Origin of the sequence: Pseudoalteromonas sp. HM-SA03, from assembly GCF_002289345.1 — a bacterium.
Lineage (GTDB): Bacteria > Pseudomonadota > Gammaproteobacteria > Enterobacterales > Alteromonadaceae > Pseudoalteromonas.
Window position 1 is genome coordinate 1 of sequence record NZ_NSDG01000066.1, and the last position, 48,969, is coordinate 48,969.

The 48,969-nt window shown below is 43.1% G+C and carries 42 protein-coding genes and 2 pseudogenes; 14 read left to right on the top strand and 30 right to left on the bottom strand.

Going from position 1 to position 48,969, the window contains the following annotated elements:
• Positions 1-169: 169 nt before the first annotated feature.
• From CKO50_RS24010 to CKO50_RS13935, 10 genes and pseudogenes are all read right to left on the bottom strand, one after another.
• Positions 170-310, bottom strand: a complete 141-nt coding sequence (locus CKO50_RS24010; protein ID WP_176474668.1) for a hypothetical protein — start codon at positions 308-310, stop codon at positions 170-172.
• 62 nt (positions 311-372) lie between these two features.
• On the bottom strand, positions 373-1,251 hold the full coding sequence (gene hflC / locus CKO50_RS13895) for a protease modulator HflC (RefSeq protein ID WP_039494419.1): 879 nt from the start codon (positions 1,249-1,251) through the stop codon (positions 373-375).
• Positions 1,252-1,256: 5 nt separating this feature from the next.
• Positions 1,257-2,432, bottom strand: a complete 1,176-nt coding sequence (gene hflK / locus CKO50_RS13900) for an FtsH protease activity modulator HflK (RefSeq protein ID WP_017217033.1) — start codon at positions 2,430-2,432, stop codon at positions 1,257-1,259.
• Between the two features lie 92 nt (positions 2,433-2,524).
• Positions 2,525-3,814, bottom strand: coding sequence for a ribosome rescue GTPase HflX (hflX, locus tag CKO50_RS13905; protein WP_010605651.1), 1,290 nt, complete (start codon positions 3,812-3,814; stop codon positions 2,525-2,527).
• Positions 3,815-3,838: 24 nt separating this feature from the next.
• Entirely contained in the window at positions 3,839-4,102 is a 264-nt protein-coding gene (hfq, locus tag CKO50_RS13910; RefSeq protein ID WP_010377383.1) for an RNA chaperone Hfq, read from the bottom strand.
• 76 nt (positions 4,103-4,178) lie between these two features.
• Positions 4,179-5,069 (bottom strand): tRNA (adenosine(37)-N6)-dimethylallyltransferase MiaA, encoded by an 891-nt coding sequence (gene miaA, locus CKO50_RS13915; protein WP_217989654.1) that lies wholly within the window; start codon positions 5,067-5,069, stop codon positions 4,179-4,181.
• Positions 5,070-5,175: 106 nt separating this feature from the next.
• Positions 5,176-7,041, bottom strand: a complete 1,866-nt coding sequence (gene mutL, locus CKO50_RS13920) for a DNA mismatch repair endonuclease MutL (RefSeq protein WP_255229830.1) — start codon at positions 7,039-7,041, stop codon at positions 5,176-5,178.
• A 3-nt stretch (positions 7,042-7,044) separates the two neighbouring features.
• Positions 7,045-8,386: pseudogene (locus CKO50_RS13925) on the bottom strand (N-acetylmuramoyl-L-alanine amidase).
• The gene (tsaE, locus tag CKO50_RS13930; RefSeq protein ID WP_209319077.1) at positions 8,379-8,837 is read right to left on the bottom strand and encodes a tRNA (adenosine(37)-N6)-threonylcarbamoyltransferase complex ATPase subunit type 1 TsaE; all 459 of its coding nucleotides are present in this window, start codon (positions 8,835-8,837) and stop codon (positions 8,379-8,381) included. The pseudogene CKO50_RS13925 and the gene tsaE overlap by 8 nt, the downstream one beginning before the upstream one ends.
• Before the next feature lie 11 nt (positions 8,838-8,848).
• A complete protein-coding gene (locus CKO50_RS13935; RefSeq protein ID WP_095728651.1) occupies positions 8,849-10,333 on the bottom strand; it encodes an NAD(P)H-hydrate dehydratase in 1,485 nt (494 codons plus the stop codon).
• An 11-nt stretch (positions 10,334-10,344) separates the two neighbouring features.
• Between CKO50_RS13935 and queG the strand changes: the two genes are divergently transcribed.
• Positions 10,345-11,478: a tRNA epoxyqueuosine(34) reductase QueG gene (gene queG, locus CKO50_RS13940; RefSeq protein ID WP_095728652.1), complete on the top strand. Its 1,134-nt coding sequence runs from the start codon at positions 10,345-10,347 to the stop codon at positions 11,476-11,478.
• Between the two features lie 75 nt (positions 11,479-11,553).
• Here queG and CKO50_RS13945 read toward each other — a convergent pair whose 3' ends face one another.
• The 3 genes from CKO50_RS13945 to CKO50_RS13955 all read right to left on the bottom strand — a co-directional run bounded on the left by CKO50_RS13945 (position 11,554) and on the right by CKO50_RS13955 (position 15,457).
• Positions 11,554-12,687, bottom strand: a complete 1,134-nt coding sequence (locus CKO50_RS13945; RefSeq protein WP_095728653.1) for a PleD family two-component system response regulator — start codon at positions 12,685-12,687, stop codon at positions 11,554-11,556.
• A gap of 161 nt (positions 12,688-12,848) precedes the next feature.
• Positions 12,849-14,816 carry an ATP-binding protein gene (locus tag CKO50_RS13950; protein WP_095728654.1) on the bottom strand — a complete coding sequence of 656 codons (1,968 nt, stop codon included), beginning with the start codon at positions 14,814-14,816 and terminating at the stop codon, positions 12,849-12,851.
• 152 nt (positions 14,817-14,968) lie between these two features.
• On the bottom strand, positions 14,969-15,457 hold the full coding sequence (locus CKO50_RS13955; RefSeq protein WP_095728655.1) for a GNAT family N-acetyltransferase: 489 nt from the start codon (positions 15,455-15,457) through the stop codon (positions 14,969-14,971).
• 67 nt (positions 15,458-15,524) lie between these two features.
• Here CKO50_RS13955 and CKO50_RS13960 point away from each other — a divergent pair, with 67 nt between their 5' ends.
• The 4 genes from CKO50_RS13960 to CKO50_RS13975 all read left to right on the top strand — a co-directional run bounded on the left by CKO50_RS13960 (position 15,525) and on the right by CKO50_RS13975 (position 17,469).
• Entirely contained in the window at positions 15,525-16,076 is a 552-nt protein-coding gene (locus tag CKO50_RS13960) for a glutathione peroxidase (RefSeq protein WP_026000907.1), read from the top strand.
• Positions 16,077-16,140: 64 nt separating this feature from the next.
• The gene (locus tag CKO50_RS13965) at positions 16,141-16,422 is read left to right on the top strand and encodes a peptidylprolyl isomerase (protein ID WP_010377362.1); all 282 of its coding nucleotides are present in this window, start codon (positions 16,141-16,143) and stop codon (positions 16,420-16,422) included.
• Positions 16,423-16,522: 100 nt separating this feature from the next.
• Complete coding sequence (locus tag CKO50_RS13970; RefSeq protein WP_095728656.1) at positions 16,523-17,101, top strand: glutathione S-transferase family protein; 579 nt, start codon at positions 16,523-16,525, stop codon at positions 17,099-17,101.
• Between the two features lie 11 nt (positions 17,102-17,112).
• Complete coding sequence (locus tag CKO50_RS13975; RefSeq protein WP_176474670.1) at positions 17,113-17,469, top strand: DUF2750 domain-containing protein; 357 nt, start codon at positions 17,113-17,115, stop codon at positions 17,467-17,469.
• A 43-nt stretch (positions 17,470-17,512) separates the two neighbouring features.
• On the opposite strand, the gene CKO50_RS13980 is transcribed toward CKO50_RS13975, so the two are convergent.
• The 10 genes from CKO50_RS13980 to ndk all read right to left on the bottom strand — a co-directional run bounded on the left by CKO50_RS13980 (position 17,513) and on the right by ndk (position 28,703).
• On the bottom strand, positions 17,513-17,899 hold the full coding sequence (locus CKO50_RS13980; RefSeq protein WP_095728658.1) for a VOC family protein: 387 nt from the start codon (positions 17,897-17,899) through the stop codon (positions 17,513-17,515).
• Between the two features lie 612 nt (positions 17,900-18,511).
• A complete protein-coding gene (gene der / locus CKO50_RS13990) occupies positions 18,512-19,972 on the bottom strand; it encodes a ribosome biogenesis GTPase Der (RefSeq protein WP_095728659.1) in 1,461 nt (486 codons plus the stop codon).
• A gap of 74 nt (positions 19,973-20,046) precedes the next feature.
• The gene (gene bamB / locus CKO50_RS13995; RefSeq protein WP_095728660.1) at positions 20,047-21,228 is read right to left on the bottom strand and encodes an outer membrane protein assembly factor BamB; all 1,182 of its coding nucleotides are present in this window, start codon (positions 21,226-21,228) and stop codon (positions 20,047-20,049) included.
• A gap of 9 nt (positions 21,229-21,237) precedes the next feature.
• Positions 21,238-21,855: a tetratricopeptide repeat protein gene (locus CKO50_RS14000; protein WP_095728661.1), complete on the bottom strand. Its 618-nt coding sequence runs from the start codon at positions 21,853-21,855 to the stop codon at positions 21,238-21,240.
• 9 nt (positions 21,856-21,864) lie between these two features.
• Positions 21,865-23,142 carry a histidine--tRNA ligase gene (hisS, locus tag CKO50_RS14005; RefSeq protein ID WP_095728662.1) on the bottom strand — a complete coding sequence of 426 codons (1,278 nt, stop codon included), beginning with the start codon at positions 23,140-23,142 and terminating at the stop codon, positions 21,865-21,867.
• 178 nt (positions 23,143-23,320) lie between these two features.
• Positions 23,321-24,439, bottom strand: a complete 1,119-nt coding sequence (gene ispG / locus CKO50_RS14010) for a flavodoxin-dependent (E)-4-hydroxy-3-methylbut-2-enyl-diphosphate synthase (RefSeq protein ID WP_095728663.1) — start codon at positions 24,437-24,439, stop codon at positions 23,321-23,323.
• Between the two features lie 5 nt (positions 24,440-24,444).
• Positions 24,445-25,296, bottom strand: a complete 852-nt coding sequence (locus tag CKO50_RS14015) for a RodZ domain-containing protein (RefSeq protein ID WP_255229825.1) — start codon at positions 25,294-25,296, stop codon at positions 24,445-24,447.
• A gap of 8 nt (positions 25,297-25,304) precedes the next feature.
• On the bottom strand, positions 25,305-26,798 hold the full coding sequence (gene pilW / locus CKO50_RS14020; RefSeq protein WP_095728665.1) for a type IV pilus biogenesis/stability protein PilW: 1,494 nt from the start codon (positions 26,796-26,798) through the stop codon (positions 25,305-25,307).
• A 141-nt stretch (positions 26,799-26,939) separates the two neighbouring features.
• A complete protein-coding gene (locus CKO50_RS14025; protein ID WP_095728666.1) occupies positions 26,940-28,076 on the bottom strand; it encodes a bifunctional tRNA (adenosine(37)-C2)-methyltransferase TrmG/ribosomal RNA large subunit methyltransferase RlmN in 1,137 nt (378 codons plus the stop codon).
• A 195-nt stretch (positions 28,077-28,271) separates the two neighbouring features.
• Positions 28,272-28,703: a nucleoside-diphosphate kinase gene (gene ndk / locus CKO50_RS14030; protein ID WP_010377338.1), complete on the bottom strand. Its 432-nt coding sequence runs from the start codon at positions 28,701-28,703 to the stop codon at positions 28,272-28,274.
• Positions 28,704-29,337: 634 nt separating this feature from the next.
• On the opposite strand from ndk, the gene yegQ reads away from it, so the two are divergent.
• The 7 genes from yegQ (at position 29,338) to CKO50_RS14065 (ending at position 37,798) form a co-directional block, all read left to right on the top strand.
• Positions 29,338-30,696: a tRNA 5-hydroxyuridine modification protein YegQ gene (gene yegQ, locus CKO50_RS14035; protein WP_095728667.1), complete on the top strand. Its 1,359-nt coding sequence runs from the start codon at positions 29,338-29,340 to the stop codon at positions 30,694-30,696.
• A 2-nt stretch (positions 30,697-30,698) separates the two neighbouring features.
• Positions 30,699-30,944, top strand: a complete 246-nt coding sequence (locus CKO50_RS14040; RefSeq protein ID WP_010377334.1) for a YfhL family 4Fe-4S dicluster ferredoxin — start codon at positions 30,699-30,701, stop codon at positions 30,942-30,944.
• Positions 30,945-31,425: 481 nt separating this feature from the next.
• The gene (locus tag CKO50_RS14045; RefSeq protein ID WP_095728668.1) at positions 31,426-34,113 is read left to right on the top strand and encodes a PAS domain S-box protein; all 2,688 of its coding nucleotides are present in this window, start codon (positions 31,426-31,428) and stop codon (positions 34,111-34,113) included.
• Between the two features lie 2 nt (positions 34,114-34,115).
• Entirely contained in the window at positions 34,116-34,520 is a 405-nt protein-coding gene (locus CKO50_RS14050) for a response regulator (RefSeq protein WP_095728669.1), read from the top strand.
• A 2-nt stretch (positions 34,521-34,522) separates the two neighbouring features.
• The gene (locus CKO50_RS14055) at positions 34,523-35,455 is read left to right on the top strand and encodes a GGDEF domain-containing response regulator (RefSeq protein WP_095728670.1); all 933 of its coding nucleotides are present in this window, start codon (positions 34,523-34,525) and stop codon (positions 35,453-35,455) included.
• Between the two features lie 342 nt (positions 35,456-35,797).
• Positions 35,798-36,958 carry a M23 family metallopeptidase gene (locus CKO50_RS14060; RefSeq protein ID WP_095728671.1) on the top strand — a complete coding sequence of 387 codons (1,161 nt, stop codon included), beginning with the start codon at positions 35,798-35,800 and terminating at the stop codon, positions 36,956-36,958.
• A 126-nt stretch (positions 36,959-37,084) separates the two neighbouring features.
• Positions 37,085-37,798 (top strand): response regulator transcription factor, encoded by a 714-nt coding sequence (locus tag CKO50_RS14065; protein WP_095728672.1) that lies wholly within the window; start codon positions 37,085-37,087, stop codon positions 37,796-37,798.
• 98 nt (positions 37,799-37,896) lie between these two features.
• On the opposite strand, the gene pyrE is transcribed toward CKO50_RS14065, so the two are convergent.
• The gene (pyrE, locus tag CKO50_RS14070) at positions 37,897-38,541 is read right to left on the bottom strand and encodes an orotate phosphoribosyltransferase (RefSeq protein WP_095728673.1); all 645 of its coding nucleotides are present in this window, start codon (positions 38,539-38,541) and stop codon (positions 37,897-37,899) included.
• A gap of 21 nt (positions 38,542-38,562) precedes the next feature.
• Positions 38,563-39,276 carry a ribonuclease PH gene (gene rph, locus CKO50_RS14075; RefSeq protein WP_010377321.1) on the bottom strand — a complete coding sequence of 238 codons (714 nt, stop codon included), beginning with the start codon at positions 39,274-39,276 and terminating at the stop codon, positions 38,563-38,565.
• 153 nt (positions 39,277-39,429) lie between these two features.
• On the opposite strand from rph, the gene CKO50_RS14080 reads away from it, so the two are divergent.
• Positions 39,430-40,290: a YicC/YloC family endoribonuclease gene (locus CKO50_RS14080; protein ID WP_039494373.1), complete on the top strand. Its 861-nt coding sequence runs from the start codon at positions 39,430-39,432 to the stop codon at positions 40,288-40,290.
• A 185-nt stretch (positions 40,291-40,475) separates the two neighbouring features.
• Entirely contained in the window at positions 40,476-41,744 is a 1,269-nt protein-coding gene (locus tag CKO50_RS14085; RefSeq protein WP_095728674.1) for a site-specific integrase, read from the top strand.
• Positions 41,745-42,050: 306 nt separating this feature from the next.
• On the opposite strand, the gene CKO50_RS14090 is transcribed toward CKO50_RS14085, so the two are convergent.
• The 5 genes and pseudogenes from CKO50_RS14090 to CKO50_RS23730 form a co-directional block, all read right to left on the bottom strand.
• Positions 42,051-43,679, bottom strand: coding sequence for a UvrD-helicase domain-containing protein (locus CKO50_RS14090; protein WP_095728675.1), 1,629 nt, complete (start codon positions 43,677-43,679; stop codon positions 42,051-42,053).
• A gap of 8 nt (positions 43,680-43,687) precedes the next feature.
• Positions 43,688-45,394, bottom strand: coding sequence for an ATP-dependent endonuclease (locus CKO50_RS14095; RefSeq protein ID WP_095728676.1), 1,707 nt, complete (start codon positions 45,392-45,394; stop codon positions 43,688-43,690).
• A 323-nt stretch (positions 45,395-45,717) separates the two neighbouring features.
• Positions 45,718-47,292, bottom strand: coding sequence for a DNA cytosine methyltransferase (locus CKO50_RS14100; RefSeq protein ID WP_095728677.1), 1,575 nt, complete (start codon positions 47,290-47,292; stop codon positions 45,718-45,720).
• An 89-nt stretch (positions 47,293-47,381) separates the two neighbouring features.
• Entirely contained in the window at positions 47,382-48,344 is a 963-nt protein-coding gene (locus CKO50_RS14105; protein WP_045962048.1) for a hypothetical protein, read from the bottom strand.
• A 138-nt stretch (positions 48,345-48,482) separates the two neighbouring features.
• Positions 48,483-48,623: pseudogene (locus CKO50_RS23730) on the bottom strand (IS3 family transposase); the annotation flags it as partial.
• Positions 48,624-48,969: the final 346 nt, after the last annotated feature.

Consider the following 48,969-nt stretch of genomic DNA (forward strand, 5'->3'; position numbering starts at 1 on the left):
CGATGTGTTTCTTCGCGACATAAAGTCGCTGCTACGGTGTATTGTTTCGCGTCATAAAGCCCGCTGCTACGATGTGTTTCTTCGCGACATAAAGTCGCTGCTACGATGTGTTTCTTCGCGTCATAAAGTCCGCTGCTACGATGTGTTTCTTCGCGACATAAAGTCGCTGCTACGATGTGTTTCTTCGCGACATAAAGTCGCTGCTACGATGTGTTTCTTCGCGACATAAAGTCGCTGCTACGGTGTGTTTTTTCGCGGCATGAAAGATCGCGGCTAATCGTGGGGTTTCATCGTCTAACGTTGTGACCATATCGCGCCAATAAAAAACCCCGCTGGCTGGCGGGGTTTTACAATCATCTCAAAAGCATCATCTTATTGTGCTTTTGCATCCTTCATATAATCAAAGAACTTACTGTCCGGTGATAACACCATAACGTCATTCTTATCTTTAAAGGTATTTTTATATGCTTCAAGCGAACGAACGAACCCGAAAAACTCAGGATCTTTATTATATGCTTTAGCGTAAATGTTTGCCGCCGTTGCATCACCCTGACCGCGAACCGCGCGAGCATTACGCTCAGCATCTGCAAGCATGACTGTCACTCGACGATCAACGTCAGCACGGATGGTCTCCGCCTTCTCTTGACCTTCTGAACGGTGCTCTTTCGCCACAGCCTGACGCTCCGCACGCATACGTTGGTAGATTGAGCTGCTTACTTCGTTAGGCAAGTTAATCTGCTTAACACGGACATCCAGCACTTCAATCCCAAGCTCACTCGCACTTTCCGACGCTTGAACTAGCGCTTCTTCCATTAGCTCGCTACGTTCACCCGATACTATCTCTTTGATAGTACGCGAACCAAAGTTTGTTCTTAGACCGTTGTTAACCTTTTGCTTAAGTAGCGTTTCCGCATATTGTTTATCACCACGCGCACGTAGGTAATAAGCACTAAAATCATTCACGCGCCACTTCACGTAAGAATCCACGATTAGATCTTTCTTCTCGCTCGTTACGAAACGATCAGGTTGACCATCTAAGGTTTGGATACGTGCGTCTAATTTACGTACTTGGCTAAAGAAAGGCACTTTCAGATGAAGGCCTGGTTCATACACCAACGCATCGCCATTCGCGTCTTTTTGTACCTTACTAAATAGCAGTACAATTGCTCTTTGACCTTCGTTTACTACAAAGATACCAGAAAACGACATGATCACGGCAGTGACTAATAGAAGTAGACTAAAATTCTTCATATTGATTATCTCCCGTTACCAAATCTGTCGCGATTAAATCTATCGCCGCCTGAATTGACAGAACTATTTTGCTGTTGAGTACCTTCAATCGTTCTACGAAGCTGCTCAATATCGCTCTGATTTGGTAAACGTACTGGTGACGAAGCGTTGTTATGAGATTGCATAATCTTATCAAGTGGTAGATATAGCATGTTATTACCACCTTCAACATCAACCAAGACCTTTGAGCTACGGCCCAAAATCTGCTCCATTGCATCAATATATAAACGTTTACGCGTTACTTCTTTTGCCGCTTGATACTCTGGCAGTAACTTCTCAAAACGCTCTACTTCACCTCGAGATTCAAGGATAATACGCTCGCGATAAGCTTCTGCTTCTTGCGTCATACGAGTCACTTGACCACGCGCACGCGGTTCAATTTCCCTTGCATAAGCTTCTGCTTCACGAATGAAACGCTCTTCATCTTCTTGTGCAGCAATCGCATCATCAAATGCGTCTTTTACTTCTGCTGGCGGACGAGAATCTTTAAAGTTAACGTCAGTAACAATTAAACCAAGGTTGTATGGTTCGATAATACTGTTTAGCTCTTCCCAAGTGCGCTGACGAACCACTTCACGACCAGTAGTTAACACTTGGTCCATGCGAGAATGGCCTACAACGTAACGCAGAGCACTGTCTAGCGCTTGTTGTAAGCTGTGGTCAGCATCGGTCACACTGAAACGATAAAGCGTTGGATCTACAACACGATATTGCACTTCAAACTCAACGCTCACGACATTTTCGTCTTCCGTAAGCATAAAGCCTGAAGCCGACAATGAACGCACTGCTTCAATATCTACAGGAATAACACGTTCGATGAACGTGGCTTTCCAACGCAGACCTGGCTCAGCAATACGGTCAAACTTACCAAACTGTAGAACGATGCCACGCTCAGCTTCTTTTACCGTGTAGATTCCGCTTAATGCCCATACGATGGCTGCGATAATAAGTATAAAGACGAAACCAGCACCGCCTAATCCGCCATTACCACCTTTCCCCGGCTTACCGCCGAAAATACCGCCGAATTTATTACCAAATTTACGGAATACTTCATCTAGATCAGGTGGGCCTTGATCCCGCCCCCCGCGGTTTTTCCACGGATCGTTATCATTGCCATTATTACCCGGTTCGTTCCAGGCCATAGCTATACTCCATTGTTATTTAAATGAATTAGGTTAAATCTAACAAAATTCGAGCGACTCTCATATAAAAATACGCTCGAAATTGACGATTTTTAACTACCAACGACCAAATCATTGAGATTTCGCCCGAATTCCTTATTGAGCTTTTCCCATTCGATTTTTGGCATTCTTACCGAAACAAGCCAGTTGCCTTGCTCGTCGTAGCCTTTTTCATCCACGGCATTGAGCTCAAATAGCGCACCTCGTAAACGCCCAAGCGCGGGAGGTACGGCAAGCTCAGCTGTGAAAACGGTTTTTGCCAACAACTCTTTAACGGCGTCGAATAACAACGAAATCCCTTCTCCAGAGTGGGCACTTAACCACACTCTGATCGGTTTTCCTTCATCGTCCCTATCTATTCTAGGCGCAACTTCGTCCATTAGATCAATTTTGTTGTAGACTAAAAGTTGAGGAATGTCATTGGCTTCAATTTCCTCTAGAACCAATTGTACCTGTTCTATATTTTCTTTTCTTCTCGGATCTGCAACATCAATGACATGAAGCTGTAAATCTGCCTCACGAGTCTCTGTTAAAGTCGCCTTAAATGCTGCTACCAAGTCATGAGGTAAATGACGAATAAAACCTACTGTATCTGCTAAGATAACGGGGCCAACATCATCGATTTCTATCTTTCTTAGCGTAGGATCAAGCGTTGCGAACAATTGATCCGCAGCATATACATCTGCATCCGTAATTTTGTTAAACAGCGTCGATTTACCCGCATTGGTATAGCCTACCAGAGAAACAGTTGGGATCTCGTTACGACTACGCGCTCGACGCCCTTGCTCACGCACAACGGCTACCTTGTCTAATCGTTTACGAATACTCTTAATTCGCTCTCTTAGTAACCGTCTATCGGTTTCTAATTGGGTTTCACCAGGACCACGTAAGCCGATCCCCCCTTTTTGCCTTTCTAAGTGCGTCCATCCTCGAATTAAGCGCGTAGAGATATGCCTTAGCTGAGCAAGCTCAACCTGCAATTTACCTTCGTGGGTACGGGCTCTTTGCGCGAAAATATCTAAGATCAGCGTTGTCCTATCTAACACTCGGCACTTACAAACGCGTTCTAAATTGCGCTCTTGTGAGGGACTGAGTTGGTGGTTAAATATGATGACATCTGCGTTGTGGATGTTGACAATCTCGGCAATTTCTTCAGCTTTACCCGTTCCGACAAACAACTTTGCATGTGGTGCTTGACGGCTGCCTTGCACAACCGCCACACTACTAACACCAGCAGAAGAAACTAGCATTTCCAATTCACGTAGATCTTCGCGATCTCCTTCGTGAGGAAATTCTATATGAACCAAGACTGCCTGTTCGCCGGCTTCATAACGGTCAAACAAGCATTAAGCTCCTACTAATAAGAATTAATAATTACCTTCTTCACCTTGGTCGCCCGCTTCACTTCCGGTTGCATTTTGGAAGTTAACCGCACGAGCTGGAACCACAGTGGAGATGGCGTGTTTGTAAACCATTTGGTTTACTGTGTTTTCAAGCAAAATCACAAATTGGTCAAATGACTGGATCTTGCCCTGTAATTTAATGCCATTCACTAAAAAAATTGAGACAGGAATGCGCTCACGACGCAAGACATTCAAAAATGGGTCTTGTAAAGATTGGCCTTTTGCCATTTTCTTATCCTTCGTTTTAGGTGTTATTATGTCAGGTCGTTGATTTAATCAGAACACGCTGATTTAACAACTACTATTAGCTTAGCGAAGTTAGAACACGTTGCAAGTTTTCTTGACTATCGGTGTCAAGCCAAGTCACATCTTGCCACCCCCTCAGCCAAGTTAATTGCCGCTTCGCCAGTTGTCTGGTCGCTGCGACGCCTTTGAAAACCATTTCGTTATAATCGCACTCGCCAGCTAAATACTCCCACATTTGCCGATATCCGACACAGCGAATAGAAGGCAAATCAGGGTGTAAATCTTTACGTTGATATAAGGCCAAAACTTCATTTTTAAAGCCTTCATCCAACATTATTTTAAATCTTTTCTCTATACGTTCATGTAAGACTTTTCGGTCACTTGGCGCAATCGCAAATTGATGAAACTGATACGGCAACGCATCCTGTTTGCTTTGCTGCAATTGAGTCATCGTTTTACCACTAATGCGATAAACTTCCAAAGCGCGATTTATACGTTGCGAGTCGTTTTCGCTGATTTTAGCCGCAGCTTCTGGGTCAATCTCTTTTAACTGTTGATGCAGCACAGGCCAACCCTTTAGCTCAGCCTCTTGCTCCAATCCAGCTCTGATTTCAGCATCAGCCTCAGGTAATGGCGACAGGCCTTCAATCAAGCCCTTAAAGTACATCATCGTGCCACCCACTAAAATTGGCACTTTGCCACGCTGATGGAAATCATCAATTAATTTAATAGCATCAGCACGAAACTCAGCAACCGAATAGCTTTGTGCTGGATCAATAATATCAATTAGGTGATGTGGTGCCTGTACTTGCTCTTGTGCGCTCGGCTTTGCCGTACCGATATTCATCCCTTTGTACACTAACGCCGAGTCTACACTGATGATTTCGGTATTTAACGCTTGGCATAACTCTATGGCCAATGCGGTTTTGCCCGCTGCTGTCGGCCCCATTAGGGTAATGACAGGTAACTTGTTCACATCTAACCTACTAATAAACTGCACTAATCTCGTATTATAGCTGATAGTACATGGTAATTAATACCTACTTAGGCACGAATTACTGCGAACTTAAAAAACTGACCAACTTCTGGGCGTCTATTGTAACCGCACTTTTATGAATACGAGCCAAACATGAGGCTTTTGAAAGTAATCTTTCTTTAACTAAATCAAAATGCTGGCTATCGAAATAGCTACTAGGTGTTGAGGCTTCCAGCCACTGTAACCAATCTTGGAGTTCAGCATCTGAGTTTGGTTCCATCATCTGCTTAGAAATTTCACCAACATCTATGCTGTAGAGCGACACTGGTAATTTTTTAACTAAAATATGGCCATCAAAAACTTCTATCGCAAACCCTAAAATTGCCAGCCAGGTTTCACGCTGCTGCAATGCTTCCAGCGCGGCTTTATCTAGCTTGATGCGCACGGGTAACAACAACGCTTTGCCTTGCAATGTGCCATCTTGCTCAATTTGCATTTGCCAATATGGCATCAACCCCTGCCTACAATCACCAAACAACAACTGATTGTCTTGCTCAAGCATGACTTTGCCTTGCGGCAACAACATCCAGCTAGATTTACTGGCAGATACAGGGACGCTACTCACTTCAGTTGACGGTAATGCACTTTCTTCAATTTGGTCGAAATGCTGCATTTGTTGATGTGATAGCCCTTGATAGAGCTGGTTCACATTCACCTGCTTTTTGCCACCACCTGTTGCACCGCCATAATTACTTCGACCGCTACCTGAGGCTGATCTTGATGCTTCAGAGCGCTCGCCAAAGGCACTTGGAGCCGAATCGGCCTGCGCTTGTGTTTCTGGCTGTAAGGTTGAACGATAACTTTGATGATAGGTTTCATCTACCTGTTCTTGAGACGTAAATAATGGCGATGTGGTATCAGGTGCTCGAGTCTCCGTCTCGATTGTACAAGGTAGATCAATTTGTTCCGTCGCGACCTGCTTTATTGCTTGTACAATAAAGTCGTGAACCAAGCGCGCCTGATGAAAGCGAACTTCGTGTTTCGCGGGGTGGACATTAACGTCAACTTGCCTCGGGTCTAATTCAAGATATATGACAAAACCGGGAAGCTCTTCATGCCCGGTTGATTCATCAAACGCTTGGCGAATAGCATGCAAGATGAGCTTATCTCGCATCATACGACCATTTACATAGGTATATTGTGTGCCGTTGTTCACCCCCGCAGGTAACACCCAACCGAATAATCTTAGTCCCTCATGACCTGAGTCGATAAAGCTTGCTTGCTGTAAGAATGCTTTACCACCAACTTGCGCAACTCGCTCACCCCCTTTTTCAATAGTGCGAGGGCGATATTGGCGAACCACCTTTTGGTTATGTGTGAGCGTGATGGCAACATCAAAACGACTCAATGCAATGCGCTTAACCAGCTCATCGATATGGCTAAACTCGGTTTTTTCGGTGCGTAAAAACTTCCTGCGTGCAGGCGTGTTGAAAAACAGATCTTTGACTTCAATCGTGGTGCCGTCTGGGTGCGCGGTAGGTTGAACCTGCACAGCCATATCTCGCCCTTCAGCGAAAGCCTGCCAAGCAGTTTCTTGCGCTTGCGGCTTAGAGCTCAGAGTCAGTCGCGATACTGAACTGATGGATGCCAGCGCCTCACCTCGAAAACCAAGCGAAGCAATACACTCCAGATCATCCAAACTTTTAAGCTTACTTGTCGCGTGGCGAGACAGCGCCAACATCAGCTCGTCTTTAACAATGCCGATACCGTTGTCACGGATCCTAATAAGCTTGTGTCCTCCGCGCTCAATATCTATTTGAATACGCGTCGCACCAGCATCAATACTGTTTTCCACCAGCTCTTTCACGACGGATGCTGGACGCTCCACCACCTCACCGGCAGCGATTTGGTTGGCCAACCGAGCTGGAAGTATTTCTATCGTCATCATTTACGCTTTTGGAATAGTTAAGACTTGCCCAATAAACAAGGTATTGTTTTTCAGGTTATTTGCTTTTTTCAATTCACTGACCGTAATGCCGTAACGGCTAGCCAGCACACTCAATGATTCGCCACTTTTTACTTTATNTCACCGGCTTGTTGGATTGCATACGCGCAAAGAGCGAATTATCCGGTGGATTTTTCTCATAATAGCCTTTTATCGAACTAAAAATAGCCCGAGCTAAACGCTCTTGATAATGCGGAGACATTAATAGTTTTTCTTCTTGAGGGTTTGAAATAAAGCCAGTTTCCACCAGGATAGAAGGTATATCTGGTGATTTTAATACCCCAAAGTTTGCGGCTTGCGGTCTGCTCTTGTGCATTTTTGCCACTTTTTTCAGTTCTTTGACGACTTCTTCTGCGACCTGAAACCCAGTTTTCATCGAGTGTTCCATCGACATATCAAGTAGCGCTTTGGCCAAATACTTTTCGTTGGCCGTATCTTTAATTAAATCAGCTGCACCGCCTAATAACTGTGAATGTTTTTCTTTGTCTTCTAGCCACTTACCTATTTCAGAATTTGCTCTGCGCAGTGATAGCACCCAGACCGACGCACCACGTGGTTGAGGGCTGGTGAAGGCATCTGCGTGAATAGACACAAAGAAATCGGCTTTTCTTTCGCGCGCTCTTGCGGTTCTCGTATTCAACTTGAGGTAATAATCGCCAGTACGGATAAGCTTTGCGCTCATCCCCGGCTGGCTATCGACTAAGCGCGCTAAACGCTTCGCAATTTGGATGGTTACGAGCTTTTCATAAGTACCTGAAGGTCCAATAGAACCGGGATCTTCACCACCATGACCAGCATCGATGGCGATGACTATATCTCTATCTTGCGCGAGTGTTTTTCGTGGTGTGGCAGTTTTTGTATCGTCATAAGCGCTCATCTGCTTACCATACAAATCAACGACTAAGCGGTTTTTATACGGACCGGTTGGTGCTAACGCAAAGATTTTTGGCGTAGCGCTGCGACTTAGCTCCACAACAATCCGTGCAGAATTGCTGTTTTTCGGTTTGCTGTGGCGCACCTTGTTTACAACTCGATGTTCGTCAGGAACACTCGGAAAGTCTTTTTGTTGCTTGGTGTTTTCAAGATCGATCACCAAGCGCAGCGGATTTTTCAGCACAAAATAGCTGTAATCCGGCTTATCACTCATATCAAAAACAATACGAGTGCTCTCAGGAGAGGGCCAAACACGCACACTTTCGATGGCGTTTTGGGCAATGCTGTGCATGCTCGTTAAGAGCATGCAGATAAAAATGAAAATATAACTAATAGTCGGCTGATTACGCATAATCTTGTAATTGTTTTAATAGTGCCTCGCCGCGGCTAGACTTGGCCTCAAGTGTAATTTGACGGCCATCACCAGCATACTGCATTGTGACGTCTATATCTGGGTTTGGAATAAAGCCTTCGCCTTTTTCAGGCCACTCAACAACACAGATAGCATTACTTGCAAAGTAATCCCGGATCCCCATGTATTCGAGCTCTTCAGGCGAACCTAATCGATATAAATCAAAATGATATATTGAGACATCATCCAGTTCATAAGGTTCAACTAAGGTATAAGTTGGACTTTTTACCTTACCTGAATGACCAAGGCTTTGCACGATCCCGCGAGTGAGCGTGGTTTTACCTGCGCCTAAATCACCGTGTAAAAATAGTACCGCACCTTGACGAATAACATTGGCAATTTTATTACCCATGGCAACTGTTGCTGGCTCATCAGCCAAATCGAATTTCATATGACCTGTCGTCACCCTAAAATACCTCGAATATGTTCGAATAAATCCCCGGCCAACATACCTTTTTCGCCATCATGGGCGGCCTGCTCGGCAGCTAAACCATGAATATACACGGCTAGGTTTGTTGCAGCAAATGCTTCCATCCCTTGGGCAATTAAACCGCCTATGATACCAGATAAAACATCGCCCATCCCAGCACTCGCCATTCCTGCACAGCCTGAACGATTAATATTTATCCGCTCACCTTCAGATATCAAACTGCCCGGCCCTTTAAGTACCGTAACGGCGCTATATTCATGGCTAATTTTTTTAGCCACCGCGAAACGGTCATGTTCATTTAGCGGTGTCTCTAAGTGACTCAATAACCGCCGAGCTTCACCAAGGTGAGGCGTTAACACCCAGTTTGATTTTTGCCCCGGTGAATGCGCTAAACAATTAAGTCCATCAGCATCTACAACCATCGGCAATTCAGCAGCCATCGCACACTTAAAAAGTGCTTTGGCCCAAGCGTCTTGACCAAGCCCGGGACCAAGCACTATCACACTGGCTTTTTTTATCAGTGGCGATAACTCATTCGCACTCTCAACACCGTGTACCATTAACTCAAAGCGTCCCTGTAAAACGCTCGCGATATTATCGTGATGAGTAGCGACCGATACAAGACCAGCCCCTGCACGCAGAGCGGCTTCTGCCGCCAATCGAATTGCCCCAGCCATGCCACAATTACCACCAATAAGTAACACATGACCATGTACATTTTTGTAGCTATCTAGTGCTCGCTGTGGCCTTGCTGCCATTAACGCTTCATGATTTAAGTAATTAGATATTGGCGTTACTAGGGTTTTGAACGCTTCACCAACATCCAAGTCGGCTAACAATAACATCCCCACAAAACGCTTTGCCGAGCCGCTAAGTAAACCTTGTTTTAACGCGATAAAGGTAACGGTTTCGGTAGCTAAAAACGTACTAGGTGCAACTTTTCCTGTTGTCGCATTTATGCCGCTCGGTACATCAAGTGCCAATCTAGTAACCGGCAGTTTATTTATTTTGTCAAAACAAAGACAAACATGTTCAGGCAGTTCACCTCTAAAACCTGTGCCGAACACGCCATCAACGACAACTGAAAACTGACTTAACTCTACCTCGTTCAGCGAAAAAACCAATGCGCCTTGATATTGAGAAAATGCCTGTTGCGCATCGCCCGTTAAGCTTTCGGGTGCAAATAACGCGAGTACAGTGACAGAAAATCCGGCCTGCTGACATAATTGAGCGACGACAAAACCGTCTCCCGCGTTATTGCCTTTACCTGTGATAATTAAGATATGGTTAGATTTAGGCTGGCTGTTTTCAATAAAGCGAAATGCAGCAGTCCCAGCTCGTTGCATTAAGGTACTTAGATCTGTGCCTGATAACTTTGCAGCTTTTGCTTCATATTGCTGCACTTGTTGGGCTGAGTAAGCAAATTGTGGTAAATTGTCCGTGTATTCATTAGCCATTATTTCTTCCCGTGACGACCGATAATATCAATTATAGTGAACTTGCAGCACAAATTAAGCAATGGGGCCAAGAACTTGGCTTTGCAGAAGTCGGTATAACCGACATAGATTTACGCGAGCATGAAGCGCAACTTCAACGCTGGTTAGACGCAGGCTATCATGGTGAAATGGCGTATATGGCGGCACATGGAATGAAGCGTGCCCGCCCCGCAGAACTGGTTCCTGGCACTCAGCGTATTATTTCGGTGAAAATGAACTACCTGCCACCAGATGCCAGCTTTGCCAGAGCGCTCGGTAACAAAACCACCGCCTATATCTCCCGTTATGCATTAGGTCGAGACTATCATAAAGTGATGCGCAACAAGCTAAAGCAACTCGGGCAAAAGATTGAGCAAGAAGTCGGGGCGTTAGGGTTTCGCCCTTTTGTCGACTCAGCCCCAGTGCTGGAGCGACAAATTGCAGAAAAAGCTGGGCTTGGCTGGCGTGGAAAAAACAGTCTAGTGATTAATAAGCAAGCGGGCTCTTGGTTTTTCTTGGGTGAGCTGTTTGTTGATATTCCTCTTCCTATTGATAAACCAAACCAAGAAGAAGGTTGCGGCCGTTGTACCGCCTGCCTAACTTTATGCCCCACCGGCGCTATAGTGGAACCTTATGTCGTCGATGCAAGACGTTGTATTTCGTATCTCACCATAGAGCTTCAAGGCGCTATTCCAGAGGAATTTAGGGCAAAAATGGGCAACCGGATATACGGTTGTGATGATTGCCAGTTAGTTTGTCCATGGAATCGCTATGGCCAAATAACGGAAGAAGCCGACTTTTTGCCGCGAACTCAACTTAAAGATCAGCAATTATTGAGCTTATTTGCTTGGGATGAAGCAACTTTTTTGAAAAACACCGAAGGTAGCCCCATTCGCCGGATTGGACATGAACGTTGGCTACGAAACTTAGCCGTTGGCCTTGGCAATGCGCAATACGATGACGCTATCGTTATAGCTCTTGAGGAAAAGCGTCAAAACGCGACTCCCCTTGTTACCGAGCATATCGACTGGGCGTTGGAGCAACAAAGACAAAAGTCAGACCAACATGAACGCAAAAAAGCAAGGCTGATCCGCATTATAGAAAAGGGCTTGCCACGAGACGCTTAGCGGATTTGTTACGAGATGTTTTAAAGGATTGTCGCGCTAAAGCGCGACCTACCGCGGTATTGGAAATTAGGGCTGCTATTCTGAACGTCGAGAGAGTAGTTTTAAGTCTTCTTCAATATCATGAAAAGCGGTTTTCACTTCTCGCACACTTTCTTCCCGTGCGACTGAGCTTTGAATCGCTTTATCGACGTTTTGATAGATAAACATTTCCTGATCTTCGTCTAAGCCCATTGTCGGAATGCGCTCTTCGAATAGCTCTTGTAATGAGCGAAACACTTTTTCGTTTTCTTGACGGTTTTTATCAAGCAGCGACACCATGCTGTTGAACTTACCTTGCACCATTTTTATCGCTTCTTCCAAATCTTCGTGTTGCTGTACCAGCTTGCGTTTAGTGGAAATGGCAATTAACTGTTGCTCCGTTACACTGGCAATAAAACAAATATGATCCCGCAATCTACCGTGTTTGTCTGGGTCATCTCCCGGCATATTGAGGATCAAAATGCTCAAAAATGGATAGTTAACCAATATACGATTAGTAAATTCATGTAATCGTCCTTTGGTGTGTAAGATTTCAAATAATTCAATGACGATAGGTGAGCAAATCCCCGTAGTCGCAAAGTGATGCTTTTGTCCCTCAAGTCGAACCTCAACATTACAATTAAGCCCCAGTCCCTTTAAACACTGACATAAAGCTTCCGCCAGCCGTGGAATTGTTTCTATCTCACCTATTTGTTCGATGTAGGTAACGATTTGCCCCATTTCACTGCTATTAGCCATGGCACTAAACGCTGTGGTGGTTGCATCTTCAATTTGCTGGGCCAGAATATCTTTTTCTAGTAGCATTTGGTTCAAGTGCGTGAGCTTAGCCTTTAACTCACCTTGGCCAAACGGCTTAACAATATAATCTTCAGCACCAACCGAGTAGCCTTCCATTCGCTCTTCAACAGAACCTCTTGCCGACACAAACATAACGATAATATGCTGTGTGTTTGGGTTGGCTTTAATCGCCTTACATACCTCATACCCGCTCATTTTTGGCATGCTTACATCAAGCAAAATAACTTGAGGATCAAAGTCTTCTACTACAGCTAGACATTCATGACCGCTTTCAACGGTTTTTAACTCAAAGTCTAAGTCTTCTAAAATTTCTTCAATGATTTCTAGATTAAATGGTTCGTCGTCAACAGCTAAGATTCTGCGTAAAGCCATAAATGGATGTCCTTCCTTCGTTGGTTCACAATGGGAAAGGTACTGCGGGGAAAATACGGTAACTTAAGATCTATGCTTCAACAGCTCCCAACCACATTGTATTTGTACAATCTCTATTATTATTTATAGACGCTTACTCAACGCCTTTCCAATCACCACAATTACACCGCATTACTCTCGAGATGCTCTGTTAAAGGCAGGCTTACATTTATACATGCACCGCCCTCGGGATTATTCTCGGCGTAAACCTGCCCTTTATGCAGTAAAATAAATTCCTTACAAATAGCAAGACCTAAACCCGTGCCGCCAGCACCACTGTCTGTTTTACTGCTTTGCACAAACTTGGCAAAAATCTGCTCCAATTCGTCATCCGGAATACCGACCCCTTGATCAGCAATCTTGATATGAATATCTTGTTCTTTGCAGCTTAACAGTACACTTACCTCACTGCCTTCAGGGCTAAACTTGAGCGCATTGCCCAATAAGTTTCTGATCACTTGATTCATTTGCTCCGGATCGCAAAAGGTCATCACGCCTTGAGCTGGCTTTTCAAAACGGATTTTTATTTGTTTCTCAAGCGCAGTCCCAGATACATCTTCAATTCCGCTTTGGATCACATTAACCAGATTGTGAAAGCTTGGATTAAATGGAAAGCGACCTGCGTCTAACTTTGATAAATCAAGCAGATTATTAAGCAGTACCAATAGACGTTCACCACTGGTTTCAATACGAGATAAATACTTTTTTAGCTTGTCCGTCGGTGCTTCAGGAGCCGTTAGCTTATCTAAACCAAAACGTGCAAAACTTAATATAGAGTGCATTGGTGTGCGCAATTCATGGGACATATTGGCTAAAAATTCAGATTTTGATAGATTAGCAGCTTCCGCCGCTTCTTTGGCTTTTTGTAACTGTGCCGTTCGAGCTTGTACTTCAAACTCTAGCAACTCTTTGGTTTCTTCTAGCACTTCTTGTTGCTCTTTAAGCTTTGAAACATTTTTAAAAATGACCGCAAATGCCATATCGCCGTGATGATCGATTTCATTAAACGTTCCCATCAAAGGAATGCTGCGCTCGCCCGCTTTTGGCAAACTCAGCTCACAGTTGAAGTGCTTTAACATACCTATATGCTTCATTAAATCGCGCAATTGCGATACCGATATTTCATCAAAGAGCTCAAAAATCGATAACGGCTGTAATTCTTCTTGTGTAAGTTCAAACAACTCACAACACGCATCATTTGCTTCAAGGATATGGCCCTGACGATTGAACAACATAATCGGATCCGGGGTATGCTTGTAAATCACTCGCAACAGACTATCGCGTTCAATCAAAGCGTCTACCGTATCTTGTAGGCGCTCAACTAACTCTTGATTATGACGCCTCAATAACTCCGTTTGCCATAATTTATGTAGGCTTTGTAACAAATCGCTCTCATCAAACGGCTTGATAAGAATATCCTCAACCCCTTGGCGTACAGCTTCTAACATATCCACTTGATTAACCCGGGAAGTCATTAATAAACAGCGGCAGTTATGATGCACTTGACGTACTTTATTAAACACATCTAAGCCAGTATCTTTCTCTAGATTAAAGTCACAAATAAGGAGATCAACAGAGTGTCGCTCGGCAACTTGCATCGCTTCATTAAGTGTTGTGGCGGTTGTGACAGCCAATTGTGCACCACGCAGACCATTGGCCAAGGCTTCAAGACGAGGAGTGTGATGGTCGACCAGCAACACTTTAGGCAGTACTAAGGTGTTAGTAGAGCCAATCTCCAATAAGCGCTCAAGTAAGCCAGTAATATCTTTATTGGCAAAGAAGGGGTAGATAACAATACCATTTGGTAAGGCACGGTTAATTTCGCTAAACGACTTCAAGTGCTCAGCATTATCAGGTTTAGGTGCCAATAAAACTAACTTATCATGATCCCTCAGTTGATATAACGCTTGGAGCTTACTGGCAGGCACCCCATGAGCAATAACAACAACATCAAATTTATCAAAATCGAGATTTGCTTCCAGACTCCGGTAATGTACATGCTCTACCTCACCACCGAGTAACTCAAATAATACCTTTACTCGCATCGCTTGCACACTGCTGCTGTCAATAATCAGCACTCGATTCATCATAACCAGATCCTTTACCGATAATTCTGGGATCTAGTTTAGTAGAAGAATCACTAGACGCTAAAAAATAGCACTATTTTGATATGCTTGGCACCGCAGCCAAACTCACGCAGCGAAACAAAAATTCAAACAGCAAAGACCAACGGCGTATAAAATTATGCCAGAGACTTGCCCAAAATCGTCAAGCTATAGTGATTACCATCCATGACCGCGACATTGGGTAACTCTCCCCACTTTTTATAACCGTGTTTTTCAAACAAGCGGATACTGGGGTGATTATGAGAAAAGATAAAGCCAAGTAACGTTGTGATATACAGGGTTGGCGCTTGCTGCTCAGCAAAATTCATGAGTTTACTACCTAACCCTTGGCCTTGTGCCGCTTTTGCAAGATAAATACTCACCTCAGCCGTACCATCGTAGGCAGGACGACCATAAAAGCTGCTAAAGCTTATCCATGCAACCACCTCATCCTCCTGCTCTACTACATAAATTGGGCGATTTTGCGTATGTGCGGCGAACCAACTTTGCTTTTGTGCTACGCTTACGGGCTCCGTATCCGCGGTGACTTGGCGGCTCGGTATCGTTTCGTTGTAGATGGCTACAATGGCACAAAGGTCATGCTGTTTGGCGAGTCTAATATTCATGAAAGCTGATCAGGGTAACGAATATTTTCGTATCATAAGAGATAACATAAATAAAAGGAAAGCACTGATGATAAAAAGTCTTTCGATTCTGAGCTTAGCGCTTGGTTTCCTAATCTCGAGTAACGCGTATGCAAAGACATCCAGCTGTGATGATTTTACCAATGTTGAGCTGCGAAAACTGCGTTCTGACGACTCACTTAACCTGTGTGAATTTAAAGACAAGCCACTCCTCATCGTAAACACAGCCAGTAACTGTGGGTTTACTGGTCAGTTTGAAGGCCTAGAGCAACTACATCAAAAATATCAAGATAAAGGCCTGGTTGTACTTGGGTTTCCCTCTGATGACTTTTTCCAAGAAGAAGACGACGAAAAAGAAACTGCAAAAGTATGTTTTATTAACTATGGCGTAACCTTCAATATGTTTGCTACTTCGGAAGTTAGGGGCTCTGATGCCAACCCCATTTTCCAACATTTGAATGAAGTAACAAGTTCTCCAAACTGGAATTTTTACAAATATTTAGTGTCAGCTGATCGGAAGACAATTAAGCGTTTTAACAGCCGCACTAAACCAATGTCTGACGAGCTCACAAGTGAAATTGAAAAACTCTTGCCTAGATAAGCTGATTTTTTAACGTACCTAGATTAGAATAAAGTATGAATAATAAATAATCATCGGAGAAATTATGGCAATCGCTAGTGCAAGACACATCCTAGTAGATAGTGAAGCGCAATGCATGGAGCTCAAAGAACGCATTGCAGCAGGGGAAGATTTCGCAGAAATCGCAAAGCAGTACTCCAATTGTCCGTCGGGCCAAGATGGTGGTGCGCTAGGTGAGTTCGGACCAGGCATGATGGTGCCTGAATTCGATAAAGTGGTTTTTTCAGCCCCAATCAATCAAGTACAAGGGCCAGTGCAAACGCAGTTTGGTTTTCACTTGCTTGAGGTAACCAGTCGTAGCGATTAATTCGCTTGCGAAAAGTTAATCACTTCGCCATCATTCCTTAATACCAACTCGCTACATTTACTGAATGAGCGAAAAGATACTTAGTTGAAGGAATGATGGCATGAAACTTATCGGTTCGAACACCAGTCCATACGCCCGTCGAATTAGAATGTGGGCCGCGGCTAAACAGCTCCCAATGAGCTACCAGCATATAGATATATTTTCCGAAGCAGGCCATGACGAACTTATTTGCCATAACCCTGCCCGTAAGATCCCATTTTTAATAGACGATGCACAACTTATTTGTGATTCCAATCTGATTGTTCGCTATCTCCGTGAAAAACATCAACTTCCATTTCCCAGTTGGGATCAAGAAAATTGGCTGATCCTTATCAATGCCTGTAATGATTCTTTGGTGGAACTGTTACTTAGTAAGCGTTCTGGTTTTGATATTGAGCAAGATAAACTATTTTTTAATCTACAACGGGAGCGAATTGGCCATACTCTGCACTGTCTCAATGAAGAGTGTGTGACAGAAGAGTTTTTACACTGTGATTATCTCCAAATCAGTTTATACTGCCTTATTGATTGGGTTCTATTTAGAGAGCTCGTCGACCTGAGCGATTACATCAACCTAATGGCATTTCATGGCCGTTGGCAAAGCCAAGCAATCGCCCAGCAAACTGATCCACGAAATTGAGAACACCTATGATGAATGAAGAAGAAATTGGCTCAGAAGTCAGTGAGTTTATTGAGCAAATAAAAAATACTGAAAGCGTTTGGGCACTTGGCTCTGATGACGGCGGTATGGTTGTGGTTGACTCAAACCAGTTTGACGAGACTGATGTGTTATTGCTGTGGGATTGTGAAGAAAAAGCGCAAGCTCAATGTCGCGACGAGTGGAGTGAGTTCTCGCCGATGAGTATTGATGTTGAAAGTTTTCTTGACGAATGGGTACTCGACCTAAAAGAAGATGATGCTCTCGTTGGTCTAAACTGGAATGATGATAACGTCTGTGTTGAAATCGAGCCCGTTGGTCTTGCGAGACTACTTGTCGATCTCGAATAAAGGCACACCGCCCCAAGGTGGCACTCACCCCTTGTAAGTGCCGCTATTCTTCCGGCTTTGACACCAAAGCAACTAAAGTCCCTTCAATAGCTCTTACATAGGCTTGCGTCACTCTGCCTTTTTGGTTTGGTGGGCTTAATGGCTCAGCCCCAGCGACAACCGCTTTATCATAGCATTCAGGGACATTTTCACAGCTGATGGTAATTTCAAACCCAAGTGCAGGCTGTTTAGGATGGCAACGAATATAGTCTTGCCTAAACTGTGATTGGGCTAATGGGTGACTGGCAAAGGCGAGTTTCACTTCACCTGTGTCTAACTCACCATAATCCCCTTCATCGGTCATATCAAAAGTGCTCAAGCCAAATGCTTGATAGTAAAAATCCAGCACTTCCTCAACACTTTCTACATAAATCACCGTTTTAGCAAACACCTAAGCCTCACTATCAATAAAACCTAATGTAACTTAACCTGAGTTTTGGGTAAGAAATGAGCTAACTCTTTATTTTTCAAGCTTGTCTAAACCATATACTTGTCTAGCCAGAGAGTTTTAGGGATGACTCCGCTCTCGCGTCCTGCTACCGCCCTGGTACCTACATCCTGTAGGCAAGGCGGATTTACGCACCAATAGCTGGCTATTGGAAGTAAATTCAACAAAGTTAGCGCTGAAACTAGCTGCTAGAAAGGCATTAATTATCCGAAGCTCAGGTTATATATAACTTAAGCACAAATGTTGAGCAAGGTAAAACAAAGCGAGAAAGTTCTGGGTTAAAGTTATACCAATTGTATTAAGTAAATGAGCTATTTTGAAGCGGGGAAATAGCTTTAGTAGCAAGGTAAAAATTTTGCTATTTAGTTGTTCTAAATGAGAAATTTTTAACGAAGCTAATATGATATTTCACTCTTCAAATTGATTGGAGAATTAATTCAATTGGTATTAAATATAGTCGGATGTGGAAAAGGAGTTGATTGGATAGATATGGAACTTATGTTTAGCTCGACACGCTAACCAAATGGTGTCGAGCTAAAATTCTCGCAAAAAGCCTTACGACTTATTGCGGTTTTCTTTTGCGAATGCGCGAAGCTTACGCTTTTGCGATAGCGTCATTTTGTTTGAACGACCAGCGTAAGGGTTATCACCTTCGCGGAACTCAATCTTGATCGGCGTACCCATTACGTTAAGCGCTTTACGATAGTAGTTCATCAAATAGCGCTTATAGCTATCTGGCAGTTCATGCACCATATTGCCGTGGATAACGATACGCGGCGGGTTATAACCACCTGCGTGTGCGTACTTAAGCTTCACCCGACGTCCACGAACCAGTGGTGGCTGGTGATCTGCCTNCATAATACGACGTAACATTGCCGTACTTACTCGCTTAGTCGCTGATTCATAAGCTTCGTCAATCGACTCAAACAAGTGACCAACACCTGTACCATGTAATGCGCTAATAAAGTGCAAACGAGCAAAATCCACAAAGCCCAAGCGTCTGTCTAGCTCAGTTTTGATACGCTCTTTGACATAGTCATCAAGACCATCCCATTTGTTTACCGCAATAACCAACGAGCGACCCGCATTTAGTGCAAAACCAAGTAGACTCAAGTCTTGATCTGAGATCCCCTCGCGCGCGTCTACAACGAGCAATACCACGTTGGCATCTTCAATCGCTTGCAGGGTTTTGATAACCGAAAATTTCTCTACGACATCGCTGACTTTCTTACGCTTACGTACACCGGCGGTGTCGATTAACACGTATTCTTTATCATTGCGCGTCATTGGAATGTAAATTGAATCGCGCGTTGTACCCGGCATATCGTAAACGATAACGCGGTCTTCACCTAAAATACGGTTAGTTAGTGTTGACTTACCTACATTTGGACGACCGATAATCGCGAGTTTAACAGGCTTGTCTTCAAAACCCGTTTTGCCGTCTTCGGCTTCTTCACCTTCAAGGTAAAGCTCGGCGATATCTTCATCATCATGCTCAAGATCTTCATCTTGAGCCGTAAGTTCAGCGATAACCGGTTGTAGCGTCAACTCTAATAATTGAGTAACACCACGACCATGCGCAGCGGCGATCTGTTGAACATCACCAAGCGCCAGCTGGTAAAACTCAGCACAGTTGGAGTCAGCATCAATGCCATCCGTTTTATTGGCGACAACAAAGCAATTCTTCTGTTGTTTACGAAGGTGCTGCGCGATAGCTTGATCAGCAACCGTCATACCTGCGCGCGCATCCACCAAAAATAGCACAATATCCGCTTCTTCAATTGCAAGCAGCGACTGCTCGGCCATTTCAGTTTCAATGCCTTCTTCAGAGCCATCGATACCACCCGTGTCTACCACAATAAACTCGTAGCCTTCATAGTTTGCTTGGCCGTATTTACGGTCGCGAGTCAGACCCGGAAAGTCAGCAACTAACGCGTCACGAGTACGTGTTAAACGATTAAACAGTGTGGATTTACCCACATTAGGTCGCCCAACCAGAGCGATCACAGGAAGCATAGACTACCTCTTTTATAAACAACAAAAGGCTTCGCAAAAGCGAAGCCCCATAAAAAATCTAAAAATTCAGAAAGTTACTGCGGAATTTGAACTGCGCTAAGTTCACCATCACGCGTGTAAACAAATACTTTGCCATCGACCACAATCGGTTCGACGAAAAAACCTGAACTATCAAACTCGGTACGCGATACCAACTCACCAGAGCTCTTATCTAGCCAATGTAAGTTACCTTCCTGATCGCCAACCACTACGTAGTTGCCAGCAACCGTTGGAGCGGTTAAATACCAACCGCGTAGAGCTGGTTGTGTCCAACGTTCAATACCTGAGTTTTTGTCTAGTGCGTACAGTACACCATCGCTATCAACCAAATAAATTACGTCAAGATCGAGTGTAAGGTCTCGGTAACTACTGTACTCACGATCCCACACGACATTACCGCTGCGCACATCAATGGCCACTAGTTTACCATTATAGGCGATAGAATACACATATGCGCCGCTTACAACGGGTTTAGTATCAACATCCACCAAACGTTCAAACTCAGAAGCCCCTTTTGCAATTGCAACATCTGAGCTCCAAGCGGTAAAACCGTTTTCAGCGATAAGTGCTGTTAACTTACCACTTTCTTCGCCAACCAATACACCACCATTCGCGCTGGTCGGTGAGCTTAAACCACGTAATGTCAGCGCAGGGACTTCTTGCTCATAGTGCCAACGCTCTTCACCTGTATCTGGGTGTAGCGCAACCAGCTTGCCTGAACCTAAGTTAACGTAAAGAAGACCATCACCTGCTGCAGGCGCTGACAGCGCTTCACCTGGTACCGACTTACGCCAAACTATTTCGCCGGTTTCACGGTCAAGCGCAAAAACCTGCCCGTGTTCAGAGCCAACATAGAGTTTACCATAAGCTTGTGTGATCCCACCTGACAGCTTCGCACTGTCACTGTCTTCCCATGGCCAAAAGCTCTTATTCTCACGAACATCAACTCGCCACTTTTCTTTACCTGTTTGTGCATCAAATGCAGTCACTATACCTTCACGAGCAGCTGCAAAAACAGTATTCTGATAGCTTACTGGAGATAAACGTGAAAAGTAGTGCTCAACCCCGTCACCAACCCCTTCTTGCCAAACAACGGAGGCGTCGAATTGATTGTTGATCTCAGGGAGTTTTAACTCTTCCTCATCATCACTAGAAGAACAACCAGCGGTGAGTGCTGCAACACATAAAGCCAATGAGGCCATCGTTAACTTCTTCATGGCAACTCCTTAAACCGTTGTCTTTTGTGCAAGATCATCCAGTTTAATTTGCAGCATAGGGTTGCTATTGCCTTCCGCTGCTTCTAATGCCGATTGATAAGCACTACGTGCTTTATCTTTATCGCCTTGAGCAAGGTAAATATCACCTTGGATCTCAGCAAGCTGTGCCTTAAACGCTTCAGGCATTGGCTTAGCCAGTGTTGCAAGTGCTTGTTCATATTGAGACTGAGACGCTTGTACACGTGCAAGTCTTAACAACGCCGTTGCTTTTAGCTCAGCGTTGGCTACATTATCAGCCGCCCAAGTTAGCTTCTCAGCAGCTAGTTTAAGATCGTCTTTGTCGATTGCCTCTTTAGCAGCAACGAAAGCTGCTAACACGGCGTAGTTAGAATCTGCATTTGCAGCAACAAAAGCGTCGCTTTTTGCTAGTACATCGTCACTTTCAACAACCTGGGTGTATGCTTCGGATGCTGCTTCTGCACTCTCGATCTGGCTTTGGTTATACGCTTTCCAGCCATATAAACCACCTAAACCAAGCACAGCACCGACTACAATCGTTGTGCCATTTTCACGGAAAAATCGTTTTATTGCTTCTGCTTGTTGTTCTTCTGTTGAATAAATTTCCATTCTAACCTCTTAGCTTACCAGCTCTGCTAACAGCGTTTTTACTTCTGCAAGTGGTAAGGTGATTTGTTCTTTCTGTTCACGCAGATACTTCACTGTCACTTTGCCTTCAGCGAGTTCATCTTCGCCTAGCACTAGCGCAATAACAGCATCGCTTTTATCTGCACGTTTAAATTGTTTCTTGAAGTTGCCACCGCCACAATGAACCATCACGCGAAGGCCAGCAATATCATCTCGTAATTGCTGTGCAACCACTGGAGCTTGAATAGCCGCTTTGTCACCCATCGCAACGACGTATACGTCTGCATTACGACGAATATCGCCCACACACTCCAACGTCTGTAGCATCAACACTAAACGCTCGATACCCATCGCAAAGCCAACGGCTGGTGTTGCTTTACCGCCAAGCTGCTCTACTAAGCCGTCGTAGCGGCCGCCAGCACATACTGTGCCTTGAGAACCTAAGCTTGTCGTCACCCACTCAAATACGGTGCGGTTGTAGTAATCTAGGCCACGTACCAGCTTTTCATTAACTTGGTATTCGACGCCAGCTGCGTCTAAACGTTCACACAAATTAGCAAAATGTTCGCGTGATTCATCATCTAAGTGTTCAGAAAGCTTAGGCGCATCAACAAGTACAGCTTGTACCTCTGGATTTTTGCTATCCAACACACGCAGTGGATTGCTATACATACGGCGCAGACTATCTTCATCAAGCGCTTCTTTGTGTTGCTCCAGATATGCAATCAAAGCATCACGATATTCAGCACGCGCTTCATTTGACCCCAAAGAGTTGAGCTCAAGCGTAACATGGTCTTGAATGCCAAATTGCTGCCATAGACGCGCCGTCAATAAGATCACTTCGGCATCAATATCTGGTGTTGCTATACCAAAGGTTTCAACGCCAAATTGATGGAATTGACGGTAACGGCCTTTTTGCGGTCTTTCATGGCGGAACATAGGTCCCATATACCAAAGGCGCTGTTCTTGGTTGTATAGCAAACCATTTTGATTACCCGCACGGACGCACACTGCTGTGCCTTCCGGACGTAGCGTTAAGCTATCGCCATTACGGTCATCAAAGGTATACATTTCTTTTTCGACGATATCGGTGACTTCACCGATAGAGCGTTTAAATAGATCGGTCGACTCAACGATTGGAAAACGGATCTCTTGATAGCCAAATGCCGCTACTGTGTCTCTTAACACCGATTCTACTTTCTGCCAGACCTGCGTGTCACCTGGCAGACAATCATTCATTCCACGGATTGCCTGAAGTTGTTTAGTCACTGAAAACCCTAACTTAAATTTGTCACCAATCGATTTACTACTACTTGAGCCTTTAACTAAATACGCTCAAACAGTCTCATCGCATTGGTTTTATTTCTTTAATGCCATTTATCGTCGTGCAGTTTAGCACGCCGTGAGAAAGCGCGAAAATTCGCTTATCTTAACGATTACGCCGGTATCAGTCGATGATTTTTACATCGATTTTTTCTTCGCTTTCTTTTTTCTCTACATATTCTCGGATCTGAGATTCTAATTGAGCAACGATATCATCATTATCAATCCGTGTTTTTTGGCGCTCGCCATTGATATAAAGGCCTGAACGACGATTTGCGCCAGCAAGACCCAAATCACTGACGAGTGCTTCGCCAGGGCCATTTACTACGCAACCTATCACAGACACCGAAATAGGTGTGACGATATCTTCTAATCGCTCTTCCAGCTGATTCATTGTATTCACTACATCAAACTCTTGACGGGAACAACTTGGGCAAGCAATAAAATTAATGCCGCGCGAACGAATTCGCAGTGACTTTAGAATATCAAAACCCACTTTGATTTCTTGCACCGGATCAGCCGCAAGTGAAACACGTAATGTATCACCAATCCCTTCCGCAAGTAACATACCTAGACCAACTGCCGATTTAACCGAGCCAGCTCTAAAACCACCTGCCTCGGTGATCCCAAGGTGCAGAGGTTGATCTATTTCTTTTGCCAGTAATCGATACGCGCCAACGGCTAAGAACACGTCGGAAGCTTTTACTGAGACTTTAAACTGATCAAAGTTATGGCGCTGGAGAATTTCGACATGTCGCATCGCAGACTCAAGCAAGGCTTCAGGTGTTGGTTCACCATACTTTTCTTGCAAATCGCGTTCTAGTGAGCCGCCATTTACGCCAATACGAATCGGGATGTTGTACTCACCCGCCGCGTCAATCACTGCACGAATACGATCTTCACTGCCAATATTTCCAGGGTTTATTCGCAAGCAATCGGCACCGTATTTCGCCACTTGTAACGCAATACGATAATCGAAGTGAATATCTGTAACGAGCGGAATATCCACTTGCTCTTTAATGCTTTTGAATGCTTCAGCCGCATCCATTGTCGGCACAGAGACACGAACAATATCCGCTCCGGCATCTTGGATAGCTCTAATTTGTGCCACCGTCGCATCAACATCTAAAGTATTGGTGTTAGTCATAGACTGTACAGCTATCGGTGCGCCATCACCAATAGGCACATTACCGACATAGATCCTTGTTGATTTTCTACGCTTTATAGGTGGTTCTGAAAACATGCTGACTACTCTGTTAACGGTAAATTGAATTTAGCTAGACGGTTTTTAGTAAACGCAGGCAATGACACTGGTTTGCCGTCAAGCGTGACCTCTACGGCCTGATGCTTGCCGAGTATAACAGAAAAAGGGGCCTTACCTTCAACTGTCATAGTATATCCCGCTTTTTTAACGCCAAACGCAACACGCTCTTGCGTTGCGTCAAACATCTCAACCCAGCTTTCTTCGTTGAAGTACATAACTACCGTGCTCAATGCGGGGTCTCGTTTTGCCGCTTGTGGTTTCGCTTCAACAAGCACTGAAACCTCCGTTTCGTTCGCCTGCGGCTCGCTTTGCGACGCTGTGCTATTGTTTCGCTCAGTAGGTACTGCTAACTCATCGGTTGCAGGTGTTGCGACATTTTCAACTGGCGTATCAAGCTGAGTGGCGGGCGTTTCAGGCACCACTTCTTGCTCTGAGCTATTGGTCTGCCAAAACCAAAATGCCGACGACCCTAGCACGATAGCCAGTACGATGTAGCTCACCATCATTAGGCGGTTATCATGGGCTTCTTTGTGAGTGCGGCGAGAAAAGCTTTGCATCCGCTTTTTCTGTGGCGGCAACTCTGGTGATTGATATCTAGCCAGTACTTCTGTCGGATTCAACCCCAGTAGCGCAGCGTAATTTTTAATATAGCCACGCACAAAGGTTTCAGGCCCTAGATCTTGGTAGTCATCCTGCTCGAGCTTGGTAAGCTGGGCATGGGTCATCTTTAAGCGCGATTCAATTTCAGCGAAACTGATCCCAGCATTTTGTCTCGCCGTTGCTAAAGTTTGCCCGAGTGAAGGCTGCTCTTGTTCAGGTGCTTCCTGCTCTTTCATTGTTTGGTTCATAAAACGTAATTTGTTGGGTCTACAATTAATAATCCGTGGCCTGCTTGCAGCGCCACATCAGGAGTAAGTTCATTCCATCGCATAATTTCATCGATCAACACACCATATCGATCGGCAATACTGAGCAAAGTATCTCCCGCCGCAATTTCATGCACAACATTGGGGTTGTTAAGATACACCTTTTGACCTGCGTACAATCTTGCAGATTCCCGCACTTGATTATATTCCATCAATTCAACCATTTTAATGTCGTATTTGACTGAAATACTAAACAGGTTTTCACCTGCAATAACAGTATGAAAAGGCACCTGAGGAAGCGCAACGTCACGATTTAATAGCGGTACACTTGTACTGCTTGATAATGTAGTCGCTAGCACTTGAGGCTCACGTGAGCGAGGACTAAATGTGACTTCCGATGGATCCGGTTGATAAAACTCAACCCGAGTTTCAGAATCCGAGCTACTGTTCACTAAAGACGTACTTTTTGCCACTTCAGGTTTTGCCGAAGGCGCAAAATTATTGGCCTCAACGGGTGAATCAACGGTGAATGATTGCGTTGAATTCGATTGCGTTTTCTTACGTTTAATTTTAATTTTTGGATTCGCAACAATATGACTGGGCGACGCCTCGGCAAGCTTATTTAACTGTGCTTCTCGATAGCGATTACGTAACCGTTCAAATTCACTTGCAGCGATATTATTCGTTAAGATAAGCCCTGCTTGGGCAGATTTTGGGTAACTTTGCACCAATGTTGTAGCGATGTCTTGCGCCTTCTGTAAGTGGCCCATTTGCATATGTACTAAGTGCCCAAGCATTAAGCTTCTTGGTGAAATAAATCCACGCTTGGCAACATTATCAAGCACATCTTCAGCTCTCAAGAAATCACTGCGAGCATAGTATAGGCCCGCGAGCGCAAGTTGCGACGACATCTGCTGAGCGTTATGCTTAATCGCGCTTTGCAGATATTCCTCAGCCAAGGAATACTCATTTTGTTTCAGCGCACACAACGCCAAGTTTTCATAGCTTGCCGATACCCGCAAATAACTTGGTACCTCTATCGCTTTGAAAAAATATTGGCTCGCCTTGTCATACTGTCCTACTCGACAAAGAAAAGTGCCATAGTTGTTTAGCGTGTCGGGGTTATCTGGCTCAATATCCAAAGCCGCCTGATAGGCATTATCAGCGCGTTGTTGCTCACCCACCTGCTCGTAATAATACGCCAATGTATAATGGGCTTCGGCCAGTTTTGGCGCTAACTGTAATGCCCGTTCTAAATTAAATTTGGCTGAGGTGGTGTTACCTGAGTTGAGATATTGAAGTGCCAGTGCAATGCGAGTTCTTGCGGCGTTGGTGTTATTGACTTGTTGTTCGGCCACAGGACGCCCATCGGAGCGATAACTACTCTCCGTCACACAACCTGACAGAACTAAACTCGCGCCTGCGAGAATGGATGCAGCCAATCCTGTTTTGCGATAATTTCGCGATTGCATCACTCACCTTTGAATGCCACTGGGTTCTATGTGTGCCCTATATTACCCAAAAGGCTAAGAGATTCATCTATTTTTTACCAGATAGTCAGAACTTATCTGTGGTTAAGATGAAATGAGCTGGGAAAACCCAGCTCATGAATATCATTGTGCGCTCACATTGACAGCAATGGTGTTATCGTCACGCTGCTTTTTCTTGGCTAAACGTTTGGTTCTGTCTACAACATCACCCACTAGCTGTCCACATGCAGCATCAATGTCATCGCCACGGGTGCGACGAACGATACAGGTAAGTCCTGCTGCTTGTAACACCTTAGAAAATCTATCGATGCGGCTGTTGCTAGAGCGACCATACTCATTACCCGGGAACGGGTTAAAGGGGATCAAGTTAATTTTTGACGGCGTGCCTTTGAGTACTTGTACTAATTCATGGGCATGATCTGTACTGTCATTCACGTCTTGTAGCATCACATACTCAATGGTGACGTCTTTATTTGCTTTAGAACCATCGATATAGCGACGACATGCTGCTAGGAACTCTTCAATCGGATACTTTTTGTTGATTGGTACAAGCACATCACGTAGTGGATTGTTTGGCGCATGTAGCGAAATTGCCAATGCCACATCAATCTTTTCTTTCAAGATATCAAGTGCCGGTACCACACCTGATGTACTTAGCGTAACGCGGCGCTTGGATAAACCAAACGCCCAATCGTCCATCATCAATTCCATCGCCGGTACTACGTTATTTAGGTTTAACAGAGGCTCACCCATACCCATCATAACGATGTTAGTAATTGGACGTTTAGTGCTATCGCCTTTATGTAGACCAATGTCGGTTGCCACGCGCCAAACCTGACCAATGATCTCAGACACTTTTAAGTTACGGTTAAAGCCCTGCTGCGCTGTTGAGCAAAAAGTACACTCTAGCGCACAGCCAACTTGAGAAGACACACACAGTGTCGCTCGGTCTTTTTCAGGGATCCACACGGTTTCAACTTCTTGGCCGCCCTCGAGTAATAGAGCATATTTAATGGTACCGTCAGAAGCCTCTTGCTTTACTGAAATTTCAGGCGCCTTAATCTCACACTCAGCTTGCAAACGCGCACGCAACTTTTTGTTCAGATTGCTCATATCATCAAAGTTATCGATACCAAAATGATAAATCCATTTCATCACCTGATCCGCGCGAAACGGCTTTTCGCCATATGATGCAAACAACTCGCGCATCCCCTCGCGATTTAAATCAAGTAAGTTAATTTTTTTCTCAATAGTGGTCATGAACAACCTCGGTTAAAGACGGTAAGAACAGCTAAATTGCCAACAACGCATTGTACAAAAAAGCAGCAAACATCACAAATAATGTAACGTGTTTTGTGAAGTAGTGTGATTACTTTACAAAGCACGCTTATCCCCCAACTTAGCTACGGGACAAAAAAAGGGCTCGAAAGCCCTTCTTTGGCACCAAGTCTCGAATTAACGAGTACGTGGGCAGATCTCTTCTTCAGCGAAGAAGTAAGCGATTTCGCGAGCAGCAGACTCTGGCGCGTCAGAACCGTGTACTGCGTTCTCGTCGATGCTGTCTGCGTAGTCAGCACGTAGCGTACCAGCTAGCGCTTCAGCAGGGTTAGTAGCACCCATGATTTCGCGGTTTTTACGAACTGCATCTTCACCTTCAAGCACCTGAACCATTACTGGACCAGAAGTCATGAAAGAAACTAGTGCACCAAAGAAAGGACGCTCTTTGTGCTCTGCGTAGAAACCTTCAGCTTTCTCTTGAGAAAGGTGAACCATTTTTGATGCAACGATTTTAAGACCAGCAGACTCAAAACGGTTGTAGATAGCACCGATGTGGTTTTTAGCTACAGCATCAGGCTTGATGATTGAAAAAGTGCGCTCTAAAGCCATCTTTTTTGCTCCAAAATATTATTGTGAATATTAACGGGCGCGAATTATACGTGTTTTGGTAGAAAAAACCTACTATCTCACGCCGCTTTCTTTGCGAAGAAACGAAAGTTTGGTGAATTATTTGTCGATTAAATACGCAGAATTGCCAGCAGAAGCCTTAACAGTAAGGTCACTTGCCTTTCCTTGCGCAATGTCAAAAAACCTGATCTACATCAAAATTACTTACTTAGCTTTCTTCTATACTGCGCCGCTTTTTAGAATCAGCACGCGAAATCACTCAACAGCTGACCCGTAATTAGGGCCTGTTGTTCTTTCAAGTTTGTTTTTGCAGCAGTTTGATTGGTATTTATACAAGGCAGAGCCTGCGTAGCATAGTTGTTCTATGTGAGTCAGGCGATAAAGACTTTGCGCTCCTGCAAAGTCACCTTACCCCACATCCTTGTGGGGCAACACAGAAGAAATGCCAATCAAGCGCAGCCCTTTGGGTTCACCTGAGTGCGCTTTGTTCATTGTTGCTCAACTTTTGCCTAGATTACTAGGCGGCAAGTCGAGCGTCGCGACCAAAACACACTCAGGAGAACAAAAATAAAACAGCAAAGGTCAACAGGCCCTAGTTCAATGTATGAGGTAAACCATGTTTGTACCAGAACTTCTCTCTCCTGCCGGCAGTTTAAAGAATATGCGTTACGCTTTTGCGTACGGTGCCGATGCTGTTTACGCTGGACAACCAAGATACAGTCTACGCGTACGTAATAACGAATTTGACCTAAGTAACCTCGAAATCGGTATTAACGAAGCCCACCAGCAAAATAAAAAGCTCTATGTCGTATCAAATATTGCGCCGCACAACGGAAAAGTGAAAACTTACTTACGTGATATTGAGCCTGTTATCGCGATGAAGCCAGACGCGCTTATCATGTCCGATCCCGGGCTAATTATGTTGGTGCGCGATAAGTGGCCAGACATGCCAATTCACCTATCCGTACAAGCGAATGCTGTTAACTATGCAGCGGTACAATTTTGGGCCAAACAAGGGGTTGAGCGGGTTATTCTTTCTCGCGAGTTGTCGCTACAAGAAATAGAAGAAATTCGTACATTGTGTCCAGACACTGAGCTTGAAGTGTTCGTTCATGGTGCCTTATGCATGGCCTATTCTGGTCGCTGTTTATTGTCGGGTTATATCAACAAGCGCGATCCAAACCAAGGTACGTGTACCAATGCCTGCCGCTGGAGCTACGATGTCAAACCTGGTCAAGAAAACGAAACCGGGGATGTTGTCCATAAGGTCGATCCAAAAGCGATTATTCCAACCTTAGGGAAAGGTCAACCAAGCGACGAAGTGTTTATGCTCGAAGAGCAAGGCCGCCCAGGTGAATACATGCCAGCATTTGAAGATGAGCATGGTACTTACATCATGAATTCCAAAGATTTACGTGCTGTCCAGTATGTTGATCAACTCACTCGCATGGGCGTGCACAGCCTTAAGATCGAAGGCCGAACCAAGTCATTTTATTACGTTGCCCGCACCGCACAAGTCTATCGTAAAGCCATTGATGATGCTGTTGCAGGTAAACCATTTGACCCAAGCTTAATGAAAACCCTAGAAAACCTAGCCCACCGAGGATATACCGAGGGCTTCTTGAAACGTCATGTACATCAAGACTATCAAAATTACGACTACGGTCATTCGGTGTCTGACCAACAGCAGTTTGTTGGTGAAGTGCTAGGTCGCACTAATAATAGTCTCGTTGAGATTGAGGTTAAAAACAAGTTCTGTACTGGTCACAGCTTGGAATTGATGACGCCTAAGGGCAATATTCACTTTAATCTTAAACACATGGAAAATAAAAAAGGCGAAGCGATAGATGACGCCAAGGGCTCTGGTCATATCGTCAAAATTCCACTGCCAGAAGACATAGACTTAAATCACGCCATTTTAATGCGCAATTTAGGCCAAAGTGAGGACACTCGTAATCCTTTTAAAAAGGCATAACGATGGCATTACTGATTAATGATAAATGTATCAACTGTGATATGTGCGACCCTGAGTGTCCTAATCAAGCTATTTACATGGGCGATAAAATTTATCAAATTGACCCTGACAAATGCACTGAATGCGTTGGCCATTACGATACACCAACCTGTGTGAGTGTCTGCCCCATTGATTGCATCAAACCAGATCCAAACCACAAAGAAAGCCTTGATCAGTTAGCCGAAAAATACCTTCGGCTCACTGAATAACAAAGTGAAGCCACGCGCTTCACCTTGTTAATCTTTCAACAAGTTTCTTCATACCTCGCGATAAAGGTTTCCAAACCTAAGGTTTGGATAAGGAATGAGCTAGCTCATTGTTTTTAAAACTACATTAAATTATTTTCTTATCTAGCCAGAGCGTTTTGGGGATAACACCGCTTCCGCATCCAGCTCTCGCTAAGGTACCTAATTCCTGTAGGCAAGGCGAATTTACGCACCAATAGCTGGCTATTGGAAGTGAATTCAACACAGTTAGCGCTAANAACTGGCTGCTAGAAAGGCATTAATTATCCGNAAGTTCAGGTTTCTTACGCCTCTTGTCGAAATTTCAAATAGATATACTACAGTTAAAGCAGAGTATTAGGACTTTTAAAGCGTATTTAATTTTCGCAGTTTTAGTGCACTTTCACCGTCTTAAGGACGGATGTTTTTTATATGAATAGGCTTCACCTTGAGGTAAGGAAATAACATGGATTTGAACTCATTTGAGTCATTTTTTAATAGCGCGTACATGCCACATGGTCATTGTTATTTGTGGCAACCTCATCTGCTATGGACCAATGTTATCTCCGATATCTTGATAGCTGCCGCCTACTTTTCTATTCCCATGGCGATTATGATTTATGCAAAACAACGCCCTGACGTTGGCAGAAATTGGGTCTTTGTGTTGTTCTGTAGCTTCATTACCTTATGTGGACTAACGCACTTAATTGGCGTTTATACCGTTTGGCATGGCGCTTATGGTATTCATGGCATTTCAAAAGCAGTCACAGCGTTTATCTCAATGGTAACGGCGGTTTATCTTTTTAGACTTATCCCAAGCGCCGTCGCAATCCCAACTCCCAATCAATTCCATGGCGTGACCGCAAGGCTCAAACGTATTACCGATGAAAAGCAGGCGCTTCATTCACAACTCGACCAACACAGAGTTACCGAGTTTATGCTCAACGCCTTACCCACCAGTACCTTGCTACTTGACCAGCTACTCACCGTGAGTAAATGCAATCCTTATTTCTATCGTGAGCTTGGGTACGACACGCCTGATGCGTTAATTGGACTGAGATTACACGATATCGTCAATTTGGATGATCCATTCGATAGCTTAGAGTCCATTAGCCAATCTCTACTCAATCAAAACGATTACAGTAAAGAAGCGCTGTGCCATGTGAAAGACAAATTTGGCAATCAAATCCCGATGGAGATGCGCTTAGTACAAGAGCCCCACGACGGCGCTAATCTCATTTTAGCAGTGTTTAATAACCTATCGTCACTTAAACACACAGAGCAAGCACTCGCAGAATCCACCGAGCAAATGAAGCGTGCAATCGGTGCAACCGAAGATGGCATTTGGGAGTGGAACGTTATCGACAACAGCGTCAGCTATTCATCTCGTTTAAAAACCATGATAGGTAAGCGCGACGACGAAAAAGTCACCTATGACGACTGGTTTGCACATATTCATCCAGACCATCAAGACAAAGTACAAGATGCCATAGACCATCACTTTACCACCAAAGCGCAATATTTTGTCGAGTATTTAGGGCGTGATAACAAAGGAGAATACGCTTGGTTTTCCGCCGTAGGCAACAGCCAGTTTGACGACCACGGTAGAGCGTTGGTGATGTCAGGGGCACTTAGGAATATCCATCAGAAAAAATCCCTTGAGCTGCAAATCGCGGAAAAAAACAAAATACTCAATGCCATCTACGAAGGCGCAAGTCAGGCTATTTGGCTATTAAAGGTAGAAGAAAACCAGACTTTTCGGTTTCTTGAATACAATAAGTTCGCCTGTTTGCGCACTGGCGTAAAACTCGAGCAAATACTAGGGAAAACCCTTCATGAACTTAGAGATACCGCGTTGGAGGCTGAGCTGGTAGACCGAATCGAAAAAAACTACCAACTTTGCGTTGAGGTCGCAAAACCCGTAGATTACACCGAAATGGTACCATTCAAAAATAAAGAATATTGGTACCAGACGACTCTTTATCCACTCAAAGACAGTAAAAATCAAGTTGAGCGTATAGTTGGTATTGCTGTCGATATTACAGCGCGAAAGTTCGCAGAAAAAGAGTTGGAAGACAATCAACACTTTTTGCAACGAATGATAGATTCTGCTGTGTGTGGCCTTTATCTCTACGACTTTAAGCTTCACAAAAACACGCGTATAAATAAGCGTTACACCCAGCTATTGGGTTATACTTTTGAGGAACTCATCGATGCAAATTTGGAACTGTGTTTTCATGAAAGCGAACGCGCACTCGTTTACGAGCATATTGATGAAGTGAGAGCCAGCCAAGACGGTGAACTTATCCCGATAAAGTATCGTTTCAGACACAAAGAAGGGCATTGGGTTTGGTGTTACTCTGTCGATACCGTGATCACTCGAGATCACAATGGCGAGCCAGAGTTGATGCTAGGTACTTTTGTTGACATGACCGAGCACACCGAATTGCTATTACAGCTGCAAGAATCCAACGCCCACCTTGAGCACTTTGCTTATATTGCTTCTCATGATTTGCAAGAGCCACTCAGAAAGATCACCGCTTTTTCAGACAGTTTGGCGCAAAGAGTTACGCCAGAACTAAAAGACTACGACGATGCAAAGTTTGAAATAGAGCGCTTGGTAGATGCCAGTCAACGAATGCGGATCATGATTCAAGACTTACTCAAATTATCACGCTTGCATTCCCATGAGCTAAAGCTACAAACAACCAATCTAAATTTGTTGCTAGAAGATATCTCTGAAGTGATGAGCTTTAGTATTGAGGAGAGCAGCGCAGAAATTAAACTCGAGAATGGTGATTTACCTATCGAGCTTGATCCTTCTCTTTTTCTTCAAGTGCTGCAAAACTTAATCAGTAACAGTATTAAATTTAAGTCACCAGAACTTACGCCAGTGATCCAAATTTACACTAGCCAAACAGGCCATGAAACGATGATCCATTACACAGATAATGGGCTTGGGATCCCAAAATCTCGACGTCAGCAAATCTTTGAACCGTTCAGGCGTTTTGGCACCACACAAGAGTATGGCAGTGGTATTGGGCTCGCGCTATGCAAACAAATCGTAAAACTACATGGCGGCACAATAAAGTGCCTGCAAAGTGATGACGGCGCTTTATTTGAAATCACATTGCCAAAAGAAGTGAAGGAGTAATAATGGAACTGTTATTAGTTGAAGATGATCCAGATGATGTCTACTTTTTTAAAAGAGCATATAGCAGTCTTACCAATGCGCCAGAGCTTAAGATTTTTTCTGATGGTCATGAACTGTTGTATTACCTCGACTCTATCTCAACCTATGATCAAGTTATTTTATTGGATTTAAACATGCCAAAAATGAGTGGCTTTGAAGTTATGGAAGCTTTAAAAAATGAAAAAGTTGCCGATAAATTAATAACGGTATGCTATACCACCTCCACTCACCACAGTGACATTCGTAAAGCATATCAATTGGGTGCTAAGTCATATATTACCAAGCCCGGACGCTTAAGTGATTTAGAGTCGTTGATCAAATTAATCAAGCAGTATTGGTTTGACAATAACTGTATTGTGCAAGGGTAACTATGAATACATGGCTGATTTATCTTCTTGAAGACAACGATGAAGATGCTTATTTAGTGAAGCGCACACTTGCAAGTACTGATGGTAGACAAAAGTTTAACGTTAAACACTTCAAAAATGTAGAGCAACTTGAAATTGCTTTAAACACAGTCAAGCCAGAAGCCATCCTTATCGATTTAAATATCGATGAGAGCCAAGGTCTTACGACGCTGATTAAAGTAAAACAGTTGCCCCTCAGCGCCCCTATAATCGTGCTAACTGGGGTATCTGAAACACTGTTTGGCGAAAAGGCAATTCAACTTGGTGCGCAAGATTATATCCCAAAACACGAAGTGAGCGGCCCACTACTGGCACGTACAATCACCTTCTCAAAAGAACGCTATGAGATGCAGCGGAATCTAGAGAACCTAGTGGTGATGGATAGACTCACTATGCTACATAACCGCGGCGCGTTTGATAACGAGTTAGAAAGAGCGATTTCTGAATCAGAGCGGTATGGTCATCGATTTGGTGTGTTGTTTATTGATCTCGACAATTTTAAACCAGTTAATGATCAACTTGGTCATCAAGCAGGCGATCAATTGCTAAAAATACTGGCGGCAAAACTTAAAATGTATAAACGTGCTTCGGACTTTGTAGCACGCTACGGTGGTGATGAATTCGTTGTTATCGCCCCTCACCTAACCGAAAAAAATCAGTTACGAAAACTTGCTCAGCATAAGTATGACTTGCTCAGTGATAGTTACTGTCTCCAGGATGAAAATGCAAATATCCGCGAAGTAAAGCTGGACTTAAGTATCGGTGCGGTGATTTATCCAACTGATGCCATATCAGCAGAAGAGTTAGTTGCTAAAGCAGATAAAGCTATGTATCACGCGAAGACGAATCAATTACCTTACGCGTTATACTCAGATGCGGGACTCACAGCAAAATAGTAAAGTAAGGAGTGTACTAATCGACTCTATTTTGAACGTATTGTTTGTCGGCTTTTCTCTTAATGTGGCTGCCTCTTTCGACAAAAGGCAAAACATTACGGCTATCTCACCCCACCTTTCTTTTAGCAACTCTTCTAGTTGAGGCTGGGTAATTAGCCATTTCATAGCAACTTCCACATCACACCACTTTCTTTTTATAGTCGCTTTTATAAAAACTCCAATCTATCAGGCAAAAATTTAAACTCCTCACTCAATGAAATCACATTCAAAACTTTTATTTTACAAAATACTCACATTTATGTATAACTTAATTGAACAAAAAACAAACAGAAAGGATACAACATGAAACGCCACTATCTATTAGCGTGTTTAGTCGCGCTCCTCTCACATCAGGCAACAGCTGCCGGTCAGCATGACTCTGTAGCTATGCCTGAATTTACTGTTGAACACATCAGTGCCTTACCGATTTCTAGTGTAATGACAGTAAACCCTGAACTGTTTCTTTTCAGCAATGCTTTACAGCAAGTAGATTGGCAGCAAGTGCTTGACAGCACGGCACCACATTTAAGCGACAAGCTTGAAGTGATCTTGCACTATGCTGGATACGCCAGTATTAGCCCTAAGTTATTGCTGGCACTAATGGAACTTGAGTCAGGTGTGATCAGCAACCCAGATAAACAATCTCTGGCAGCACCGTTTGGTAAACTCTCCCATGAACATGGATTTGATGCGCAAGTAAAAGATGTAGCGCTTAATCTAAGTGCGAGATACTACGCATTTCAAAAACTTCGTGATGAAGGCAAAGCTAAAAAATTACCAGCAGTAAACGAAGCAACTGTTGCACTTGCGGATCTGACACACGCATCGGCAGGTGCCCTATTCAGTACTTACCAAGCTTTATTTAACGGTGAGTCATTGGCATTAAAAGCGGACAACAACATCGCTTTTAATGAACAAGCTTCAATACAAGCGATATCAGCTGCTAGCTTTAGCATGAGTTTCCCATGGCCATCCGGTTACGCTTGGTATAGCGGTGGTGCACACTCAAATACAGGCTCTGGTTACCCTTACTCATCGCTTGATTTTAATAACGGCTCAGGTGGCTGGGGAAGTAATACACCTTGGGTTCAAGCAGCGCATGGCGGCACTGTGACTCGCTACTCAGCTTGTAACATTCGAGTGACTCATTCAAGCGGCTATTCGACTCAGTATTACCATATGGAAAGTTTGCAATATAACACTGGCGATGTCATTTCTGCAGGCGCTTGGCTTGGCCGTTACGCGGATGATAAAGCAACAGCATTGTGCCAAGGTGGTCAATCAACAGGTCCTCACGTTCACTTTTCTCTACTGTACAACGGTGGACATATTTCGCTGCATAATTGGTACATCAGTGGCTATCGTATAGATGTGGGTAACTCCAACTATGACGATAACTGTAATCGCTTCTTTTTTGAGAAGAATGGGTATCGTACTTGTGCATGGCGTGCGTTATATAAGTAACATGAGCTTGCATAATCATGGTATTAGGCTCAACTTTTTTGTTTGAGCCTAATAAAAAACTTAAAATTTTTGTAAAACAAATGTATATTAAATTCAATCAAGAATAAAAAAGGATTTAATGCTTCTATGTTTGCAAAGGAATATTCCAACAACTCGCTAGCATGGCAAGATCGAGCATTTTTTATTCTAACTCATGCTCGAGCCAATACCAGCTCCACCAATTATACTGTGCTTATCAAAGTGCTAGAGACACTAGGACATACAGTCAAAGTTGATACTCGACTACCAGAACACGCGCAACGCGAACAAATCGCGTTATTTTTGGTAGATACAGAACACCGAGATTGTAATGAACTTATCAGTGCTGAAGTAAAACTCTTGGCAGCTAAACACAAAGTACTACTCTTTAATGCCAATGAAGACAGTGTTAATGAAAAAACGGCACTACTTGGCAATGTGAAAGGCATACTTTATCGCAACGCTCCGCCAGAGACGTTATTTCAAGGATTAAGCAGTGTGCTCAAAGGCGAGCTTTGGTTTTGTCTTAGTGCTATTTCAGAGGCATTTAGCGAACTGATTGCCGCCGTACCACAAGCATTGCCTAACAGCGACATTATCTTAAGTAATGAAGAGTTAAATATGCTTACCGGCAGAGAAAAATCGGTGATCAAGCTTATTGCTGCTGGTGCTAAAAACGAAGATATCGCAGATAGACTAAACATCAGTAGCCACACAGTTAAAACGCATATCTACAGCGCATTTAAAAAAACCAATTCACGTAACCGTGTTGAGCTTGCTAATTGGGCGCTACGCCATATACCAATCGTGAGTTTGAATTAAGAGCTGTGTAAAGACACACAATAAAACCGAGATAAAAGAGAAGTGAATGAATGGCTAGCATGGTGCTAGCCATCAGCAGCAAACCGTAGATCTTACCGTTACGCTACACCGTAGTTATCACGGTATGCTTTAACTGCATCTAAATGCGCATCCATACCACCTTGTTGCTCAAGGTAAGTGATCAGATCAGCCAATTTCACGATAGACACCACTTGAGTATTAAAGTCGCGCTCAACTTCCTGAATAGCAGAAAGCTCAGCTTTGCCTTTTTCTTGGCGATCTAATGCGATTAATACACCGGCAAGATCTGCACTATTAGCGGCAATGATCTCCATCGACTCACGAATAGCAGTACCCGCTGTGATCACATCATCAACTAGCATAATACGACCTTCAAGTGCCGATCCCACTAAGTTACCGCCTTCACCGTGCTCTTTCTTTTCTTTACGATTAAAACAATAAGGCACATCTTTGTTGTGATGATCGGCAAGTGCAACCGCAGTCGTTGTCGCAATAGGAATACCTTTGTACGCAGGGCCAAACAACACATCAAACTCAATGCCAGCATCTTCCAATGCCGAAGCATAGAAACGACCTAAACGAGCCAGATCACGACCTGTGTTAAACAAACCTGCATTGAAAAAATAAGGGCTAGTACGGCCAGACTTTAACGTAAACTCACCAAATTTAAGCACCTGTTTTTCTAAGGCAAATTCAATGAACTCTTTTTGATACTGTTTCATGTTTTTCCTACTGAGTGTTGATTACGCTAACGCTTGCTTTTGTAGATCAATGATCTCGCGAATTGAGTGTTTTGCAAGACCAAGTAACTCATCTAGCTCGTCGAACGAGAAAGGTTCGCCTTCAGCAGTACCTTGTACTTCAATTAACTTACCAGTTTCAGTCATGATCACGTTCATGTCTGTCTCTGCTTCTGAATCTTCAAGATACTCAAGATCGGTAATTGGCTGACCTTTATAAACCCCAACCGAGATTGCCGCTATCATAAACTTTAATGGGTTTACATTGATCATGCCTTTGGCACGCATGTGCGTTAGTGCATCTACCAATGCCACACAAGCACCGCTAATTGACGCCGTACGTGTACCACCGTCCGCTTGAATAACATCACAGTCGATAGTAATGGTATTCTCACCTAACGCTTTTAAATCAACTGCGGCACGTAATGCACGCGCGATTAAGCGTTGAATTTCCATGGTACGGCCACCTTGTTTGCCACGCGCCGCTTCACGGTTGTTGCGCGTATGTGTAGAGCGCGGAAGCATACCGTATTCTGCGGTGATCCAGCCCTTGCCTTGACCTTTCATAAAGCGTGGTACACCCGCTTCTACAGAAGCCGTACATAACACTTTGGTGTTACCAAACTCTACCATTACTGAGCCTTCAGCGTGCATTGTATAGTTACGAGTAAATGTAACCGGCCTGATCTGATTTGCAGTTCTTTCGCTTGGACGCATCCACGTTCCCCCATCATCAAAATTTGCCGTACATTATAAAGGGATCATAGAGACTATGCCACGCGATCCGACTAAAAATAAAATTCACTTTAGGGCGGTGTGGAAATTCGGCTATAATGCTCCGGTTAAACCAAGCTAATTTAGGGACTTTATATGATCCATAGTATGACCGCCTACGCCCGCAAAGAAGTGAAAGGTGACTGGGGCACTGGGGTTTGGGAAATTCGTTCAGTTAATCAACGCTACCTCGAAACCTTTATCCGCGCACCAGAACAATTTAGAGGCTTAGAGCCAGTAATACGTGAACGCCTGCGTAAACACTTGCAACGCGGCAAAGTTGAAGTATTCCTAAAGTTCACCGCAAATCCTGCGCACGTTGGCCAACTAACCGTCAACGAATCGCTCGCAAAGCAACTTGTTGAAAGCGCAAAGTGGCTACAATCACAAAGCGGTGGTGATATCAATCCAGTAGATATTCTACGCTGGCCAGGCGTAATGGAAGCCGAAGAAGTCGATTTAGACACCGTAAACAGCGAGCTGTTAGGCGGCTTTGATGAGCTAGTAGAAGACTTTAAAGCTGCACGAGCAAGTGAAGGTGAAAACCTGGAAACCATGCTCACCACTCGTCTTGACGGTATTCTAGAGCAAGTTGCCATCGTTGAAGGCTACATGCCTGAAGTCACTAAGTGGCAACGTGAAAAACTTTCACAAAAATTAGAAGAATTAAAAACCGACATCGACGAAGGCCGCCTAGAGCAAGAGCTGATTTACCTTGCGCAAAAGCAAGATGTTGCAGAAGAGCTCGACCGCCTCAAGTCACACGTCAAAGAAACCCACAAAATCCTCAAAAAAGGAGGCGCTTGTGGCCGTCGTTTAGACTTTATGATGCAAGAATTCAACCGCGAATCTAACACCCTAGCCTCAAAGTCAATCAACAGCGAGATCACCAATGCCGCCGTTGAACTTAAAGTGCTTATCGAACAGATGCGCGAGCAGATCCAGAATATTGAGTAACGTCCGATAACGTTTAATGAAATAAACAATATCATTTAAAATCAACATACTAGTTAAAAATCTCATCCAATAAAATCCAGTAACTTCCAGTAATACCCACCAGCAATTGGTGGGTATACTGGGGAGTTTCTTTCTGATACATTACTTTCAAGCATAAACACTCCCCACTTTAATGAGAGGTGCATATGGGCAAGCTCACCGTACGTTCTGTTCAGTCATTCATAAAAGAGGCTTCTGAACAGATCCAAACTAAAAAAAGTGGTAAGTTAAGGCTTGCCGATGGTAATGGACTCTACATCGTCGTTCCAAAAAAGGGGGACCCCTACTGGATGATGAGATATACCATTGCAGGAAAGCGATCTGAAATGACAATTGGAAAGCATTCACTACTCTCATTAGCGGATGCTCGAAATAAAGCTACAGAGTACAAAAAGTCAGTTAATGAGGGCGTTGACCCGATCATGTCAAGACATAACGCTGAGAACAGTGAGTTCAGCACATTGGATGGACTATTTATTGATTGGCAGAAAGGAAATGAGAAGCGTTTAAAATATCCTAATATTCCTAGACGCATTTATACAAAAGATATTTCACCTTTAATTGGCAGATATAAGCTAAAAGCGATTAAGCCCTTAGATATAAAAAGAGTGATTGAGTCTATCGCCGACTCAGGTAGACCCAGTATTGCAAATGATGCGCTTCAGTATCTTAAGCAACTTTTCAACCATGCCATGAAGCTAGGCTTATCTGATAGTAACCCTGCACAGCCTTTCAACGTGAACGATGCTGGTGGTATGGAAAAAAGTAGAGAGCGAGCACTCACTTTCAAAGAGCTTGAATTCTTTTTCAAAATCATGAGAGAACAACCTGAGCAGATCTCCCGAGAAAATTATTTGGCATGTTCATTATTGGTATGTCTAGGAGTAAGAAAACAAGAGCTTATACAAGCCAAGTGGCATGAATTTGATCTTTCTAATGCTATTTGGAAACTCCCAAAAGAGCGCAGTAAAACAGGGCAAGGATTCACAATCCCACTTGCGCTCCCCATCGTAGAGTGGTTAGAAGAATTAAAAGTTAGAAGTTGTGGATCAGAATATGTTTTCCCGAGTCGTCGACGCTCTAAAAATCCGTATATGGGAGCAGATACGTTAAACCGTGCCATTTCAAAGCTATTTGGTATCGAACCAGGAAAAAGCACACACTCCCCTAACCTCATGGGAGAGACTGAGCATTTTACTGTACATGATCTTAGACGCACATGTAGAAGCCTTCTATCACAACTAAAAACTCCCAGTCATATTGCTGAAAGATGCTTAAACCACAAATTGAAAGGTGTTGAGGGAGTCTATGACCAATATGATTATTTTGATGAAAGAAAAGAGGCTTTGGATAAATTGGCGGATTCAATAGCTCAGCTAGTAAATATCACACCAAATAACGTAGAAGGTGTTTAAAGCTTTATTGAATGAGTTACAACTTGCTCGATAAACGACGAGTTGCGCCACAAATAAGTTGGATAGTTTAACATATTAGTTGAACACTGTTTCTATTAACAATACTCAATCAAATCTGACTGTTGAGTATGCGCCAGAAACGGTTCTACAGGCGTAACTCCTTTTTGCCCCAAAATGAGTTAACTCGTAAAGCAACCGCGTATTGATGTTCATTTATGTATTAAAAAACTAATGGAGATGCAAGAATTAATAGCTGACCTTTAATGAAATGATTTAAAAATTAGCCGTTTGAGTACTTGCTTCTAGCTACGCGTATAAGCCAGTCAAGCCAGGCAACTTCAAAAATTGGGATGGCTGGCCCTGCCTATTCTCGCCATTTCCGTTAAGCCTTCGAGTGCTGTACGCTAATATACAGGCTTTTTTAGCTCTAGTTATACCAACATAATGCAAATTCAAGTCTTGCTCCCAGTCAGGGAAAATGTACTCATTGAAATTTCCTGTGTATTGTCTGAATGGAAGCACCCATTCATATAAATCCAAATGAAATACAATTTCAAACTCAAGTCCTTTTGACTTGTGTAAGGTCATCACCTGAACTTCGTTTTCATTAGGCTTATATTGCTTTAGATGGTTTGGGTTTTCCAAAACACTTTGTAGCGCCAAATGTTCAACGTCTGTCCCAGTGTGACCAAAAAGCATTCTACAGGTATGATATAGTGCTGACTCTAGTTCATCGTGGGTCGCGTTTCTAACTCGTTTTATTGAGTTAATAATTTCAATCCTAGAAACCAAAGTTAAGCTACTCGCTTTTGCTTCAAATTCAGAAACATCACTAACTAAGAAGTCTAGATTGAAACGATACCTCAAAAGATCTTGATACAGTTTGGTGACCTTTGAGTTCACAGATGACAGAGAGTCATCTGTGTACACCCTGAAAGGAATGGTTAAATGTGCAATCAAGCCTTCTAGACCAGAGTTTCTTCTGACCAAAACAGCAACTTCAGACAGTTCGACCCCAAATAATTGTGCCGTCTGGGGAATATATTCATTTAACTGTTGCGCTAAATCTGTTTGGACCCCGTTGAATTGACGATGAAACACTCGGGTTTGATCGGTAGGTAACAGTGTCGCATTTTGATCAAATAACCTATTGGCATAGTTCGTAATTGAAGGATGACACCGATGATTTACATCAATTCTGTGATGCTGAAATGTATCTGTTTTTTCGATCAATTCATTGATGTATTTAGAGTCACTTCCTCTCCATTCATATATAGATTGATTTACGTCCCCTACAGCAATTGCTTTCAACCCCAAGCCTAACATGTTAAAAAACAATTTGTGCTGTGGTTCAGAAGAGTCTTGATATTCATCAATGTAAATAGATGTGTATTTCGAGCGAATGTATCGCCTACATGCCTCTGAGTTTTGCAATATCATATTTGCAATCACACCTATGGCTTCTAATAAAACAAAGCCTTCGCTGTAATGTCGTTGAAACTCAGGTTCTAAAATATCATAGTCTGCTGTACGTAAGACAACCTTTGGTTCAGAAAGATCTGGCAAGCTCTGTTTGTACGTAGTATCTAAGTCTTTGTATGAGATGCACTCGACATCGAGATCAGTTTTTTCAAAAATTCTGTTCGCGAATGGAAAGATTATTTCACTCAAACAGAAATGATCAATAGTGCCAAAAAAACTAGATTTAGTATTATATGCTCCCGCTCTACAACGCTTACGCAGCTCCTTACTGGCTTTCACAGTAAACGTTATGCCAATGACGCCTTGAAATTCGTTCAATCCATCGATTTCATTGCGCATTTTCTCGACAATTACAGTTGTTTTTCCGCTTCCCGGACATGCCGTAATAACCATATTGCCGTCAGCTGAAATGGCATCAGCTTGTTCTTTGGTTGGGCAAAACGAATTGTTCATATCACCCTCTATGACTTAGCTTTTTCTACACAATCAAATAGCGGTCGGGCGAGCTCGCCCTCTGCTATTTGTTTCAAGCTGTCTTTAGAAGAGACTAAGAACTCTCGCATTCTTACAGCTTTTTTCTCTGCTAGGTAAGATATCGCTTCAGCCAGTTCAGCTTTACCTGTGTAAGCTAGCAACTCATTGGGTAATTCAAAGGATATATCAGTTTCCAAATCAACTTTAGCTAAGTATGCTCCGTGAGGGTTTATATGCTCAGAAATATCAGCCCAAGTACCATCTTCCACCAAAGAAACAGATGTCGTTGTTATGTCTCGATGCCCAAGCTTCTTAAAGCCAGTTAAGCTCAAGCAGCGATTTATGCCTGCTATGTTCCTTTTTTCTTCTTTTTTCTCTGTGATTTTGAACACGTCATTATCAGTTCTAATTACCCAAGGAATTTCTAATGCTTCTAGTATATTCACATATACTTCAAATTGAACACCATCAACAGACAGAATCGAAATGTTGTAATAATCCACGTTAATGTCCAATGACTTAGCTAACTCAGAGTAGAACAGCTTTTCTGATGCCCCTTCCACCAATAAGACTGCCTTTGCGAAGAATGCTTCGGCAGGAAGGATACTCATTCGGTAACCAAGACTATCCCAAAATTCACTAATACAATCAGAGCAGCCATTGCTAGCAGCATAACTAGAGTTACCGCGTTTAATGATGTTAATGATTGAATCCGGCGTATACTGCTCAGTAATTTGAGGAGAGTGTGAAGTAAGAATCGTCTGACCTTGCAACTCATTAATCAAATAGTTTGCAAGCTTTCTCTGTTGATGAGGGTGCAAGTGTGCCTCTGGCTCCTCAATGCAATATATAACTACCTCATGGCCTGGGTTGAACTCTCTTTGACTCTTAGCTTTCCATAGAGCTAAAAGAATTTGGTTATTTCGGCCATCTCCCCCCAAAAGCATTTTCGAACCATTAGTTGAAGCGTTCAACTTCAAACCATCGATAAACTGCTGTACTTGTATAGAGCCAGAATCTAGATGAACCTCATAGTCATGATAGGTATGAGCAAGTTTCTTCAACTCAGTATTTACTAGACTTGTAGAATCTTTCACATAATTTAGTTTTCTTACTCTGTCATTAACGATATTTAAGCTTCTACCTATCTTAGAAAGCTGTTTCAAGTCCGCTTCACGCTCAGCTCCTTCTATTTCATTTTGGGAGATTTTTAGCAGGTGTTTCTTTTCTGTCTCAATGAACTTATGTAAGTTGCGTTGCGCATTAACGTATCTTAAGTTTATGTACTTCAGATAATACCTGCCATTCACGTCTTCTAATTCTGATTCACTTTCGCCGACGAAAATTTTGTAGTCTAAACTTTTCCGGAATCCGATAATCTTGAAAACGGTTTTCGCGTCATCACTAACGTGACCTTTTAAAATTGAAAGAACAGCGTCTTCCTTCACTTCATCGAAACGTATAGAGATACTAAAATCATCAGCTTGTGTACCGTCATCGCGAATATGGAAGTCAGTCTCTGACGGTTCTATGTCTCGCTCTGATAGTGATTTATCTAAGAGAAGTCTGATCCCATGAACTAGATTTGTTTTACCTACATCATTCGCTCCAATAATCAGTGTACTTGCGGAAAAATTGACTATCGCGTCAGAGAAATTTCGATAGTTCACAACATGGACTTGTTCTATTTTCATTTAGCGACCAAACCTTACCGTTATAAACGGTGATAATATACATTCTGTTTAATAGCGCCATGCGACTAGCTTTCAGAGTGATGAGCGAGGGAGGCATGCCACGTAACTTGCGATGTGCCAGAGCTTCCCCCTATTCTGTAGCAGGTCGCACTAAACGTCGGCTGTCGTGGGCAAGTGAATTTGACAACTTGATTGGACGTTTGCAATAACTAAAGTTATTCTTACATTGCCATATAAGCAAGGTATCTGGCATGTTTCTGTCCAGAAACGAGCTCGAGCGAACGGCTGTGTTCGCTCATAACTGCATATTAGTCATGAAGTTTTTACATTAGAGCGTCTTCTAATTGTTTTATCACTATGCCGAGTTTTTTTGCTAACAATGGTGGAACAGCATTACCAACTTGAGTATATTGAGGCACTTCGAAGCGTCTCATTTTTCCCCCAGTTGTAACTTTGGATCTGAATGTAAAAGCATCTGGGAACGACTGAATCCTAGCCATTTCTCTCACCGTTAAAGTCCGTAACTCATTTTCATGATAGTGGCAAGCATCATCTGGGATCGAAAGCGCAGCTGGAGCAGGAGCATCAGGCGACAAAGCTCTTTGTGTTTGCTTTTTGGTTGGATGAAGTTTTAAATAATCCACTAATTCTTTCGCGTCTTTAAATTTTTGTAACTTTCCTTCAAAACCTAAATATTCGTATTCAGAGAGCAATTCCCAACACTCACTACTTAAACCCGAAGAGTCACCTTTTAGAATATTAAACACTTCTTTATTTGCACGTTTATCTGCAACTTTTTGAAGTACTTGATATAACCTAAAACGCCGCTGAACAACCTCTCCGTTAGCTCTCTTATCATGGTTTGACAGGCTATCTCTTTTATTTCCAATATCAAAAGTACTATTAAGCTCCTTAATAAAGTTAGATTTTTTAATTCCATTACCTCGTAAGTCATCTATAGCTTCTTTGACAGTTACAGCCTTTGCTCCCACTAAACTCGCTAAAAAACTCTGTGAGAATACTTCCAAATGTTTATCTACATCAAAACAGTCAAGGTGTCCATACTCAAGCCCTGTACCGTATTTGGTTACACTTTCAAAAAAAGGAATCGACGACTCTAAAAGCTGCAAGCTATGATCATTTAGCTTGTTAGATGCTAGCAGTGAAGCATGTATATCTTTTCGAATTGCTATTAAAATAAATCTTGGCCTGTTCTGAGCAACTCCTACATATCGCGCATTTACATGAAGACATAGCGGAATATAACCGACCGAAGAAAATGCTTTCGCAACTTCATACCAAGCATGATACTTTTTACCATCATCTTCTTCGAAAGCTCTCAAGATACCAGTGACGTTTTCTAGCAGCACAAACTTCGGCAAGGTATGCTTAACAAATGAAACAAACTCTAAAGGTAAAGTGTTCTTTTCACAGTCCTTCCGTCTAGCTCCAGCCATACTAAAACTTTGACATGGTGGTCCTCCAGACACAAGGCAAAGTTCACCGTGTCCAAAACTATCATGAAGTGCTTTCGATAAATTTGGATTTTGCTCCAAGCAAGCATTTAATTCCCGTATACTTCCAACAAGCAACTTCCCACGATATTCATTTACATCTTCCACTAAATCAGAAAAGCCTTTTTCATGGAGTGGCGGGAACTCTAAGGGATTTTCTCTTAAACGTGCGCTCAAATCATTAAAACGGCTGTTGATCCACTTCACTTGTTTTGGATATTGTTTTTTTTCAGCAAGCTTAACTAAATCTTCGTTAAAAAAGTTATACGCGAATGTCTCTGCCGCCATGGGGGATAGCTCATTTCCCATCACAAATTCGAAGCCTTCACTCTTCAAACCTAAAGAAAGACCTCCACAACCAGCAAAAAGCTCTATATGCTGCACTTTTAATACTCCAAAACTTAATATGGCAACATATTAACTTAAGCAACGAGCCAAGTCCAGGGTGGATTTATATTATTAATTTCGCTTGGTTATTCGATAGTCATTACTTTGATTTGACGAGCAAACTCTTCGTAATTTATAGAGTAATTTCTTAACCACTTTAAACGCCTTACTGCATTAACCTCTTTGGATGTATTTTTTGCCTTCAGGAGCCTTCTTTCAGCATCTTCTATCGCTGCAAGTCTTTCGCGTTCTATAACTACATAGTAAGTTTCACTATCTAAGTATCCAGCAGCTAAATCATCACCAATATCTTTTGTACTTTTGCTTGATGCACTGCAGCCATTAAGTGAGCACAAATACCTCTTAGCTCCTCGATGTAATTCACTTGAGCTGAGCCTAGCTCTATCATTGGTACTGACTTGAACCGCTATAAAAGCAGAAACACTGTTAATATCATTATCTTCAGCGTGAGGAATTACGAAGTCAGTGTTGGAACCTTGGTAAACAAACTGTGTTCCATAAGTCTCCCCCTTAATTAGTCCTATAGATCGCATTAACAACTCTATGGCTTGCTCCGCAGCATTTCCTGCAGATGACTTTCGTGATTGTGAATTACTGGACTCAGCATACAGTGCAATAAGCATTGTTGCTCTAGCCCTTACATCATGATCTGTCGAATGAAGAGCATTTTTTATGATTTTTAAAAGCTCGATCTCACTGGCTTTCAGAGCTTCTCCTTGAAATTTAGGGAAAATTTTATAAAGCTCGTAAAACAGGTTTAATTGAGCGCCTTGGTTAAGTTCACTTGCCATGCTAGAAAAAGAGTCAATTAACATATCAGCATCTGAACTCGCTCTATAAATTAAAGAATTACCTTCATTGATAATATTCTCTTTTATCTCATTCCTTTTCTCATTTCTCGCCCAGGTCATAAAACCTTTACCAAAAAATACTGGTTTCAGTGCATCTTTTAGCGACACGTGTTCTGCATTTGATACTGGCTCACCAGCTAATAAAGCATGCAGAATATTTACTATCTCATAGTTCATATATTTGTAATCCTTAACTTTTATGAACTATATTAACAGAGTTAACACTCTGTTAGATAGACCTTGAGTTTACTTATAAATTAGTAAGTAGATTAAACTGTGAATCGCCCCGAGTTCATCGGAGACTAGTTGTTTAAGTCAGGCTACTTTACCTGACTCTCTTAAATTACCATAGAAATCAGCTTCACATTGAGCTGGTGAAATATATCCAATAGAAGACAGTAAGCGTTGATTATTAAACCAATTAACCCACTCTAAAGTGGCGTATTCGACAGCATCACATTTTAAAAGGGGACAGGAGTACATAATTTATATGTAGCAATCGTGTGTGATAAAGTTAACGCTCTAAATTTGACAACTACCACATATAGCTTCTTAGGCTGAGTTTAAGAACACGATTTAAAACCGCCTGCCTTGATTGAAGTCACGTGTTACGATAACTGAGCACTTACCTGACCTCACGGAACCCATCACCACACGCGCAAAAATACTTGATACTAAAGTTGAATAGCTCACCTTTTAGCCTTGAAAACCATTCCTTATCTTTCTTATTAGGTGCTTCATTACCGACGATCCAAATAGACATACACCTAACTTCTCCATGTAAGGAGTACATCAATAGCTG

Coding starts and splice junctions, on each gene's coding strand:
- CKO50_RS24010 (WP_176474668.1), bottom strand. CDS start 310: ATGGTCACAACGTTAGACGATGAAACCCCACGATTAGCCGCGATCTTT.
- hflC (WP_039494419.1), bottom strand. CDS start 1,251: ATGAAGAATTTTAGTCTACTTCTATTAGTCACTGCCGTGATCATGTCG.
- hflK (WP_017217033.1), bottom strand. CDS start 2,432: ATGGCCTGGAACGAACCGGGTAATAATGGCAATGATAACGATCCGTGG.
- hfq (WP_010377383.1), bottom strand. CDS start 4,102: ATGGCAAAAGGCCAATCTTTACAAGACCCATTTTTGAATGTCTTGCGT.
- miaA (WP_217989654.1), bottom strand. CDS start 5,069: ATGGGGCCGACAGCAGCGGGCAAAACCGCATTGGCCATAGAGTTATGC.
- mutL (WP_255229830.1), bottom strand. CDS start 7,041: ATGACGATAGAAATACTTCCAGCTCGGTTGGCCAACCAAATCGCTGCC.
- tsaE (WP_209319077.1), bottom strand. CDS start 8,837: ATGAAATTCGATTTGGCTGATGAGCCAGCAACAGTTGCCATGGGTAAT.
- CKO50_RS13935 (WP_095728651.1), bottom strand. CDS start 10,333: ATGGCTAATGAATACACGGACAATTTACCACAATTTGCTTACTCAGCC.
- CKO50_RS13945 (WP_095728653.1), bottom strand. CDS start 12,687: ATGGCTTTACGCAGAATCTTAGCTGTTGACGACGAACCATTTAATCTA.
- CKO50_RS13950 (WP_095728654.1), bottom strand. CDS start 14,816: ATGATGAATCGAGTGCTGATTATTGACAGCAGCAGTGTGCAAGCGATG.
- CKO50_RS13955 (WP_095728655.1), bottom strand. CDS start 15,457: ATGAATATTAGACTCGCCAAACAGCATGACCTTTGTGCCATTGTAGCC.
- CKO50_RS13960 (WP_026000907.1), top strand. CDS start 15,525: ATGATAAAAAGTCTTTCGATTCTGAGCTTAGCGCTTGGTTTCCTAATC.
- CKO50_RS13965 (WP_010377362.1), top strand. CDS start 16,141: ATGGCAATCGCTAGTGCAAGACACATCCTAGTAGATAGTGAAGCGCAA.
- CKO50_RS13970 (WP_095728656.1), top strand. CDS start 16,523: ATGAAACTTATCGGTTCGAACACCAGTCCATACGCCCGTCGAATTAGA.
- CKO50_RS13975 (WP_176474670.1), top strand. CDS start 17,113: ATGAATGAAGAAGAAATTGGCTCAGAAGTCAGTGAGTTTATTGAGCAA.
- bamB (WP_095728660.1), bottom strand. CDS start 21,228: ATGAAGAAGTTAACGATGGCCTCATTGGCTTTATGTGTTGCAGCACTC.
- CKO50_RS14000 (WP_095728661.1), bottom strand. CDS start 21,855: ATGGAAATTTATTCAACAGAAGAACAACAAGCAGAAGCAATAAAACGA.
- ispG (WP_095728663.1), bottom strand. CDS start 24,439: ATGTTTTCAGAACCACCTATAAAGCGTAGAAAATCAACAAGGATCTAT.
- CKO50_RS14015 (WP_255229825.1), bottom strand. CDS start 25,296: ATGAAAGAGCAGGAAGCACCTGAACAAGAGCAGCCTTCACTCGGGCAA.
- pilW (WP_095728665.1), bottom strand. CDS start 26,798: ATGCAATCGCGAAATTATCGCAAAACAGGATTGGCTGCATCCATTCTC.
- CKO50_RS14025 (WP_095728666.1), bottom strand. CDS start 28,076: ATGACCACTATTGAGAAAAAAATTAACTTACTTGATTTAAATCGCGAG.
- ndk (WP_010377338.1), bottom strand. CDS start 28,703: ATGGCTTTAGAGCGCACTTTTTCAATCATCAAGCCTGATGCTGTAGCT.
- yegQ (WP_095728667.1), top strand. CDS start 29,338: ATGTTTGTACCAGAACTTCTCTCTCCTGCCGGCAGTTTAAAGAATATG.
- CKO50_RS14040 (WP_010377334.1), top strand. CDS start 30,699: ATGGCATTACTGATTAATGATAAATGTATCAACTGTGATATGTGCGAC.
- CKO50_RS14045 (WP_095728668.1), top strand. CDS start 31,426: ATGGATTTGAACTCATTTGAGTCATTTTTTAATAGCGCGTACATGCCA.
- CKO50_RS14050 (WP_095728669.1), top strand. CDS start 34,116: ATGGAACTGTTATTAGTTGAAGATGATCCAGATGATGTCTACTTTTTT.
- CKO50_RS14055 (WP_095728670.1), top strand. CDS start 34,523: ATGAATACATGGCTGATTTATCTTCTTGAAGACAACGATGAAGATGCT.
- CKO50_RS14060 (WP_095728671.1), top strand. CDS start 35,798: ATGAAACGCCACTATCTATTAGCGTGTTTAGTCGCGCTCCTCTCACAT.
- CKO50_RS14065 (WP_095728672.1), top strand. CDS start 37,085: ATGTTTGCAAAGGAATATTCCAACAACTCGCTAGCATGGCAAGATCGA.
- pyrE (WP_095728673.1), bottom strand. CDS start 38,541: ATGAAACAGTATCAAAAAGAGTTCATTGAATTTGCCTTAGAAAAACAG.
- rph (WP_010377321.1), bottom strand. CDS start 39,276: ATGCGTCCAAGCGAAAGAACTGCAAATCAGATCAGGCCGGTTACATTT.
- CKO50_RS14080 (WP_039494373.1), top strand. CDS start 39,430: ATGATCCATAGTATGACCGCCTACGCCCGCAAAGAAGTGAAAGGTGAC.
- CKO50_RS14085 (WP_095728674.1), top strand. CDS start 40,476: ATGGGCAAGCTCACCGTACGTTCTGTTCAGTCATTCATAAAAGAGGCT.
- CKO50_RS14090 (WP_095728675.1), bottom strand. CDS start 43,679: ATGAACAATTCGTTTTGCCCAACCAAAGAACAAGCTGATGCCATTTCA.
- CKO50_RS14095 (WP_095728676.1), bottom strand. CDS start 45,394: ATGAAAATAGAACAAGTCCATGTTGTGAACTATCGAAATTTCTCTGAC.
- CKO50_RS14105 (WP_045962048.1), bottom strand. CDS start 48,344: ATGAACTATGAGATAGTAAATATTCTGCATGCTTTATTAGCTGGTGAG.